Genomic DNA, 56128 nt, shown 5'->3' with positions numbered 1-56128 from the left:
ACTTTCGTGTCGCGACCCCATGTGGTGGCGAAGCTGCATTCGGGCTGGTCGCCGCAGCAAGTTTCCGGTCGGCTTAAGATCGATCCGCAGCCGGTCGGCCAGATATCGCATGAGAGCATCTACCGGCATATCTACAGCGCCGAGGGCCGGGAAGCGAAGCTGTATGCCCTGCTTGCTGTGGCCCGGCGGCACCGCCGTCGTCAGAAGGGCCGCAAGCCCCGGGCCTCGGCGATCCCGGCAGAGCGGTGGATTGCGGCCCGCCCGGCTGAAGTTACGCCTTTGCCGATGGTCGGCTGGAGTTTCGCTGGCAGGGTCGTGCCCTGCCCTACATGATTTTTGACAAGAACCATCGGGTGACGCAGGCCGAGATCGTGGAGAACAAGCGGTTGTCGGAGGTCCTAGGGTCAGAACCGCAACAGTGTATTGAAATTTCTGTGAGAATGTGATTCCAAGGCGTGTTTAACGTTGGAGGATTGAATGCGGGAGATTTTCTGGCTTTCGGATGAAGCGTGGGCAGCGATTGAGCCACACCTTCCCCGCCATACCGTTGGTGCACCGCGTGTTGATGACCGTCGGATCATCAGCGGGATTATTCATGTACTCAAGAGCGGCTGCCGCTGGAAGGACTGTCCGCCGGAATATGGCCCACCGACCACGGTGTATAATCGCTTCAATCGCTGGTCCGGTCGCAAGCACTGGCACCGGATATTGCAGGCGCTGGCCGCCGGGCAATGGATCACGACCAGCGTGGCCATGGATGGCAGCTACGTGAAGGCACATCGGTGTGCCCACGGCGGAAAAGGGGGGCCAAGGCGCAAGCCATTGGCATTTCCAGAGGCGGTCAGACCACAAAAGTCCATGCCCTGACCGACACGCTCGGCCGACCGGTGGCCCTCCATGTGACCGCCGGGAACGTTTCCGACATCACCATGGCCGAGACCCTGCTGGCTGAGGTCGATGACTGCCGCTACGTCCTGGCCGACAAGGGCTATGACAGCGACAAATTACGGGCCAAGATCAAGGAAAAGGGCGCGAAGCCCGTCATTCCCGGCAGAAAGTCACGCAAGAAGCCGATCCGCTTCGACAAGGTCAGGTACAAATTCCGGTGGATGGTCGAGGCCGTCTTCTGCCGCCTCAAGGACTTCAGGCGCGTCGCCACCCGGTACGACAAGCTCGCCAGAAATTTCCTCTCCACTCTCGCCATTGCAACCATCGTGGCGTACTGGACCTGATTGAGTCTGGACCCTAGCTTATGTGAAGCAGATGCAGGATGCAATGCCGACGCCGACGGTCAAGAGCATCAGCGAACGCAACCACTACAAAAAGCGCGGACGCAAGCCGCCCGGTCGGCCTGGGGCGGCTGACAAACATGCGGCGGCCAAGGCAAAACCGGCCCGCCCCAACACTGACATTTCAATTCTGTTGAAACATTCCTTGTAGACCAACCCCGCTTAAGGCTGCGTGCTACGTCATAGCAGAAATCGGCGGTTTTCGGAGGTGTCCATCTTGATCATTTCGCTTGTCTTAGTTCGTCGGCGGGCCGGCCGTAAAACGACAACAGCGTTGGCACCCGCCGTGTGCTTTTTTCTCACGCGGGACTTGCCCATTCAGCCCTATAGCCAGCCCGTCTGGGCAACTATGCCCTGGACAGTGTGAAGTCGAAGTTTAGCGTGTACCAGTTGCCATCCATCTGCCTTCCGTCCGGTGCCGCGCCTGGCCCGTGCTGGGGGAAGTCGACAACGAGCGAATGCTTGACGCCCAGAACAGCGTCCGAATCCAGATACATTCCGCCAGTTTGGTAAAGCTGGGTCACCAGAGAGGCGTATCCTGGCGCTGAAATCTTGAAATGCACATGCGCGGGGCGCCAGGGCGACCGGCCCGTGGCCTTGAGGAGCCGGCCGACCGGCCCGTCATGCGGGATCGGATACGCCGACGGCATAATGGACCAGTAACGAAGGCGCCCCTGCTCATCGGTGTGGAACTTACCCCGCATCGAGGGCTTCCCCCCGAATTCCGCATGCTGAACGTCGTAAAGACCTTCGGCGTCAGAATGCCAGACATCCACTTCCGCATTTGCAATCGGCTCACCCGCCGAATTGCGGACCGTCAGTTCGGAGAAGAGCGGCGTGCCGGCCCTGCCTTCGGCAAGATTGGCCAATTGCGGGAATTCCACCGCCCCTTCCACATAGAACGGGCCCAGCAGGGTGGAGTCCGTCGACGTCTCTGTATGATCGTGGGCCAGGGCGTCGACCAGCATCGACACGCCCAGCACGTCAGACAGAAGAATGTACTCCTGCCGGATATCATCGCACCATTGACCAACGTCGGTCAGGAACTGAATGGCCGTTGCCCATTCCTTCTCGGTCGGCCGGACCTCACGAATGAAATTATGCAAATGGATTGTCGCCGCCCCGAGAACTTCGCGCAGCCGGGCATCCCTTGTGCCGGCGAAACGGTCAAGCACACCCTGCGTCACTTGCTTTTCATCGAACTGGATCATCAAAGCCCCCCACAGATGTTGTGATTTGTCTTTATCACCCAATCGGGCTGACCAGCTCCGGCTGGACGATGCCCGAGACGAAAGGCGGGTCGCCTGCGGGTTCCAGAGGCAGGCCAGAGCCGGCGTTCATTACGTGGGTGGACCTATCCAGCCAGCGAACCGGGCAGAGGACATGGACCGATGCTGTGGACGGCCTTTCCCGGAATGAATTGGGTCCCCACCGGTCAGGGCACCTGGGAGACGGGGGCACCCAGGCCCCAGTCCCAGCGCTCGATCTCCACCCTTTCGAACAGGCCCGCGGCCATGAAGGGTTCATCTTCCAGGAACCGCAGCAGCGCGGCGCGGTCGGGGGCCTGCAGGATCACCATTGATCCGATGGTCCGGTCGCCATGGTCGGAGACCAGCATTCCCCCGGCGACCGCATGGACACCGAACTTCTCTGTGACCAGATAGGTTCGATGCGCCGGACGCTCGCGCTGGCGAATGGCATCGGACCCAGGCGCATCATAGCCGCGAAAGGCAAAATAGGGCATTAGGGGGCTCCACTTCGATCCGGTCAGAACCCGACGCGGTCGCCGCCTTTGAGCGACAGGATGGCCCGCGCCTCCTGCGGGGTGGCGATCTCGAAGCCCAATTCTTCCAAGATGCGGCGGATCTTGAGCACCTGTTCGGCATTGCTTTTGGCCAGCGCGCCGCGGCCGAGATAAAGGCTGTCTTCAAGACCGACACGCACATTGCCGCCCAGCAGGGCGCAGAGCGTTAAGATCGCGGTCTGGTGCCGTCCGGCACCCAGGGCCGAGAACAGGTGATTATCGCCGAACAGGTCCTGCGCCAGACGCCGCATATAGACGACATGATCAGGCTTGGCCGCCAGCCCACCTAAAATGCCGAAAATACCCTGGATGAAGAAAGGCGGCTTCAGCATGCCCTGGTCAACGAACCAGCGCAGCGTATGCAGATGGCCAATATCATAGCATTCAAACTCGAACCGGGTGCCGTACCCGTCGCCCAGTTCGCGAATCACACGTTCGATCTGACCGAACGTGTTGCTCATGATGTTATCCTTGGTCCGTTCAAGGAACGGCTTCTCCCAGGAATGTTTGAATTCCGGGATTTTTTCGGCCGCCGGGAACAGGCCGAAATTCATCGACCCCATATTGAGCGAGCAAAGCTCCGGCTGCGCCCAATGCGCCGCTTCCAGCCGCTCATCCATGGTCATCCCCAGGCTGCCGCCCGTTGTGATATTGATGACGGCCTCGCAGTTCTGTTTGATCGAGGGTAGGAACTCCTTGAAGACATCCGCCTTGGCCGTCGGCGCTCCCGTCTCCGGATCGCGCGCATGCAGATGCAGCACCGCCGCCCCCGCCTCGGCCGCCGCCACCGACTCTTCGATGATCTGGCGCGGGGTCAGCGGCAGATAGGGGGACATGCTGGGCGTGTGAACGGATCCCGTCACCGCGCAGGAGATGATGATCTTGTTGGACGCGGCCATGATGCTTTTCCTTTGGTTACATCAGCGAGTAGGCGTCATCGACGGGGATGGCAGCACCGGAAATGCAGCGCGCGGCGTCGCCATCGACCAGCATCAGCAGCAGCGCCTCCAAATCAGCCACCGTCGCGGCGCGCCGCCGGGGCAGGCTGGCAATCACCTTCTGCCCGGCCTCGCTGGCCAGAAAATCGGCATTCAGTTCGGTTTCGACATAGCCGGGGCAGATCGCATTGACAGAGATGCCCTGCCGCGCCCATTCCACGGCAAGGCAGCGGGTCATGTGGATCACGGCGGCTTTGGTCATCCCATAGGCCGTCAGCTGCGGCATCACCACCATGCCGGCAACCGATGCCGTATTCACAATGCGGCCCTGCCGTCCCGCGGCTACCATGCGGCGAGCCACCGCCTGGGCCACAAAGAAGGACCCACGCACATTGGTGGCGAACATGGCGTCGAACTCATCGACACTGGTTTCCAGCGCCCGGCGCACCGGTGCGATACCGGCATTGTTCACCAGGACATCCAGCGGGCCGGCTTGGCGCTCGGCCTCGGCCACGGCCGCGTCGATGCCGGCGACGTCCGTGACATCAAGCGCCAGCGACAGAATTCGGCCGGGACCGCTGGCCTCGGCGGCCAGCTCTTCCAGGGCCGACATCCGTCGTGCCGCGGCGATGACCGTCGCCCCGCGCGCGCAAAGCGCCTTGGCAAAATGTTTACCGATGCCTGAGGAGGCACCGGTAACAAGGACATTCTTGCCCGATATCCAGCCCATCATGCACCGCGCTTGCGTTGATGGGCCGCAATCGCCTGCCGGGCCGGGGCATATAGCGGGCGGCCATAGGCCTGGAACAGGGCCGTGCACACGTCGAAATGGTCTTCAAGACCACCGGCTTCGACCGCGTCCATCAACCCCTTGCGATAACCAAGGCCGCTGCGCACGCAGGATTCAAGGCCATCGCGGCTGGCCAGCCCTTCATCCAGGGCGGCAAAGGCAAGATTGAACTGCGGACGGATCAGACGGTTCACGATCCGCCCGATCCGGTCGGCGCAGACGCTGACCTGCAGCCCCAGTTCCTCCAGCGCCTGCCGGGCCAGCGCCAGGGCGGCAGGATCGGCGCCCTCCCCCTTCACCAGTTCCACCAGATCGGTCGGCGGCGCGTCGCCAAGGCGGAACCGCGCAAAACCGAAAACATGACCTGGCGCCTCTGCCACGCGGGCGGCCAGACATTCATTGCCCAGCTCAACCAGTGCCGCCGCAAAGGACGCATGATCGTCTGTAAGCCGGGCCTGCTCCCCCGCCAGGATCAGAACTCGCGCGCCCGCCTCATCCGATTGCTTGGCCATACTGCCATCGGGGAAGGAACGGCTGGGACCGGAAAAGCGGAACTCAACAGTCAGAGCCATGTGCCAGCCCCCTTTTCAAGCGCCGTAAAGGCTGTTGTTGCTGTAATCGTAAAAGCCCTTGCCGGACTTGCGCCCCAGCAGGCCGGCGGCCACCATGCGCCGCAACAGGGGCGGTGCCGCCGCGCGCGGATCGTTCGTCACCCCCTGCATCGCCTCGCTCAATCGTACCTGGGTATCGAGCCCGATCATGTCGAGCAGCTCGCACGGCCCCATGGCAAAGCCCATCGCCGCCTTCATGGCGCGGTCGATCTCGGCCGGTTCGGCCACCTCCGCCTCGATCAGGCGGATCACGTCATTGTGATAGGGGATGCAGAAATAATTGAGAATGAAGCCCGGCCGGTCGCGGGTTTCAACGACGGTTTGCCCCGTTGCCGCCACGAACTCCAGCGCGCGGGCCCAGGTCTCATCCGAAGTCTGGATCGCCCTCGAACATTCGACCAGCTTCATCACCTGTGCGGGAAGGCAATAATGCGCCCCGGCCACCCGGTCCGGCCGGCCCGATCCGGCCGCCAGTTCGGTGATCGACAGGGTCGAGGTGTTACTGAGGAAAATTGCTTCGGGTTTGCAGACCTCGTTCAGCTTCAGCCACAGGCCATGCTTGACGGTGATATCCTCAAACACGGCCTCCACTACGACATCCACGTCGATCAGGTCGGCCAGCGAGCTGGTATATTGCATCAAGGCAAGGGCCTGCGCACCCGCCTCCGGGGAAAGACGCCCCTTCTTGACCGAGCCGGCAATGAAGCCGGAAATCTGCGCCCGGGCGCGCTGAAGTGCGCCGGCGTCCAGATCGAACAAGGTTGTCCTGATCCCGCTCCGGGCAATGGTAATGGCAATGCCAGTTCCCATGGTTCCGGCGCCGGCAACCGCGCAATGATTGAATCCCAAGGCTGCGCTCCCTTTGAAACTTTCCCTGACTGGGCGGGAGGTTTCCTGGATGACGGCCAACCGATCAATTGCCGCACAAGGTATGTCCGCCCTGTGCCCCAAGGCGAAAGGTACACTTGGCAGGCACCCCGCCTGGATCGATTGCGACCTCGGATACGCTTTCGTAAACGCTATCGCTTACATCGAACCAAGGAGTCCTTGATGAAGCTGCCAGTGGACTCACTTCATCCCGCTCCCGCCGGCACCGGCGGGCGCTTGCTGGACGGGGTACGTGTCCTTGACCTGACAACCTCAATCGCTGGCCCCTATGCCACCTTGCTGCTGTCTGACCTTGGCGCTGATGTGATCAAGGTGGAACGTCCGGGCACGGGTGACGACACACGGGCCTGGGGCCCTCCCTTCCTTGATGGACATTCGCTCTGGTATCTCAGCGTCAACCGCAACAAGCAGAGCGTGACGCTCGACTATTCCGCACCCGAAGGCCTTGCCGCCCTTCATGAGCTGGTGCGGCAATGCGATGTCGTAGTCGCCAACCTTGTGCCGCGCGTGCAGCGCAAGCTTAAGGTGAACCACGCCACGCTGTCCGCCCTTCGCCCCGACCTTGTTTTCTGCTCGATCACCGGTTTCGGCCTTGAAGGCGCGCGGGCGGAAAAGCCCAGCTACGATCTCATAGCCGAAGGTTACAGCGGGATCATGGACATTACCGGCGAGGCGGAGTCCCCGCCGCAGAAGGTGGGGGCACCGGCCGCCGACATGCTGTCGGGTATGGACGCTGCGATGGCGATCATTGCCGCCCTGTTTGAGCGCCAACGGAGCGGAAAAGGCCATGTGATCGACATTTCCATGGTCGAAAGCATGACCCGCTTCCTCAACCCCCGCATCATGACCTATCTGGGCAGCGGGGAAGTGCCCCGGCGCACGGGTGCCAAGGACAGCGTCATCGCCGTCTACCAGTCGTTCGACACGGCCGACCTGCCCCTGACGCTGGGGCTGGGCAATGACCGTATCTGGCAGCGTTTCTGGGATGCGGTTGGAGAGCCGGAATATGCGCAGGACCCCCGTTTTTCATCGAACGCCAAACGGCACGCCCTGCGGCCGGAAATTGTCGTCCACATCCAGGAACTGCTGCTGACCAAAAGCAGGAACGAATGGCTTGCGCTGTTCGAAGCCAAGGGCATCCCCTGTGGGCCGATCAACCGCATCGACGAAATCGCCGCCGATCCTGAACTGGCCCGCCGGGGCTTTTTCTACCGGATGGAAATGGACGGAACGCGGGTTCCGCAGGTCGGGCTTGGCATTGCGATTGACGGCCAGCCCCCGTCGCCGCGTTCAGCACCGCCCATGCTTGGTGCCCACACGGACGCTGTCCTGCGCGACCTGGCGGGTCTGGACGAGGCGCGGATCAATTCCCTTCGCAGCAAATCGATAATCTGATGAACAACATCCTGGAACGCATTACCGGTTCGCTGCCCTTCTCGGATGAAGAGCGTATGCTCATCGAGGCCGTGGAGCGCGTTACCACCGAAACCATCGGCCCCAACGCGGCGCGCTATGACCGTGAAGCCAGCTTTCCGGTGGAAAGCATGGCCGCCATCAACGAACTCGGTCTCAACGCCATGTTCGTGCCCGAGGCCTATGGCGGCGCCCCGTTGAGCTTTACCGCCTATCTGGCCTGTCTGCAGATCATCTCCGGTGCCTGTGCGGCAACGGGTATCACCTGGGCCACCAATTTCCACGCCATGAAGCCCCTGATCGACTTCGGGTCGGAGGAGCAGAAGCGCCGGCTGTTGCCACGGATTGCCGAGGGCGGCTTGGCGGCCCTGGCGATCACGGAGCCTGACGCGGGATCGGACGCCACCGGCATGCGCACCCGTTTCACGCCGGACGGTGACGACATCATCGTCGATGGCGGAAAAATCTTCATCTCCAATGGCGACAGGGCCGACCTTTACCTGCTGTTCGGCAAATGGGCGGGCATCGACAATCCGCGCAAGGCCATCTCCGTTCTGATCCTGGAGAAAGGGACGCCGGGTTTCGACGTCTTGGGTGTGGAGCACAAGATGGGCCATCGCGGCTCTTCGACCGCCACACTGTCCTTTTCCGGATGCCGTGTTCCGCGCGCCAACCTGATCGGGGAGCCGGGATCCGGCCTGCCGATCCTGTTCGCCTCGCTGAACAAGTCACGCCCCAGCATCGCGGCCCACTCCCTGGGCATCGCCAAGGCCGCCTTTGCCAAAGCCGTGAAATATGTGAACGAGCGCAAACAGTCCGGCCGCCGCATCATAGACAATCAGGCGATCCAGTTCATGATTGCGGACCTGGCAACAGACATTGCCATGACCGACGCCTTCCTCTGGCGTCTGGCCGCGCTGATCGACGGCGGCGCCACCGATTTTGCCACCGAAAGCTCAATGGCAAAGATGCGCGCGTCAGACGTAGCCATGAAGGTCACGGACGCCGCCGTGCAGCTTCATGGCGGCTATGGCTATTGCCAGGAATATGAAGTCGAGCGGCTGATGCGCGACGCCAAGATCAATCAGATCTGGGAAGGCACCAATCAGATCCACCGCCAGCTCATCGGTCGTGCGTTCGCCCAGAAGGAAACCTGACCATGTTTCACACAGAGACCATTGGGGCCCGGTTCGTCCTGACCCTGGACCGGCCGCCCGTCAACGCGATCAATGATGAATGGCTGAGCCGTTTCAACGCCATCATCGATACGCTGGAAACGCGGCTGGACATCGCGGTTGTGCATATCCGTTCGGCCCACAAGATTTTCTGCGCCGGGATGGACATCGCCCATATCGAGGCGCTGACCAAACGGCCTGCCGCCGCCGCCGCCATGGTCCGCGATGTCGGTGAAATCCAGCGCGCCTATGCCCGGCTGGAGGCCTTGCCGCAGGTCGTTCTGGTCGAACTGGGCGGCCCCGCCCTGGGCGGCGGGCTGGAACTAGCGCTGGCCTGCGACCTGCGCATCGCGGCCGACGAGGCGAAACTGGGCCTTCCCGAAGCAAAGCTCGGCCTGATCCCAGGGGGTGGCGGCAGCCAGCGCCTCACCTGGCTCTGCGGCAAGGGCGTTGCGGCCCGCCTGATCCTTTCCGGCGAAGTCGTGAACGGTCAGGAAGCCCTGAAGCTGGGACTGGTCCAGTGGTCGGTTCCGCGCGAGCGGCTGGCCGCAGAAGCCGCCCAGCTGGCCGAGCGCATCACCGCCCTTTCCACCGGTTCGCTGCACGAGGCCAAACGCCTGATCCAGACCGCCCTCACCCCGTCCCGTGACGGGTTCGCCGAGGAGCTGGAGGCCGACAGGCGGCTTTTCGATCTGCCCGACACGCGCGCGCGCATTGCCCATTTCCTGAGCGGCGGCCGTTAAGCCCGTCAGCCAATTCTAGGACAAGATCATGAGCTATTCAGAAATCCTCTACGAAGAAGATGGTCCGATCGGCAAGATCACGCTCAATCGGCCGCACGATGGCAACATGTTCACCGAGACCATGTGCCACGAGCTTCGCGACTGCATCAACGCCATCCGCCGCGAGACCCGGACGCGGGTGATCATTCTGACCGGTGCGGGGGACAAGTTCTTCTGCATCGGCGGCCGCAAGGAAGGCATGGAAGATACCCAGCTCTATGCCGGCGTACTGCCGACGCTGGAAATGTATGAAAGCATCGACAGGCTGCAAAAGCCGGTGATCGCGATGGTCAATGGCTTTGCCGTTGGCGGCGGCAATGTGCTGCAGATGGTCTGCGACATGACCATCGCCAAGAAAAGCGCCGTTTTCCGGCAGGTCGGCCCGATGATGGGCAGTTTCGACGCCGGTTATGGCACCTGGTATCTGGAGGACCTTGTGGGCAAGAAAAAGGCCAAGGAAATCTGGATGCGCAATCCCAAGATGACAGCCGACGACGCCCTTGAACTGGGCCTCATCAACAAGGTCGTGCCCGACGAGGAACTGGAAAGCGCAACGCGCCAATTCGCGCTGGAGGTGGCCGATCGCGGTTCCTTCGCCCTGGCGGCCATCAAGGGGGCGTTCAACGCCCGCCATAGCGGTGTCAGCGGCCTGTCACGCACGACGCACGACCTGCTGCTCCCGCTCTATCTCAAGACAGCGGAGTCCAAAGAACTGTCCAAATCGTTTGCCGAGCGCCGCAAGCCGAACGCGGACGAATTCGGTCATTGATCACGCGGGTCGCAATGACCCGCAGCACCTGACGATTACGTAACTGTCGTCACGGGAGAACTGTGTCCGCTGTCGGCGTGACACAACTGCGGCCATAGGGCCCGCTCGTCAATGGTACGCCCGGCGGACGGGCATCCAATGGCAATTTACAGCCCCGGTGATTTTCTGGGTACTGACAGGGACAGTTCTGCTCACAAGACTGACTGGGATCTCACCATGAAATACAGAACCAAGTTCGGCTCCCTCGCGGACTACGAGAAGGGCAAGGTCATCCCCATCGACGATAATCCGAAGAACTACGTTTTTTCGAATATCTTCGAGGTTGCCAACAAGTCGGCACCGTATGAGAGGGTCGCCGTCGCCAAGAATCTCGAGTACGTCATTGAGGTCGCACGCGCCGAAGGTGTTTCTCCCTGGTACACGGCCGCGCACGATGAGTTCGTCCTGGACATGGATGGGACCGTCGAGGTCGAGTTGGTAAAGCTGGACAATCCCACGGAGTTCGCGCCGGCTGACAGCCAGGGCGCGCGGAAGCTCCCGGCGGACCCGGCTGGCCGGAAGATGGGCCGCCTTGTCCTGTCGCGCGGCCACCAGGGCCTGCTGCCCCGGGGATCGGCCTATCGCTTCAAGTCCGTCAGCCAAGCCTGCCTGATGATCCAGACGGTCGAAGGGCCCGAAACCGTGCAGAAGTGGGCAGAAATCTGCCAGAACTCCTAACTGAAACCGGAGGCCATAGCTATGTCAGCAGCCGCAACGACCGCTAGCCCTGCGAGCACGCAGCTCGTCACCCACACCGAGATCGGGGCGATCGACAACACCACCGGCTATCGTTCCTTCAAGGCCGGCAGCTTCACCTTCGCGCGCGATGAATATTTCGCCCGGATCACGTGGCCCAAGGGCGCACACACGATGCCGGTCGATGCCTTCCTACGCGCCCTGATGCGTGACGTGGCGTGGGGTTTCTTCTATGGCACCGTCAATTTCGACGACGTTGTCGGCACCGTTAATCACTATGGTGAAGTGACCCTGTTCGCGGGCCGCTACAACGACGCCTATCACGATGCCGGCCGCGATCATGAAGAGCGCTTCCCTAGCGACGTGCTGATGCCGCTGTTCAAGGCCGTTCTGGCCGACTGGACCAACGAAGGCTTCGATCCGTTCGCCTCGCCCATGGAGACCAATGCGCCCTGGGGTTCGAAGAACGGCAACAATGAACCGGCCATCACCCGCACGCGCGTTTCGGCCAAGCGTATGGTCGGCCTGCCGGGCGACACCCCGCTGCGCACGGATGAAAACGGCTTCCCCGCCAACCGGATGTTCCCGGATGTCGACCAGTCCAAGCCGGTTATCGAAGCCGAGCCGGGTTTTGAAGGCCAGGTCTGGGCTTACAATCTGTTCGACTATCTGTCCCGTTCGGACGTGACCTGGAACCCGTCCGTCTGCTCGGTGCTGGGTGAAAGCCTGTTCTGCCCGACCACGGAGGAGTTCTCGCTTCCGGTCGATCATGGCAATGATCGCTGCGAATGGTTCATCACCCTGTCCGATGAGATCGATTGGGAGATCAAGGACAAGGAAAGCGCCAAGCCGCGCGCCACGGTGCTGACCCGTGCCGGTGACGTGTCGTGCATGCCGGCGGATATCCGCCACAAAGGTTTTGCGAAAAAGCGGGCGATGCTGCTGGTCTGGGAGAACGGTTCGCCGAAGATCCCCGAAATGATCGCCCGCGGCGAGGCCCCCACCGTGTCGGTCACGTGGTAAAACAAGGGCTTATACTGTGAACTCTAAAGGGCAGGAGCTTTCAAAAGGCCCCTGCCCTTCCTGTCTTCTGAAGAACCGGGAAATCCAATGCCAACGCTCGCTCCCATCGATCCCGCCGGCCTCAACACCCGCCTCTACATTGATGGCTCATGGGTCGATGCCCTCGCCGGGGGGGAGATTGACGTCATCAACCCGTTCGATGGCTCGGTGATTACGAGGATTGCCGAAGGCCGTGCCGAGGATGTCGACCGCGCGGTGGCGGCGGCCCAGGCGGCGGCCCCCGGCTGGGCGCGCCTGCCGGCGCATGAACGCGGCCGGCTGCTGCTGAAACTGGCCGATGCGATCGAAGCGGATGCCGACTATCTCGCCCGCCTGGAAGCCACCAACACCGGCCATCCGGTGCGCGACTGCCTTGGGCTTGACGTTCCCCGTACGGTTCTCTGCTTCCGCTATTTCGGCGGCATTGCCGACAAGCTGGAAGGGTCCGTGATCCCCGTGGACGCCGGCTTCCTGAACTATGTGAAGCGTGAACCGATCGGCGTGGTCGGACAGATCGTGCCCTGGAACTTCCCCCTGATGTTTGTCAGCTGGAAGCTGGGGCCTGCCCTAGCGGCCGGCAACACCGTCGTCATGAAGCCCAGCGAGATTACGCCGCTGTCGACCTTGCGCGTCGTGGAGCTGATGGAAAAGGTCGGCTTCCCGCGCGGCGTGGTCAACATCGTCACCGGCTACGGCAATACGGCGGGCCAGCGGATTGCCGACCATCCCGGGATCGGCAAGATTTCCTTTACCGGATCGACCAATATCGGTCGGGAAATCGTCAAATCTTCGGCGGGCAATCTCAAGAAGGTGCAGCTCGAACTGGGTGGCAAGGGGCCCAACATCGTGTTTGAGGATGCGGTGATCCCGGCCGCGGTGAATGGCTCGGCCTTCGGCATCTTCCACAATCAGGGCCAGGCCTGCATCGCCGGTTCGCGCCTGATCCTGCATGAAAAGATTGCGGATGAGTTCCTCGACCGTTTCATCGGTCTGGCCCGTTCGATCCGGCTGGGCAACCCGCTGGACACCGAAACCGAGATTGGTCCGCTGACCTCCCGCGTCCATCACCAGCGCGTGCTGTCATATGTCCAGATCGCCAAGGATCAGGGCGGCGAAATTCTGTCGGGCGGCCGTGTCCCGTCGGCACCGGAACTCCAGGCCGGCTATTTCATCGAGCCGACCATTGTCCGCGCAAGGCCCGGCGACCGGGTGCAGCGTGAAGAGGTATTCGGTCCCTTCGTGACCGTGACCACCTTCAAGGACGATGCCGAAGCGCTGGCTATCGCCAATTCGACGGAGTATGGCCTCGGTTCCGGCCTGTGGACCCAGAACCTGACCCGCGCGCATCGATTTGCCGACGGCATTCATGCCGGCATGGTCTGGATTAATTGTTATAAGCGGGTGCACCCGGCTTCGCCCTTCGGCGGGGTCGGCGTTTCGGGCTATGGGCGTGAAATGGGCTTCGAAGCCATGCAGGAATATACTCAGCCGAAATCGGTCTGGGTCAATGTCGATGCCCAGATCCCGCCATTCTATAGGCGCTGATTTATCAATTCAGTCTTTGACAGGGGCTGGAAGTACTGACCGATGGTCCGTATTTTCAGCCCCTTCTTCATTGAATAAAAGCAGGTCAGGTCGATCCGAAGGCGAGCCCGGACCTTGCGGATCACTCCACCGGCGGGGCGCCCAGCCCCCAGTCCCAGCGGTCCAGTTCGAACCGGGCGAACAGTCCCGCACCGTGATAGGGATCACCTTCCAGATAGCGCAGCGCCGCGTCACGGTCGGGTGCGTCCAGGATCAGCAGCGTTCCCATGGCCTCGGCGCCACTCTCATCGACGACCATGCCGCCGGCGACAGCACGCACCCCATGGTGCGTTTCACGGATATAGAGCCGGTGGTCCGGGCGGATCGCCGTCCGGATCTGCGCCGATGTTTCGGGGACATCGTAACCCCGGAAAATGAAATAGGGCATGGCTCAACCTATCACCAGCATACCGGCCTGATCGACCGTCACCGGCACCGTTTCCAGACTGCTGCCCGTACAGGCGCCGTCGATGCACAGACCGTCTTCGATCGTGAACACCGCCAGATGCCGGCGACACATGATCCGCGCGCCGTCGCGTGACAGAAACTCGTCCGCGCGCACATTCAGCGGCAGTGAATAGTGCGGACAGAGATTGAGATAGCCGAAACACCGGCCGTCATGACGGACCACGAACATCCGAAAGGCGTTCAGTCCCTGGCCGAAGACATATTCCCTGCTTCCGCCCTCGGGCACCTCGTCCAGCCTGCCAAGCACCGTACCCATCGCCGGTGCCTGCGCCCGGAGTTGCCAGCCATCTGGCGGCATGATTGCGGCCTGTTCTTCCATCATCTCAACCTTTCAGCGCGCTGCAAACCGGTCAGAATGTACATTGCCGCTATACTACGGCCGTGGGCTCGAACGTCCAGTCCTGGTACGCTCACCCTGCGGACGCCATGAAATTACTCATGGTGGCGTACCCAGTATTCACGATCATGAGATGATCGCTCGGACGCATTCAGCGCCAAGCATTATTGCGAGCGTCTCACTCTGCCGCTCGTGCCATTGTGTAAGGACAAGGCGATGTCTCTCGATCCCCAGAAGTTCCGCTCGATCCTGAGCCATTATCCAACCGGCGTCTGCGTCATCACCGCCACGACCATGCGAGGCGAGGCGATCGGGATGACGGTGGGCACCTTCACATCGGTTTCGCTCGATCCGCTGCTGATCGGCTTCTTCCCCGATCGGAAATCGGTAAGCTGGTCGGAGATCGCGGCGACCGGACGCTTCTGCGTGAATATTCTGGCCGACGACCAGGAATGGCTCTGCCGCAAGTTCGCTTCCCGCGAACGAGACAAGTTCGCCGGGGTCGTCCACCGCGCATCGGAGAACGGCCAGCCCATGCTTGATGGGGCGGTGGCCTGGATCGATTGTTCGATCCATGGCGTCCAGGAGGCCGGCGACCATTATCTGGTGCTGGGCCAGGTCGAGGCGATGGCGCTGGCCAGCGACCGTGTCGCCTCTCCGCTCATCTTCCTTCAGGGGAAATTTGGACAGGTCGCCCGTATCGAAACGCCGGCGGCGTAGTATCCATCCTGGGCGGCGGGATCGTCCCTGCCGCCTTACGGATGGGCTGTTGAGCGCACCAAAATAAGCCGCTTCTGCGATCGATCCAGGCTGATATTCGCCTGAACCAACCGCAGAAGCGGCCTTTCTTTTGTCCTGCCGGATAATCTGCAAACTGGCCGCAGGCGTGCCTGCGGCCGCTACTGCATTACGCCTTAGAACTTGAAACCGGTACGAACACCGTAGGTGCGTGGGGCTCCCAGATTGCCCCAGTAATCCGGCGCCAGACCCGGCGCCTTCACCGCACCCGTCAGATAGGCCTTGTCGGTGACGTTGCGGACAAAGGCCGATACGTACCAGTCAGCCGTTTCCGGCTGAAGCGTCAGGCTCAAATTGCCGGTGAAATAGGCCTCCTGCACGGATTCCGGCAGGAAGTTGATCTCCAGATTGGAGGTCGACTGATAATGGCCTTCACCACGGGCGATCAGCTCATAGGTCCCGATCGGGAACGTGTGCTGGTAGCTGCCATTGATCGTCCAATGCGGGGCAGACGCATATTCATGGCCCTTGGGCTGAACCACGCCACCGATGGAGAAGGCACCGGTATCGGATTCCAGCCAGGAAACCGACAGGTTGAAATTGTCATTGGGCGTCGGCTGCCATTCAAGCTCCATATCCGCACCATATAGATGGCCCGACGGAATATTCTCGATCACGAGCTGGGTACCCACGCCGGGAATATTGTAGATCGCACCTTCCTGATGGTCCTTGTAGCTCCAGTAGAAACCGTTCAGGTGCAGGCGGACATCGTCGAAGCGCGAACGCACACCCGCTTCATAAGCGGTCAGCGTTTCCTGCTTATAGCTCAGACCCCCATTGCCGAAGGCATAGGCGTTGATGCCGCCCGATTTGTAACCGCTGGTCACGTTGGCATAGAGCAGAGTGCGGTCCGTCAGGTCATATTCGACGCCGACCTTGAAATCGACATTGTCGAAATCAGCCTCGCGCGAGATCGAGACGGTTTCGATGAACAGGTTCGCCGGATCCTTGGCCAGAAGCGATTCCAGCGAAAGCGAGCGGCCAGGCGCAATCGCGATGCCCTGAAGTTGCGAGATGGGAATGAAGGAGGCCAGCGGCGGCGGGACGGACGGCAGCGTCGTCTTCAGGACGGAGCTGGTATTGGGCTTGGCCTCGCGGCCGTCATGCGAGTAACGCAGCCCGCCGACCAGACGCACATCATCCTGAACCGACCAGGTCAGCTGACCGAAGACCGCCTGGGAATCCTTGGGCGTCTTCGAGAACACGCTGTTCGCGCTGATCGAGTCACCTTCCATGAAGCTGTTCTGCAGCGGTGCGGGCGGCCCGAACGGGTTCGGCCCATAGCCGGTGCTGTAGAAGAAGCCATCATAGGTGCGCTTGCCCCAGAAGGCATAGCCGCCCAGCAGCCATCGGACAGAACCGGCATCGCCGTCAAGACGCGCTTCGATGCTGGTCTGCGACGACTTGTTGATCAGGTCCGCGCGGAAGGCGTTGATATACTGGATGTCGTCGGTGTTGATGACGCGATAGCCAGGCACGACGGTCAGGTTCGCAAAACCCAGATCCGCGTTCAGCTCCGCCCGCACGCCCCAGTACTCGTCGTCGCGATGGGCATCACCGGCCACCGCTTCGTAATAGTTCACGTCGAACGGATCACCGCCCTTGGTGCCGCGGCCGGTGGAGAGCGGCACGGGCGTCTGGGTATTGCCCACGCCACCTTCATGATAATAGTCGCCGGCCAGCAGCAGCGACCAGCGTTCCTGCTCCATCAGCACTTGGCCACGGAGGCCGCCTTCCTTGGCGTCATTAAAGGTGTCCGCCACATAGCCGTCATGGCGATTCAGGGTGCCGGACAGGCGGGCGGCCACATTGTCGCCCAAGGGCACGTTCATATGGCCGGACAGGTTGTAGCCATTATAATTGCCATATTCACCGTCGACGGCGCCGGACGTCTCGCCAACCTTCGGCTTGGCGCTGACCACGGAAATGACGCCGGCCGTGGCGTTGAGGCCGTAGAGGGTGCCCTGCGGCCCCTTCATCACTTCAACGCGCTCCAGGTCATAGAAACCGCTGGTCAGGCCGATATTACCCTCGATGGCCACGCCGTCCTGGATGAAGCCCACGGCCGAACCGCCAAGGGGGGCGAACTGGCTGGAGCCGACGCCGCGGATGGCCAAGTTGGTGGCCGTACCTTGCGAGGCAACGGTTACGCCCGTGACCGTGGAACCGAGGTCGATCGCATTGGTGACACCGGACTGCGCCAAATCATCGCCCGCGACGGCGGAGATCGCCGCCGCGGCCTTGCTGAGAGCGCGGGGCGCCTTCTGCGCTGTCACAATGATTTCCTCGAGTTCAAAATCGCCGTCGGCCCGCTGCGCATGACCCGGAACTGTCGCAGCCAGGGACATCGCCAGGGCACTGGCGAGCAAAGACGCTTTATAAGCTCGCATCCGGTATTCCTCCCCCTTCATGATTTTCATGTGCTTGGCATGCACTGCCAACACGGGCGGCCGGCCTTTCCTATTATGGAAATTCGTTGTCGACCGATTGGTGCAGCCCGTTAGTCTGACGTCGTGTTGCAGGTTCAGTTTAGGCAGTTTTCCGGCGGTTCGAACTGCACTGGAAGCAGTGTCCGGCTAGTGCACATATTCATGTAAAGGTGCAATGCCCAAACCATCTTAATGGCACGGGTGCTGGCGAAAACTTGAAGGCACGTCACGGTGGCCGGCGGCCCTGCCTCCAGGCTTTCAGTGTGTTTGTGGGTGGCATGATTGAGAGACAGCGGCCCAGACCTGACCGCCCATCCCGTTCGGCGACAGACGCACCAAAAGCGGTGAACGCCTGTTTCAGACCGCACCACCGGAAACGGTTCCCCCCGCAGGCTCGGCATGCGGAAGCAGAACGACTTTTGCTTCTTCGAAGCGCGACGCGACCCGAAGCGCCTGCAGCCCCTCGCTCAGATCGAAACGCGCATCAATGATGGCGCTCAGGTCTATGCGCGCGCTGGCATGAAGGGCGATCAGCGGTTCGAAGCCGCCAATATGCCCCATGGTCCCGGTCAGCCAAGCCCCCGCCCCCTGATAGGCGAAAAGGCTGATCGGCATCGGCTTGCGTTCCACCCCCAGAGAAACGACCTTGGCGCCGATGGCCAGCGCCTTTTCGAACTGGGGAAACAGGCCCCGGGCATCACCGGTGGCCTCCACAAAGAAGTCGATGCCCACGCCGCCGGAGAAGTTCAGCAGCACATCGGAGATGCCATTCTCGTGATCCGCCAGTTCACGGATATCGACCGCCATGTCGGCACCTAGGGCCAAGGCATGGCGCAGCCGTTTCGGCGTGCGGTCAAAGGCGATGATCTTTGCCGCCCCCGCACAGCGGGCCAGGCTGACACAGGACAGACCGATGGGTCCGCATCCGAAAACCGCAACTGTCTCCCCGGGCAGAAATCCGCCGGTCTGACGGAACATGCCGACATAGGCCATCGCGGCGGGCTCACACACCGCCCCCACGTCCATTGCCCTGTCGAAACCTGCCCGTTCTGCAACCGGCACCAGGGAATGGGCGAACCGGGCGGCGGTCACAAAATACTGCGCCATGCCGCCATCGGAGGTGAGGCCGGAAAAACCGGTGTCAAGACACTGATTCGGCCGGCCCAGGAGACACGCACGGCAGGAGCCGCACGGCTGCAGGGCCTGCACGGCCACCGGGTCACCCACCTGCAGATGGCGCACGGCCGGGCCAGTTTCGACAATCTCACCGGCAATTTCATGGCCAGGGATCAGAGGCAGCCGCATCATATACGGCAACAGAACATACCCCTCCGCGTCACTGTCCCCCATCTTACAGTTGGATCGTGCGATGCCGGCCCGATGCACCTTCACGATGACATCGTCTGGCGCGGTGATGCGAGGCATGGGCCGCTGTCCCAACTCGAAATGGGGGTTGCGCCACGCCTGCCGTGCATCGCCCGCAAAACGCCCCGCGAGTTCGTCGCTCGTCAGGAGCGCACCTTCTCTAGGCTCCCAGTCCGCGGACAGGGTGATTGCCAGCATGGATCCGTTCATTCCGGCGCGACACCCAACGAAATGGCCGCGATCACGGCGGGCTGGTCCGTGCGGTTATGCCAGGCGTGCCAGGTGCCGTTCTGGATCACGACATCGCCACGGCGAAGCAGTGTTTCCGGCCCCTCTTCCAGCTGAAGCCAAAGCTCGCCGTCCAGGACGATGACATGATCGATGGACGGCGTCGCATGGAAGCCCGGGCGCTGCGGGTCGAACGTGTCGGCCAAACCCGGCAGGACGCGGGCGGTCTCTTCGTCGGCGGCCGCTGGATCGACGCCCCCCCAGACGGCGTCCGGGGGAAACTGCACGATAAAAAAGGTCGTGCCGGACGGTTCGGCAAGCAATGTCGACAGTTCGACGGTCCGGTCGACGGCGGCGTCTCGCAAGGAGGCGCCAGCCTTTGTGGACCACACGGTGACATTGCTGAAGCCCGGTATGGCTTTGAAATCATGCGATCTCGGCACTGGACCGTCCGCGACCACCTTGCTCCGCCCTTCGGCAGATAATCCCGTAACAACCCGGCGCACTTGCATCGGATGGCCTCCCCGAAAATCCACTGTTTGGTACATGAGCCTTTGGATCAAAGGACGCAGCGCGCCAGCCCGATACCGCCCCTGTTCGCTCTGCGTACGCGGGTCACACTGCGGACAGTTTGAGGTTTGCCCGTCCATTTCGCCCGTCTCGTATTAGAGCTTGGGTGCGAGAAAGGATGCTGAAATGACGGACTTAGCTCACGAATTCCCTGTGATAATTGCTGGCGGTGGCCCGGTCGGGACTGCCCTGGCCATCGATCTCGCGCTTCGCAACATTGCTTGCGTGCTCATCGAAACACGGCGCGATGGAGAGGTTATTCCGGCCAAGGCCAATATGACCAACATCCGCTCGATGGAACACTTCCGGCGGTGGGGTATTGCGGACCGGTTGCGGCAGAATGATTGCGTGGGACCGGAGGTCCAGCGCGACGTGACATTCGTGACTCGGCTTAACGGCCACCTCGTTCATCATTTTCCGAAGACCTATGAAACGACCGATGCCCTGAAAATCGCTTCGGAAACCGGTGAATGGGCGCCCAACCGCACGATTGAGGCCACGCTGTTCCAGCGTGCACGGGAACTGCCCCTGATTACGCGTCTGCATGAAAGCGAAGTCACGAATCTGTTCCAGGACGAGACGGGTGTCACAGCCTATATCCGCGGCCCTGGCGGCGAAAAAACGGTGCGCGGGCAATATCTGGTGATCGCCACCGGTTCCGCCAGCCCGCTGCGCCGGCTGGCATTGAATGTGCGCATGGAAGGCCGCCCCAATCTGGGCCGGGCCTTTTCATGGTTTATCCGGTCGCCCAACCTCAAGAAGGTGTGGAAGGCCGGCCCGATCGCCTCGATGGTCTATTTCTACAATGACGATCGGGCGGATGACCTGCTGATCCCTCAGAACGAAGACGCCACCGAGTTCCTTTATTATTCGTGCCCGATGCCGAAAGGTTTCGATGGCGACAACTGGAACGACGTCAAAAAACTGCTGCTGGGCGCCGTCGGCGAAGAGATCGATGTGGAGCCCATCAGCGGCGGCAGCTTCAGCCTGCATTCGCTGACGGCACCGCGTTTCGATTTCGGCCGCACCTTCCTGATCGGCGATGCCGCGCATATGGTTTCGCCCCAGGGCGGTTTCGGCATGAATCTCGGTATCGGCGATGCGGCCGACCTGGGCTGGAAGCTGCAGGCGGCTATTGAGGGCTGGGGCGGCGATCAGCTTCTGCCCAGCTATACGGTCGAACGGCGCGAGGCCGTGCTTTTCTGTCAGAAGGGCGCGGAGGAAAACCAGGAGATGCAGGCGCACTCCCTGGTTCTGGAAGGCATCGAAAAGCACGGCCCCGAAGGTGATGCGGTGCGCGCCGAGGTGTCTCGGCTGATCGTCGATAAAAAGACGCAGCAGTTCAAGTCGATCGGCGGGCAGCTGGGTTACACCTACTCGGCCTCCACCATCATCGTCCGCGACGGCAAGCCGGCCTTCAAGCCGCTGTTCCGGGAGTTCAAGGAAGCCGCCCGGCCGGGCAACCGCGCCCCGCATCGCTTCCTGGCCGATGGCAGCGCACTTTACGACCATGTCGGATGGGGCCTGACCCTGATGGTGCTGGGTGAGTTCGACACCGCCCCCTGGCAGGAAATCGCCGCCCGCCGCGGCATTCCTCTAAAGGTGTTCGCCCCCACCAACCCGGACGATATCGCCACGCTGCGCGGCGTCTACCCGGAAACGGCAATCCTGATCCGTTCCGATCACCATATCGCGTGGCAAGGCAGCCAGCAGCCGGACGATGTCGAGCGTGTGCTCAAGATCGTTACTGGTAACGCGCTGGCCAAATAGGTCCGGGACAGGGGGAGAAGGGTATATGCCGTTCGCAGTCACACAGAGAGGACGTCTCTACTGGAGACAGGATGGGGCGTCTTCCCGCCCGGCGCTGGTCCTGCTTCATCCGGCCCTGTTCGATCATACGATCTGGGACCGGGTGATACCCTTCTTCCAGGATCATTTCCGCGTGATCCGGGTCGACCTGCCCGGACACGGCGTTTCCGACCCGCCCTTGCCAGGCGGCACCTTGGCCGAACTGGCCGGGGATATTCTGTCGGTGCTGGATCATGCTGGCATCGATCGGGCGCTGGTCTGCGGTCAGGCGTTGGGCGCTCTGGTCGGGCTGGAAATGGCGGGCACCCGGCCGGACAGGATCAGCGGCGTTGTCGCGGCACTTGGGCTGGACGATTTCGACAGCGGCCTGTGGGCCCAACGCAGCCATCTGGCCCCCGGCTCGACGGTGGGTAATCTGGTCGACGGGTTCTTCAGGACCGCCTTCCCCCTTCAGCAGCAGGAACGTCTGGACACCTGGGTTGATCCGCTCCGGCTTTCGATGCAGTCGACGACGCGTGACGGCTATCGCCAGGCTGCCGCTCTGCACGCGGCCACGGATGCCGGGCGGCTGCTTGCCGACTGCTCGGTGCCGGGGGCCATCGTCCTTGCGGGGGATGGTGCGGACCCTGCTCCCTGGGACGGGCGCATCGGCCTGTCGGTGGTAAAATCCACCGCGTGCTGCCTGCCAGCAGTGGAGGCTCCGGGTGAGCTGGCGACCATCATCGGCCGGCTGCATGACCGGATACAGCCGGATGGCACCGGGCTTGATCCTGCCCGTAACGGCGAACGGGTACGGCGCAGCGTGCTTGGCGATACCTGGGTCGACCAATCGCTGGCCGCGCGTGATGCCTGGATCTGCGACTATCAGGATTATGCGACCGAGGTCGCCTGGCACACGATCTGGGGGCGCAAGGGCCTCGACTACCGGACACGCCGCCTGCTTGTCCTGGCCCTGACTTCCGCCCTGGGCCGCTGGGAGGAATTCCGCTTCCACACCAGACTGGGCATCGAGCGCGGCTCCCTCACCGTCCAGGACATCAAGGAAGCGAGCCTGCAGACCGGCCTTTATGCCGGCGTTCCGGTCGCCAACACCGCCTTCAACGAGGCGCGCACCATTTTTGCCGAAATGGGCATCCGGTTCCAGGGACGTTAGCCTCTGCGACTTCCCCTGCCCGTACACCAGTCAGACGCTCGGGAACGGACGAAGGACAAGGCGGGCGCGTGCCGGCAATTGAGTGCGCCAGACAGCGTAAAGTTGACAGGTATCCGATGACATCCAAGATTTATCCTTCGCCGGAAGCGGCCCTCGAAGGCCTCCTGTTCGACGGCATGACGATCATGTCCGGTGGCTTCGGTCTGGTCGGCAATCCGGAAAGCCTGATCCCCGTGATCCGTGCATCGGGGGTGAAGAGCCTGACGGTCATCTCCAACAATGCCGGGGCCGACGGGTTTGGCCTGTGGATGCTGCTGCAGAGCCGCCAGATCCGCAAAATGATCTCCTCCTATGTGGGGGAGAACAAGCTGTTCGAGCAGCAGTTCCTGTCGGGCGAGCTTGAGCTTGAACTGACGCCGCAGGGAACGCTGGCCGAACGCATTCGTGCGGGCGGAGCGGGCATTCCCGCCTTCTATACGCCCACCGGGGTCGGCACTGTTGTTGCCGACGGCAAGCCCGTCGAAGAATTCGAGGGAAAGCTCTATGTCCGGGAACGTTGGCTGCGTGCCGACCTGTCCATCATCAAGGCCTGGAAGGCCGACAGCGAAGGCAATCTGATCTTTCGCAAGACCGCGCGCAATTTTAATGCGCCCATGGCCGCTGCAGGCAAGGTCACGGTCGTGGAGGTGTCAGAGATCGTGCCCGACGGTACGCTGGATCCCGATGCCGTGCATGTTCCCGGCATTTATGTCGACCGCATCGTAAAGAGCACGGTCAGCGAAAACAGGATTGAGAAGCTGACGACGCGCGCCCGAAAGGAGAACAACTGATGTCTTGGTCTCGCGATCAAATGGCCGCCCGCGCGGCCCGGGAACTGCACAACGGCTATTACGTCAATCTCGGGATCGGCATCCCCACTCTGGTGGCTAACCACTTGGCCGAAGGGGTCCGCATCACGCTTCAGTCCGAAAACGGTATGCTGGGCATGGGACCGTTCCCCTATCCCGATGAGGTCGATCCCGAACTGATCAATGCCGGGAAGCAGACCATCACCCAATTGCCGACATCATCCTTTTTCGACAGCGCACAGAGCTTTGCCATGATCCGCGGCGGCCATATCGACGCGGCCGTGCTGGGCGCCATGCAGGTGTCGCGCGGGGGTGATATTGCCAACTGGATGATCCCGGGTGTCATGGTCAAGGGCATGGGCGGGGCGATGGATCTGGTCGCCGGCGTGAAGCGCGTGATTGTGGTCATGGAGCACACCGCCAAGGACGGCGCGCCGAAAATCCTGGAACAGTGCACGCTGCCCCTGACAGGCACGGGGTGCGTGGACATGATCATCACCGATCTTGCGGTGTTCAAGGTCGCTGAAACCCGCGACCGCCTGACCCTTGTCGAGTTGGCCGACGGCGTGACCCTGGCGGAAGTGATCGAAAAGACCGGCTGCTCGTTCGAGAACGTCGTTCAGCAGGCGGCCTGATCAGCCGGTTTGGTGCCAGAGACCAGCACTGGCACCAAATGCGCCGACGGTTCATACCGCCGCCTCAGCGACTATCAAGGGATGAGCTGTAATCCATGTCGGAGGCCAGTTCTTCGAGTATTTGGTCGCGCAGGGACCTCAACGATGCGAGGTACCCATCCACCGGGTTCGCCTCGGGGGCCTCACTCACCTCCCATACCGTAGCCAGGGCGCCGACCAGGGTATCGCCTTTTCCGACCGGAACGGCAACACCGCTGACACGGCCGGTGGCATCATGATCAAGGGCATAGCCCTGCTGGCGTATCGTTTCCAGGCGGCTTTTTACATCCGGAGGGCCCTGTTCAATCAGGAAGGCTTGCAGTTCGGGCGACGCATGGGCGGCAAAGGCCCAACCCGGCGCCACTTCCCAGATCGGGGCCGCAGCACCGACCCAGCCCAGATCCGTCCAGAATACGCTGGAACCGCGCGTGGTTTCCCGGATGACCATCCCCTTTTCGGAATAGGTACACAGGAAAACCGGCCAGGACACGTCCAGCGAGGAATTGCTGAGTACGCTGTGCGCGGCGGTGGCCACAGGATCGGCGCGTTCGATGCCGGTAATCAGCTTCCCAACCGCCTCCGTCAGTCTGTAGACCTTTTGCGCAGACGGACTCCGATACAGGAGGCCGCTTTCGACAAGCGTATCAAGAATACGATAGACGGTCGGACGCGGAAGATCGATTTCCTGAGCGATCTTGCCTGCCGTCGCTTCCCCCATGGTATTGACGTACTGAAGGATTGCGACACCCCGTTCGAGCGATCTAATGCGCTTATACGTCATCGGCAAACAAGCTCACATTCGTGCGAACCGCGTACACCACGTGGACTGGGTACATCACGTGGACTGCGGCGTGAAAACCCGTTCAGCACGGCGCTGACTGAGGTAACGATCAACTATAAACCCGCGCTACCCATCCTGCCAGTCCCCGAGCATTGGGTGGCGGCTTTTTCCTTGTTTATCAAGGCGAAAGCCAGGCCTTCGGGGCACGCCAGTCCTGAGAGATACCCGTGGCAAACGTCATTCACGAACAGGCAGATCGCTCAACCGTTACTCCGAAGGAAATCATCGCCCGCGCCATGGCCATGCGGGAGGAGCTTTCCAGCGAGTGTGAGGCCAACAACGCCAATGGCGGCTGTTCGCGCGAGCGGCATGAAAAGTTCAAGCAAGCCGGGTTTTATCGGATGCTCGCCCCCAAGATCTATGGGGGGTTCGAGATGGACCTCGAGACATTCCTCAGCGTCGTCATCGAGATCGGCCGGGCCGATCCGGGCACGGCGTGGGGCATGGGCCTGTCCGCCGGGCACGCGCTGCATCTCGCCGCCTATTTCCCAGAAGAAGCCCAACGAGAAGGCTTTGCCGATCAGGCGGATTTCATCTGTCCGCAGCGCGCCCTTCCCTCCGGTCGCGCCGAGAAGGTCGACGGTGGCTATATCCTGACGGGGGACTGGGCCTATGCCTCCGGGGTCCCGCATTCGAACTGGTTCATGGGCGCGGCCAACGCGTTTGACGATAATCAGCCGATTGCTCCGATTGGCTTCATCATTCCCCGCGATCAGATCGAAGTCCTGAACGATTGGGGCGGGGATCAGGTCCTGGGCCTGCAGGCGACCGGATCGAATACGGTCCGAATCTCCGGCAAATTCATTCCCGACCGCTGGACTTCCCTGTTCGACTGGCCCCGCCGCGATCTGAGTAAGGACGGGACGATCGGGTATCAGTTGCATGGCAACTCGCTCTATCTCGGCCGTATCATGACCTATTTCGGCTGCGAACTGGCGGCCCCGATGGTCGGCGCGGCGAAGGGTGCGCTTGACGAATATAAGCGGTTGATCGAGAGCCAGAAGACCCATTTCCCGCCGCCGATGCCACGCGCCGAATCCCACTTCTTCCAGCAATGGTACGGCGAAGCGATGGGCATGGTGGACGCAGCGGAATTGCTCCTCCTCGGCACGGCCCGGCGCTATACGGCGGCCTGTGATGCGTGGGCGCGCGACCGCACGCCGTTCACCTGCATCGACGATGCCCGCATGCGTCAAACCGCCCTGATGGCTGGCAAGATAGCCTGCGACGCCATCCAGATGATGTTCACCACCTCCGGCACCACGGCGGCCCGGACTGGGTCGCGTCTGCTGCGTTTCTACAAGGATGCGTCGACCTATCGCACCCATGTCACCAGCCAGTGGCAGGTGATGACGCATTCGGCCGGCAAGGGCGCGCTTGGGTTCGACGTGACGCTTTGATGGCCTCCGCGCCTTCAGCCGGCGCTGGCCAATAGGCCAGGTCGAGCGCAAAGTCCCGAGTCCTTACAGCAAGGGTCAAAGGCCTTTTCTGTAAGGACTCGCCCTTAGCTCGACTGACCAGCACCCGGTCCCCAACTTTCAGTTCCGACCACGATCCAGGGCATCGCCGATGCGTTGCCCTGGATTTCTTTTTACGGCCTTTGCGATGGCCTAATTGAGCATCGTCTCGGCCGCCAGTTGCCGTTCCACGGCGCGGCGTGCCTCATCCAGCGGCGCATGGAATTTCTTCACCGCTTCATCGAAGCTCATCGCGGACGCGATCCAGCTGATATCCATGCAGGCCAGCACCCGTCCCAGGAAGCGGATGGGAACGGCGATGCTGGAGGTTTCGGCATTCACATCCTGCTGCCGGGAACCGAAGCCGTCGGCCCGGGTCTTTGCAATCATCCATTCGATCTGCTGCATCGAATTGAAATACTCATACCCACCCGTGCAGCGTGAGAAGAAGTTCTTGAGGATGGCGTCCCGTTCCCCTTTGGGACAGAAACTGATATAGGCGCGCCCTAAAGAGCCGCAGAGAACGGGGTGTCGACTTCCAACAATACCCGATTCGATGGAGTAGGGACTGATCGGATGGGTCAATTCCTTGACGACCATCACACCATTTTCATGGATGGCCAGATCCGTCGGCCATTGCACCTTTTTCTGCAACTCATAGAGGTAGGGCGTGGCCACGCACAATACCCGGCTACGCTCGGTAAGCCCGCTGGCCAAAGTCTGCGCGGACCAGTCCAAAGCGTATTTGTTGTCCTTCTCGGAGTAACGAACAACGCCGCACGCCGTCAGCGTTTCAAGGATACGATAAGTGGACGGCCGCGACAGCCCTAATTGTGACGCTATGTGTGCACCCGTTGCTTTGCCGGACCGGTTCAAGAACTCGAGCAGGTCAATTCCGCGCGAAATAGTGCGTACATTATCCATAAGATCGTCCTCCCCCAGGAACCACAGGATTCTAGCCTGCTTCTGTTTCAGGATAATCCTGTCATGGCCAGAAAAGCGAGAGCTCCGTGAGCGATTCCGAAGCGCGCTTCCTAATTTCCAGACCGGAAATCCACGATACAGTAAACTCAAGATTGCCATGCGGCGATTGTCCTTCCCGCCGAGGAACCCGTCTGAACGAAGGTATCAGGGTTCACTTCGCCTGAAGGCGGTCCAAACTGTCCGCCATATCGTGCCGCGACGACGCAGGGCGGACACATGATACACCACCCTTGCTCCGTGAGACATGACAATCGCCAATCATCACAGGCTGGCGCCGGCCATCGGCCGGTCAGCAGGTGGCAACAGCATCATGGAGCAGCGCGGTGACGCCCTTCGTCTATACTGCTAACCCCGTCCGGGTTCAATTCGGGTCGGACCTGCTCAAAACCGCCGTGGCGGAGGAAGTGACCAGGATCGGCGCGAAAAGGCCGATGATTCTTACGACGCCGGAGCAGGAAAGCGACGGCCGGAAGCTGGCGGAATATCTGACAGCGTTCGAGTGCAGCATCTTCCACGGTGCGCGCATGCACACCCCGGTGGATACCACGCTCCGCGCGATGGAAGACGTGGCAAGGCGGCAGACCGACTGCCTGATCGCTCTGGGGGGGGGCTCCACCATCGGGCTGGCCAAGGCCATCGCCCTGCGGACCGACCTGCACCAGATTGCCATTCCCACGACCTATGCCGGTTCGGAGGCCACACCGATTCTCGGGGAGACCGAAAATGGCGTGAAGACAACACAGTCTTCACCCCGGATTCAGCCGGAGGTCATCATCTATGATGTCGACCTGACGCTCAGCCTGCCCCCTGCCCTGTCGGCCACCTCCGGCATCAATGCCATCGCCCACGCCGTGGAAGGGCTGTATTCCAAGCAGGCCAATCCCATCATCTCGCTGATCGCCGAGGAAGGCATCCGCGCCCTGGCCAGCGGCCTGCCGCAGCTCATCAACGATCCTGCCAATAAGGAAGCACGGTCGAACGCGCTGTACGGCGCCTGGCTGTGCGGCACGACGTTGGGTGCGGTCGGCATGGCCATTCATCACAAGCTCTGTCATGCGCTGGGCGGTGCATTCGATCTGCCCCATTCCCAGACCCACACGATCATTCTACCCCACGCCCTGGCCTATAACGCCCCGTACGTGAGCGATGCGCTGATGCGGATCGGGCGCGCGATGGGCACGGACAATGCACCGCTGGCCCTGTACGAACTGGCGCGATCACTGGGGGCGCCGACCGCCCTGAAGGACCTGGGCATGCCCCGGCACGGCATTGATCGTATCGTGGAGCTGACCTTCAGGAACCAGTACTGGAATCCGGCCCCGCTGGAAGAAACTCGCCTCCGCGGCCTGCTCCTGCGCGCCTGGGAGGGCCAGCCCCCGGTTATCGACTGACGCGGTGCGGGCCATGGCCCGCTGACGATAGCGTCCCGCGACATGATGGGGAAGCGCCGGCCATCGGAGAGGTAATGGCCTAATCAGGCGGCCGATGCCGGCCGCCTGATGGCGGGATTGTCGGGCCACGCGCGCGGACCTCCTACACCACAGAGTTTACCGCCTAGTCCCGGCTTGGGCGCTCAGCGCCCCACTGGACGCCCATGACGTCGGAGAGGGGGACGAGTTTGGGGGAGATGGCGGCGGTCAGCTGGTCGCCGTCGGTCCAGTGCTCATGCTCGCGGCCATAAGGGTCGAGCCAGTAATCGAAGATCTGACTGCCGAAAATATGGCGGCCGACACCCCAGTGGGGCCTGTAGCCGCATTGCCCCAGATGTTCGCGCCCGGCCATCAGGTCATCGAGCCCGGCAACCTCAAAGGCGACATGGCGCAACCGCGGCGTGGGGACTCAATCAGCACGACGGTGTGATGGTCCGTGGGCGTTTCGCCACGATTGAGACGCATGAAGGCGCCCAGCGGTTTGCCCGGTGCCGTTTCAAACTCCTCCGATGTCAGAAGACCGAAACGATCCTTGTACCAGCCCTCCGACCGGCGGAAATCGGTAACCGCCATGCCCAGATGGCCAAGGCGCAACACATGGCTAGGGCCTTTTTCCGTCCGGCGGAAACTGTCGACGCGCCGGCGCAACCCGTTCTCGTTCCAATCGACGGGGCATTCCGAGGTCCCGTCACTCCTGAAACTCTGGCCTGCGACAGCGTCGATTTCAAAACCGTCGGGATCGGTCATCCGCACGTAGCTGCCCCCGCCCGGCAGGCCCAACGACTGAACTCGCCGGCCCTCTCTGGCGGCCAGGGCTTCAAGCGCCTCTGTGCTTTCAACCCACAGGCCGAAACCGAGGAATTTTGCTTCCCCCTGTTCCACGATATAGCAAAAGGGCGCCTCGTTGGCTGACGCGAAGAGCTGCACGTCCCCGTGCAACCCCAGATCGACAAGACCAAAATCCGTAAGGAAACGGGCCTGCACGGCCAGATCTGGCGCTGCCAGCCGTACATAGGCGATATCAAGGGGACGCGCGACACTCATGGGTAACCTCCAACAGCCAGACTGTGACCGGTTCAGATGGCTGCATCTGAACCGTCGATCACATGGGCCGACTTAAAGACGCCCGGTAGCTTTCAGGGCGCGTTTCACGCACCGGCCTGACACGCGATATTGTCCGTCAGGCCCGTTCCAGGACCATGGCAATACCCTGGCCCACGCCGATGCACATGGTTGCCAGGGCGTATTTCCCGCCGGTCAGCACCAGTTCTTCGGTTGAGGTCAGGGCGAGACGCGCGCCCGACATGCCCAGCGGGTGGCCCAGCGCGATGGCCCCGCCATTCGGGTTCACCCGCGGGTCCTCATCCGCGATGCCCAACTGCCGCAGCACGGCCAGCGCCTGGCTGGCGAAAGCCTCGTTCAGTTCGATCACGTCAAGCGCGCCGACCGTCAGACCCGTTCTGGCGAGCAGCTTGCGCGTCGCGTCCACGGGGCCGATCCCCATGACAGCCGGCCGCACACCGGCGCTGGCAGCACCCACCACACGGGCGCGCGGCGTCAATCCATACCGGCGGATGGCCGCCTCTGACGCAACGATCAGGGCGGCGGCCCCGTCATTGACGCCGCTGGCATTGCCGGCGGTGACCGTCCCGTCCGCACAGACGACGGGTTTCACCTTGGCCAGGGCTTCGGCGGAGGTTGCGCGGGGATGCTCGTCTTGATCGACGATGATAGGGTCGCCTTTGCGCTGGGGGATGCTGACCCCGACAATTTCCCGGCCCAGCCGTCCGTTCGCCTGTGCGGCGGCGGCCTTGGTCTGACTGCGCGCGGCAAAGGCATCCTGGTCCTGGCGCGAGACCGCGAATTCTCGCGCCACATTCTCAGCGGTTTCCGGCATGGAATCGACGCCATAGGCGGCCTTCATGGCCGGGTTCACAAAACGCCAGCCGATCGTCGTGTCATAGATGGCGGCGTTGCGGGAGAAGGCGCTCTCGGCCTTTGGCAAAACGAAGGGCGCGCGGCTCATGCTCTCCACCCCGCCCGCAATCATCAGATCGGCCTCACCGGACCGGATGGCGCGCGCGGCGATGGCGACGGCGTCCAGCCCGGAACCGCAAAGGCGGTTTACGGTGGTGCCGCTGATGCCGATCGGCAGGCCGGCCAGCAGGCTGGCCATGCGCGCGACATTGCGGTTGTCCTCGCCGGCCTGATTGGCGCAGCCGAAGATCACATCGTCAACGGCTTCCCAGTCGACACTCCCGTTTCTCCGGGCAAGTGTCTTCAGCACGGTGGCGGCCAGATCATCGGGGCGGATCGAGGCCAGGCTACCGCCAAACCGGCCGATCGGTGTCCTTATTGCGTCACAGATAAAGGCTTCAGCCATCGGATCGTCGCTCTTGTCCAATTGCCCGGAAATATCTTCCTCGGGGACCGGACCCGGAGGCTAATGCCAGCGTGGTTCGATGGCAGAGGCAGAATTCAACCTGTCCGGCATGTGACCTGCCCTGTTCTGGACGGTGTGCCACGGACTGGCCATAGTGGTTTCCGCTTTCCCCGACAAAACGAGCCGATTGTTGAACATGAACCGGTCCAACGAGGTCGAGGCATATATTGCCCGCGCAGAAGCAGATGCCGTCACAATCCCCGGGCTGGAGAAGGTCCAGGCCCGCCCCATTGCTTCCACCGGCGTGATCGGTGGGGGAACCATGGGAAGGGGGATTGCAACCGCCCTGCTGTGCGCTGATTTCCCGGTCACACTGGTCGAGCGTGATCCGGCGGCCCTTAAGCGCGCCGTAGATGAAATCACGAGCATCATCGAAAGAAATGTGGCCACGCAGCGCATGTCCGACGAGGAGGCTGCAAGGGCGCTGAGGCATCTCGTCACCGCCAATGAAATCGACGCTCTCGGACGCGCCGACCTGGTGATCGAGGCTGCCTATGAGACGATGGCGGTCAAGCGGGACATTTTCTCTCGCCTGGACCGGACTACGAAGGAAGGGACCATTCTCGCCAGCAACACCTCTTATCTCGACGTGCTGCAGATCGCATCAAGCACATCGCGGCCACAGGATGTGTTAGGCATGCATTTCTTCTCGCCGGCGCACATCATGAAGTTGCTTGAGGTCGTGCGGACAGGCATCACAGCACCCGACGCGCTGGCAACCGCCATCAACGTGGGTTTGCGGATCGGCAAGAAGCCGGTCGTGGCCGGCAACGCATATGGCTTTATCGGCAACCGCATGCTCGCCATCCGCCGACGCGAAGCCGAGGCGATCATTCTTAAAGGGGTCACGCCGGATCGTGTCGATCGGGTGGTCGAAAACTTCGGATTCCGCATGGGGCCTTTCCGGATGGGAGACCTTGCCGGGTTGGATCTTGGCTGGACACGGGAGACCTCGACGGGGTCAACCGTGCGTGAGCGCCTGTGCGAGGCAGGGCGGCGGGGCCAGAAAACCGGCGCCGGGTTCTACGATTATGATGAGCAGCGCAAACCGGTGGTCTCACAGGAGGCGATAGACATCATCGCCGGCTTTGCCGCTGACAAGGGCATTGCGCCGCGCGAATGGTCTGACGAGGCCATCCTGGACCGGATGTTGCTCCCCATGATCGACGAGGCGGCCAAGATCCTGGCGGAAGGGATCGCAGCGCGGGAGTCCGATATCGATGTGGTCTGGCTTTACGGCTATAACTGGCCACGCCATACGGGCGGACCCATGCATTATGCACGCACATTGGGCCTTGATACGGTCTGCACCCGGCTTCGGGCCATAGACCGCAACCCTTCCGATGCACTGCGGAAGTTAGTGGACGCCGCCTCATGACCGCCGATGACCCATCGGGGCACGCTCATGGACGTCTCGGCATGGGTTCCCGGCATCCGACACCTTCCGAAACGTGATGGATCAATATCCTGGGGGCGTCGCCGCTACGATACACGGCAGGAGCGCAGGCCTCCGGCCTTTGCACAAGGTGCCATCCATGCGCCTGCATGCTTGAGGTTTCTTGATTTCCCCCCTCTTGAACGGAGAGAAATTCAAAATGTTCGTTTCTAAGGCAGAATATCGAGTGAAAGCGGAGTTCGCGCAGAGAAACCTGGAGAACATAAAGGTATTCTTGCCACTGGCGAAGCAACGCCTTCGGCCTGGATCGTCGTACTCGGTATCGGTGAGCGAGGACGGCCGGTCATTCCTGCACCTGTTCATCCATCAAGCCAGGGAGGATGTGGATATACTCGGTGAAATTCCGGCGTTCCTTCATTTCCTGGAGGAAGTGATGGATGGATGCGAAGCTCCGCCCAGCATGGTCTCCTTTAAGGAAATCTGATCTCGGCCGCATAAAGCCGACACGGGCGGCAAGCCGATATCTCCGTTGGCGGGGCTATCGTGCATAACGGTGCGTAGGTCTCGTATTGAAGTCAGTTGCGGCACACTGGTACGACGGTAGCGGAGTGCCGCAACTCTTTACAACTAGAGGGGTGCTGGACAGTCCCTTAGCTCTTGGTTTGTCGTGTGATCGGTTCGAATGACCCCGTTTGAACCGATCACACTCCGAACGTCGCCATCATCGCCGGATGCTCACGGGCTTTACATGCCGATCAGCAGGATATTCCTTCGCCAAGGTAGGGGGGCTTCGCTGCCGTCGGCAACAGGGGACCAAGCCCGATCATTACGGCCTGAAAGTTCAAAGTATTTGCAATTCAAGGGCTTCTTGCGGAAGCCCTTGAATCGCGCAACGAACCCAATGCGAACCTGTTACGCTCTCTTCCCGCCAACCGCTTCAAGCTGAGGAACTGGGAGGCCGAGATACCCCTGTGCAAAGCCGATTGCCGCCGTGTGGTACTGGGCAATCGGATGGGTCCGGTAGGTAGCCATGTCGCGGAAATAACGATTCAACCGCCCCCCTTTCATGGCGCTGGAAGAACCGCCAGCGTAGAACGAAATTTCCACCGCCTTGGTCGCCAGACGCGCGGCATTCGTGCACATGGCGCCGGCGGCAAAATCCGCCTCGGCGGTCAGGGGAATGCCGTTCTCCCAGTCGTTGAGCATCTTCTGATACTGACGAGCATATTCCATGATGCAGGCATCAGCAGCCTTGGCATACATCAGCGCATCGCCGAACGGCTGCTGATAGTCAGCCGAATGCATGCGATAATTGAACGGCGGATTGATAGTCCGCTTGTTGCGAAGGACGTGCTCGAACTCGTCAAGCGCAGCCCAGGCGCACCCGACCATCACGCTCGCGATCGTGGATGTGAAGTAGGACGTCGTCAGGCCAAGGTAGAGGGGATTGCCGTGAAGGCGGGTGCCATAGGTACCCTCCGGCGATTCACCGGCACGCTGGAAAGTGTGGAATGGTGAGCACATGTGGTCGGGCACGAACACATCGTCAACGATGAACGTGTGCGAACCCGAGGCGTTAAGGCCCAAGCTGTTACCCTTGCCCCAGCTGTCCCAGAGCACCGTGATGTCCTCAATCGGAATCAAGGGCACGAGGAAAGTCGGCGGTCCCTCGGCGCTGTCTTCGGCAATGCGTGTGGTGACAAGCCGTGCGGTCGGCATGACGTGGGTGGCATAAGACATGCCGGAACCCCAGTCCCACGCCCCTTTACAGATATATCCGCCGTCCACCTTACGGATCGTGCCGCCGGTCGGCGCACGCAACGGGGCAAGAGCAAGCCCGCCATTGCGGGTGAAAATCTCATCCTGCGCTTCTTGCGAATAGTGGCCGGCAATCATCGGGACATGACCTGTCGCGAAAGTGTAGCACCAGCCTGAGCCGGGGTCGCTACGCGACATTTCAATCGATGCCCGCAGGAACGTAGCCACGTCAAATTCGTGGCCGTTGTAACGCTTGGGATTGAGCGCGAAGTAGCCGCCGAAATCGAGCAGGGCTTCGTGCACTTCCTTGACGTAGCCGCCATTGGCGTCAGCAGCTTCCTGCTGCGCACGGATCATGGGGCGCAAGGCGATGATCTTGTCGATGAACGCTTCCGGCGAAAGGCCTGCGCCGGGATTATGCACCCGCGGCGCTGCGCTTGGTTGCTGGTCTGCTTTTGTTGCCGTCGCCACGAACAAGTCTCCTGTAGATTTTGGATATGTCCAGCGCGAACCAGGAAGATTCCCGCCTTTCGGTAGGGGTATCTAGGTCCGCAATCCCGGCAGATGTCATCGTGACGTCCCTTGATGTTCGCTAAGTGAACGCGAACGAGCCGGTCCGGCTATGCGGATGGCTGTGAATTAGACGGTACCGGGTACGCAATAACGGATGAATCTCGCGGAGTTATTCGAGCTGGGTCACTGCGCGGACACTCCGAACAGCGCCCCCCATAAGCCGCCTAGTTCGGGCTATTAATCACTTATGACATTGCTCTGCGCAGAAGGATGCCGCGCCGGATCGGCTGCTGCTCTCTTGCCGGAGCGTAACAAGGTGTGGAAACAGAATGAAACTGCTGAGCTTCAAGATCGCTGGCGAAGAAACCTACGGTGCCGTCGTCGGTAGCGGGGTGGTAGACCTCAAGCGTGCAACAGGGAACAAATACCCGGATCTCAAGGCGGTTTTGGCAGCCGGTGCGCTGCCCGAAATGGAAAAGGCAATTGCTGGCAAGACGGCGGATTACGGCCTTGGTGAGATCGAGTATCTCCCCGTTATCCCGAACCCCGACAAGATATTCTGCATCGGCATCAATTACGGCACCCATATGATGGAGACAAGCAAGGTCGTGCCGGAGGCCCCAATCGTCTTTGCCCGTTTCGCCAACTCCCAGGTCGGCCATCTCCAGCCCTTCCTGGCTCCGCCGGAATCCACCAGGGTCGATTGGGAGGGCGAGATTGCCGTCATCATCGGCAAGACTGGCCGCCGTATCAGCGAGGACCGGGCCTGGGAGTATATCGCAGGCTACGCCCCCTACAACGATGGCTCCATGCGAGAGCATCAGAAGAAGGACGGCCAGTGGACGCCCGGCAAGAATTTTGTCGGCAGCGGCCCCTTCGGCCCCTGGATGGCCACGCGCGGCGAGATCGCGGACAATGCCAAGCTGAACCTAGTGACGCGCCTGAATGGCATGGAGGTCCAGCGCGCGACCAGCCATGACATGATCTATTCCATCCCCAAGCTGATCGCCTATTGCTCGATGTTCAGCCAGTTGGAGCCGGGTGACGTGATCGTCACAGGCACTCCCGGCGGCGTGGGGTCGAAGCGCAACCCGCCGCTGTTCATGAAGGATGGCGACACGATCGAGGTGGAGATCGAGGAAATCGGGGTGCTCCGGAACCCCGTCAAGGCAGAGGTGGCGTAAGCGCCATGAACGATTCAGCGATCCGGTTTGACGGGCAGGTCATCATTGTCACCGGCGCCGGGAGCAATCCCGGCCTCGGTCGATCCTATGCCCATTGTCTGGCCGCGCGTGGCGCCAGTGTGGTCGTCAACGATCTGGGCGTCGGACCGGACGGCCGCAGCGTCACCGCCTCCCGCGCGGAAGCCGTCGCTGCGGAAATTCGCGCGGCCGGGGGCATCGCCGTGGCCGATACCAACACCGTCGCCACCCGCGAAGGTGCCCTGGCGGTCGTACAGACCGCCCTGGATGCTTTTGGCCGTGTAGACGGGCTGGTCAACAATGCCGGCGTGCTCGAATATACGTTGTTCGAAAAACTGACAACGACAGACATCGAAAAGATGGTTTCCTCCCACGTGATGGGAACCATCTGGATGTGCCGCGCCGTCTGGCCACATATGGCCGCGGCTGGCAAGGGCCGGATCGTCAACACTGTTTCCGGCTCTGTGATCGGTGCCAAATACTCCACGGTGTACGGCGCGTCGAAAGCGGCGATCTTCGGGTTCACCCGCAATCTTGCCATAGAGGCCGACGCGCTTGGGATCAAGGTGAACTCGATACTGCCGAGTGCGGCCACCGTCGCCTGGCTGACCTTCAGCGATGACAAAACGAAGCCGGACCAGCAGGTCCTGCAGGCGCATTCGCCCGACCATGTCGCCCCGGCTCTGGCGTTTCTGGTCCATGAAGCCGTTCCGTTCAACGGCCGATGCCTCGGCATGAACGGCACCAATGTCTACGAAGTCGGGCTCTGGCGAAGCAAGGGCGTGACGGGAGGCGATTGGACACCCGAAAAGATCCGCGAACGTCTGGGGGAGATCTCCAACCGGGCCAATGTGGACATTCTGGGCGATCCCTTCGACGGCCAAGCGGGCTACACGCTGCAGCCACGAGACTATCCAGAGTAACTCACCGTTACTTACACATGATTGCAGAAAGGAAAATCATGTCTCAGCACGATATCGAGGCCAACAAGGCTCTCGTTCGCAAGTTCTTCCAGACCGTGTTCATCGAACACAAGGTCGATGAAGGCCTTGAGCTGCTCTCGGACACTTATATCCAGCACAACCAGATGGTCCCGCCGGGCAAGGAAGCCATGCGCACCGCCTTCAAGAGGGGCCTGGACAACGTCTCCACCGAGATCAAGCAGATGATCGCCGAAGGTGACCGCGTTGTTGTCTTCCATCATTTCAAGTTCGATCCCAAAAGCCTCGGGGCTACGATCATCGATATTTTCCGCATCGAGAACGGCAAACTGGCCGAGCATTGGGACGTGATGTCGCCGATCCCGGAAAATCCGCCGTTCCCGAAGCCCTTGTTCTGATACGCCGGCCACATTTCAGGGAGAACCTTATAAATGGCTAAAACCATCGCCATTATGGGTGCGGGTGGGACCATGGGTCTCGCCATTGCGACCAAGTTTGGCAAGGAAGGCTTCAATGTCGGCCTTGTTGCCCGCAGTCAGGAAAATCTCGATAAGCTGAAGGCCCAGTTGGCCGAAGCCGGCGTGACGTCGGTGGTGACGGCAACGGCCGACATCACCGATGAGGCGCAGTCCAAGTCTGCCCTGGGTGTCATCAAGGCTGCGTTTGGCTCCATCGACGTTGTCGAATACAGCCCCGCCTACGGGCCGCAGAACTATCGCGGTGCGCTGGACGTTACCTATGAGAACACCAAGCCAGCGTTCGAACTGGTCGTGGGCGGCGCCATCAAGACGGCAAATCTGGTCGTGCCCGACATGATCGCCGCTGGTAACGGCGCCCTGCTGTTCATCGCCGGTGGCTCCGCCCTGGCGCCGATCCCGCCCCTGTCGAATGTAGGCATCGCCCATTCCGGCCTGCGCAACTACGTGACCAACCTTCACGGCGCCCTGAAGCCGAAGGGTGTCTATGTCGGCGCCATCTATGTCGCGGGCATGATCAAGCGCGGCACCGAGGTCGATCCCGACCAGATCGCCGAGAAGTTGTTCAACATGTACCAGTCGCGCGACAAGGTCGAGGAGACTGTGCGTCCCTTGATGCCGCCGCCGGGCGCTCCCGGTGGTCCGGGCGGCCCGCCGCCGGGCCGTTGAACTGAGTATTGACATGCTGGGCAGGGGCCTCCGGCCCTTGCCCAGCAATATCGAGGGCCCGGAAGATGGCAGTTCAGTTCAAACACCTCGGCATTCACGTCTATGATCTGGACGGAATGGTGCGTTTCTACAAGGACATGTTTGGACTTGTCGTATCTGACTACTCGGTGGAGGATAATCTTCAGATTGTCTTCATGACCGGCAGCCCGGATGATCACCACCAGATCGTGCTGATCGGCGGCCGCGAACCGGGGGTCGTTTCGAAACACCTTCTGAACCAGATTTCCTATAAGGCCGACAGCCTCGACCAGATCGTCGAGATCTATCGCAAGGCCAAGGCGCTGAGTTTGGAGGATATCGAGACCGTGACTCACGGGAATTCCTGGTCATGTTATTTCCGCGATCCGGAAGGAAACCGCCAGGAAGTCTATTGTGATACGCCCTGGTACATTACCCAGCCGCACCTGACCTTCCTGAATTTCGACAAGCCTGTCGACGAGATTCGCGCCGATACCGAGGCGCTGGTGCGGGCCGACCCGTCGTTCCGCCTGCGGACCGAATGGCAGGCCGAAATAAAGACCAAGCTGACAGCAGCTTTCGCTGCTCAAAAATAAAAACCAAACAACCCAATACTGCACACTGCATACTGAATGCTCGGTCTGCAGACGATGCAGCTTCTGTGGAGTTTAGGGATGCAGGATCGCAATTGGGGCGTTCTTATCGTTTATGGCGTGCTGATGAGCACGGCCATGTCGCTGCCCATCTTCGGCGGCAGTGTTGTCAACACCGCAATGGCAAAAAGCCTGCATTGGAGCTCCGCTGATCTCGGCCTGTTGATTGTCGTCAACATGATCGCGACAGCCTTGCTCATGCCGTTGGCGGCCAAGCTGACCGAGATCATCGGGATCAAGAAGACGATGGTGTTCGGCTTCGCGGCCATGACGGTCGGGTCGGCGAGCCTGCTCCATTTTGTGACCAGCCCTGCGGGGGCCTTGATTGCCTTCAGTGTGATGATGGGGATTACCTGCGCGTTCAGCGGCGTCATCCCTTGCCAGACCTCGGTCGCGGCATGGTTCCCCAATCGACGCACGCTGGCCATTTCCCTTCTCTATGCGATCGTTGGCCTGCTGGCGTTCGGGTATATCGGGCTCATTTCACAGGGAATTGAGCGGACGGGTGATTGGCGTTTCGGCTGGTGGGTCTTCCTGGTCATGGGCGCGCTGGACATCGTCCTGACTGCGATTTTCGTGCGCGACCCGCCCCGCAGGCAGGATGTCGATAAGCCCATGTTCCCCGGCGAAATGGATGTTGAAAGCGGCAGCAAGGTCGTCTATCCGGGCAAGACGCTGAAGCAGGCACTCGCCATGCCCCTGTTCTGGGTTGTCACACTGGTCATGGTCGCAACAACCGCCGGTTCGGTTTTCCTCGCGGCCCATGCGCAGGTGCATCTGCAAAGCAAGGGATTCTCGGTTTTCGAATCCGCCTCCTCCATGTCGCTGATGCAGATCGGCATGGTAGTCGGGAACCTCGGCTTCGGCTTCATCGCGCCCAGGATCACCCTGCGCCGCGCGGTGGCACTGGGGCTCTGTATTTTTGCCCTGGGCTTCGTGGTTCTCGCCAACGTGTCGGGCCACGCCACCCTCGTTGCATTCGCGATTGCGGCGGGCATTGGTTTCGGTGCTGGGCAGGTCGGCGCAATGGCTGTAATCAGCCACTACTGGGATCACGCCGTGTTTCCCATGCTGACCGCCATTGCCCTGCTGGTCCAGACGGTCGGCAGCGCAATCGCGCCGGTCGCGGCCGGTGTCTATTACGACATGAACGGCAGCTACCTGCCTTCCATCTATGTGATGGGAGTACTGAATGTCGTCGCTGCGGTTACTTTCTATCTCGCCGGCTATGAGCGAGGCCAGTCGAGTCCGTCCCCGGCCGTCACGGGAGGATAAATTAGGCGGTAAAGGGGTCACGCCATTGAGAGCTGGTCCCCCGTGACCGGACAGTTTGCTAAGCTTGGTTCGGCCTTATTGAAGGACGACCGACATGGCGGGACAGAGGAAGCGATATTCAGCGAAGGTGGCACTTGAGGCGATCCGGGGCGAGTTGACGATGGCGCAGCTTGTGTCGAAGCACGGTGTTCACCAGACAATGATCAACGCTTGGCGCAAACAAGCTATCGACGGTATGGCCGCGTCGTTTTCCGGCAAAGCCGAGGCCAGTCCAGTCGTTGATGCCGCCGAGATCGACCGGCTGCACGCCAAGATCGGGCAGTTGGTGGTGGAGCGGGATCCCGGATCGGGTCCGGGACAAGCTTTTTGCGCAAGGCCTCCGGTCGATGAGCGCCGGTCGGAGGCGTGAGATGGTGGATCGATCCCATCCCGGCTTGTCGGTTGTCCGGCAATGCGCACTGCTGTCGATCAGCCGGTCGCATTATTATGGGGTCCGGACACGAAAGTGATCATATTGTCCGCTTCGCGCGAACGGATCGGGAACTACGCGACCAGCATTGATGTTGGTCGCCTGAGCGGTCGGAGCCCTTCCTTTGGCAGAGGGTCAACGCCCCACACATAGTCGCCTGTCAGGCCGATATGCTCCCATCCCAGGGGTGCGACATGTCGGATGTGATCTTGCGGGACATCCATGCCGGAAGCGGCTAGTGCACTGATGCTGACAAAGGATTCACAAAGGGTCGTCGATGTGAAAATCTGGGTTTATGTCCCAGACAGTGAGCGTCATCATCAGCCCTGAGGATCGTGCGCGGTTGAGCGCGATCATCGGGGATCGCAACCGGCCCCTGAAGCATGTTCAGCGGGCTCGGATCGTGTTGTTATCGGGCGAGCGGCTTCCGGTTCAGGAGGTTGCCCGGCAGACTGGGCTCAGCCGCCCGTCGGTCTGGCGCTGGCAATGCCGGTTTGCGGAGAAGGGCGTGGATGTCCTGCTGCGCGAACCCAGCCGCAAGCCGGGCCGCGCGCCGGTCTCGGCAGCGGAGGTCCAGCGGATCGTGGCGCTGACCTGTACGGAACCACCGGGGGCGGTCACGCACTGGACGGGCCGGGCCATGGCCAAGGCAGTGGGCCTCAGCCTGCGGACGATCCAGCGGATGAACCGCGCCGGGATTGTCGGCGGCTCCAACTCCTGAGAGGATGGGGCTACGATGAGCAAGACAACGAACAAATTTTCAGCTGAGGTCCGCGAGCGGGCTGTTCGGCTGGTTTTGGATCACGAGAAGGATCATCCGTCGCGATGGGCGGCGGTTTCATCCGTGGCGTCCAAGATTGGCTGTTCGGCCCACACACTTAATGAGTGGGTCAAGAGGGCCGAGGTGGAAAGCGGCAGTCGTGCTGGTATTCCGCTGGATGTGCTGGAGAAGTTGAAGGCGCAGGAACGGGAGATCCGGGAGTTGCGCCAGGCGAATGAAATCCTGCGCAAGGCCTCGGCTTATTTCGCGATGGCGGAGCTCGACCGCCGACCGAAATGATGCTGGATTTCATTGATGTCCACCGCCAGGAATACGGGGTCGAGCCGATTTGCGACGTTTTGCCAATCGCCCCGTCAACTGTGCGTCTGCATGCTGCTCGCAAGGCTGATCCGGCCAAACTGTCGGCGCGCGCACAGCGCGATATCGGCCTTAAGGCCGATATCCGGCGGGTGTTCGATGAGAATTTCCAGGTCTATGGGGTCCGCAAAGTCTGGCGGCAGTTGCAGCGCGAGGGCATCCAGGTGGCACGCTGCACGGTCGCGCGGCTGATGCGGGAGATAGGCCTGCGGGGTGCCATTCGCGGCAAGCCGGTGAAAACCACCATTGCCGACAAGGCCTTACCCTGTCCGCTGGACCGGGTGAACCGGCAGTTCCGGGCCGACAGGCCCGATCAGCTGTGGTTGTCCGATTTCACCTATGTCTCCACCTGGAGCGGGTTCGTCTATGTGGCCTTCATCATCGACGCCTTTGCCCGTCGGATCGTCGGCTGGCGGGTGTCCCGGACGGCCGATGCCGGTTTTGTCCTGGATGCCCTGGAGCAGGCCCTGCACCAGCGCCGGCCGGCGGGGAAATCCGGATTGGTCCACCATTCCGACAGGGGTAGCCAAGGCGGTCTCAACCGGTCGTCGCAACAGGGTGATTTTGCGTTTCCGCGATGAGTTCGTCCAGTGCTTCGGCGGGAGTTTTCCAGGCGAGGGTTTTACGCGGCCGGCCGTTCAGTGCTGCGGCAACGGCATCAAGTTCCTCGGGCGGGTGCAAGCCGAGGTCCGTGCCCTTGGGGAAATACTGTCGCAACAGCCCGTTGGTGTTCTCGTTGGTCCCACGTTGCCAAGGGCTGTGAGGATCGCAGAAATAGACAGGCAGATCGGCAAGAACCTTCAGTTCCGCGTGCCGTGCCATTTCAGCCCCCTGATCCCAGGATAGAGATCGCCGGAGGTGCTGAGGAAGTTGGACAATGGTCCGCGCGATGGCGTCGCGCACGGCTTCGGCGCCATGACCGGCAAGGGCGGGGCCGTTCTTCGGCCGTGCCCCTTCGCCATGGCCCGGCATCGCTGGCAGATGCAACAGCATCGTGAAACGTGTCGTTCTTTCGACCAGGGTGCCAATGGCAGAACTGTTCAGCCCGATGATCAGATCACCCTCCCAATGTCCAGGAACGGCGCGGTCATCGGCTTCGGCTGGGCGTTCGCTGATCATGATTTCAGGCGTGATGAAGGATTTTCCCCGGCGGCCGGTCCTGGCCTGGGGCACGCGTAGCGCCCGGCCGGTGCGCAGGCATGCTGTCAATTCCCGACGCAAGGCACCGCGCCCCTGGATGTAGAGGGCCTGATAAATGGCTTCGTGGCTGATCCGCATGGTCTTGTCCTCGGGGAAGTCGAGCAACAGCCTTCGCGAAATCTGTTCCGGGCTCCAGGCCGTTGCCCACCGCCGTGATTGCCTGCGCCCATGGCGTCGCCCCTTCCAGGGCGCCTGCGGCCCGGCGACCTTGCCTCCATCTGATCGCTGGACCAGGCCGGCAAGGTGTTCTTGCACATAGTGTCGCAACCGCTCGTTCGAGGCCAGCTTCGCGATCTTGGGCCGGCGCGCTGCTCGTTCTGCATGCCATTGGGCTGTGGTTGCCCGATACTCAAACCCGCCCGAACGCGTCGCCGCATTGCGACGGACCTCGCGGGATATCGTCGAGGGGGATCGTTTCAGATGCCGTGCAATCGCTCGCAAGGCACATCCCCGCGCCAGCATCAGCGCGATCTCCTCCCGCTCTGACAAGGATAGATAGCGTCCGACCGGACATGGGGCCGTCGGGGAAAGATGTGTAGGGGGCATGCCGCCAGCCTCGCGAAACCATCTGGAGCCGACAGGCGCTGATACCCCAACCTCAATGGCGGCGTCTTCACTGGAACGGCCCAGGGCAATCAAACCCCAGAAGCGCCGGCGATCTTCACGGCGGGCAATACCAGGGCGTCCAGGTGAAAACACAGGCGCGCGTCCAGATCTGGCTGATCGACGCTTCCGTTTGGCCATCGCAACCTCCTCTCAAAGGGCTGTTGCGACGACCGGTTGAGACCGCCCAATATCTGTCCATCCGCTACACCGAGCGGCTAGGCCTGGCCGGCATCGAGCCATCGGTCGGCAGCGTCGGCGACAGCTACGACAACGCCTTGGCCGAAACCGTCAACGGTCTCTACAAGGCGGAGGTCATCCATAGGCGAGGACCGTGGAAATCCTTTGAAGCCGTGGAATATGCAACCCTCGAATGGGTCGACTGGTTCAACAACCGCCGCCTGCTCGAGCCTATCGGAAATATCCCGCCCGCAGAGGCCGAACAACGCTATCATGACGCCGTGAGCATTCAGCAGTTGGCGGCGTGACTCACGAACTTTTGCCGCCGACAATCCCGGCGCGGTTCACCTTCTTGTAATGAACCGCTTCAACATCGAGGGGACGGTGGCGGCACTCAAACCCACGAGGATCAATCTTGGGTCGAGGCAATCATTGCGGGCCTTCCTGAGGGAGAACCTAGAACGGCTCAGACCTGATATCCGAGCGCACGAGAAGATAGACAAATTCCTCGGCGGCTCCCCCGCATTGTGACCCTCTTCACGGGCGAACAACCGGCATCGCCGCATGGTCCATGCCCTCTTGCGCTGCGTCGCATGCCTCCTTTCGACGACCCGCGATGTTAGGCCGCACCTGCTGTTTAACTGCGCCATCGCCAAGCTGTGGCGATAAACGCTAACAGCCTCGCTATCCGTGGAGCCGATCAGCATCATCCGGAAGTTTGCTGGCCCCAGCCGAATAGCTGCTCTTACAGATGTTCTTGATTTGTCCGCTTATACCAATCCGCCGAGGAAATGACTCTCGTTGAGATCGAAGGGATTCCCTTTGTATGGCCGCTGTGATTCCCTGGTGGCGCATTTTTACCGTTGCGTTGTGGGAGGGGGCGATGTCGGCAGCCATCAAGATTACCCGGGAAGGTTTAGATGCGGCGATGCTGCGTCGGGAGGCGGTTGGGAGCCGGGATGCGAATGTGGCCCGCCGCCTTCTGGCGCTTGCCCTGATTGCGGAGGGCAAGACGCGGGAGGAAGCGGCTGCGGCTGCTGGCATGGATCGTCAGACGTTACGGGATTGGGTTCACCGCTATAACGCGGAGGGGATAGCCGGCCTAGCGGATCGTCGATCAAAGGGCCGGCCTGGGATTTTGTCCGCAGAACAACTGGAAGAGCTTGCCAGTTGGGTACGCCAGGGTCCCGACCCGGAGAAGGATGGCATCGTTCGCTGGCGTTTGAGCGATCTGGCGATACGGATTTCTGATCGCTTTCACGTGGCAATCGCCGAAGGAGGTGTGGGCAAGATCCTGCATCGGCTGGGCTTCAGCCACATCTCAGCCCGGCCGCGTCACCCGGACCAGGACACGCAAGCCCTTGAGACACATAAAAAAACTTCGCCGCGCTGGTCGCCGCGGTAATCCCAGACCACGCAAGCGGCAAGCCCCTGGAATTATGGTGGCAGGATGAGGCCCGCGTCGGGCAACAGGGAACACTCACCTACGCCTGGGCCGACAAGGGCAGCCGGCCCCGCCAGTTGAAGGACACCCGCTATACCTGGGCCTATATCTTCGGTGCTGTCTGCCCCGCACGCGATGTCGGTGCAGCCCTCGTCATGCCCCGCGCCAACGCAGAGGCCATGAATAAGCATCTGGCCGAAATCGCCTCCCAAATCCAACCCGGAAGCCATGCCGTTCTCATTCTCGACGGGGCCGGATGGCACCAGACAGGCGGAAAACTGAAGGTCCCCGATACCATCAGCATCCTTCATCTGCCACCCTATTGCCCCGAACTCAATCCCGTCGAAAATATCTGGCAGTACCTGCGCCAGAATTTCCTCGGCAACAGAATATTCAATGATTACGACGATATCGTCGATGCCTGCTGCAACGCATGGAACAGCATCATCGCACAAACAGGGAAAATTCGACAAATCGCTTCAAGGCAATGGACAACGGTCAATCATTAGGGAGATTGGTATTAGCGTGGTTTTTCGCCCCTTCTATGTCGTGACCCCTTACCGGTCATGAGTTTGCCCGGAACATAATTTCCTTAAACGCCCGTCTGGGAAGTTCTATTTTATTTCAATACTTTATACAAGGTTGTGGTGATTTGAACCCATCGCAACCTGGCTGGCGCGTTGAGCGCCCGCGCGCGCATGCATGCTTGTGCAAAGCACCTTGCACGACAAACCGGACCCCGGCCGCAGCATGGGTGACACTGGCGGGGTGGCGCGGTTTCAAAAGGTGGCTGCCCTGGCCGGATGAAGAAACATGGCCCATCGCGCGGCAACGGCCACGGAGATCGCGGGGAAACCACCAGGGCGCATCATGCAGGGGCGGGCGTTTGGTTGAGGGAAATGGCGGCCTGCTTGTACATGGCTGGCCGCGTTCGGGGGCGCAATCCTTCCCACCCACCCTATCGGCGGGCCATGCCACGCCCGCACGGCGGCGGTGACCGCAGCACCAGATCCCGGTGAGAGCAACTCACCGGGATCTGGCATCAGAAGAACGCCTGGATGCCCGTGATGGCGCGGCCCAGGATCAGGGCGTGGACATCGTGGGTGCCTTCATAGGTGTTGACGGTTTCCAGGTTCAGCATGTGGCGGATCACATCGAATTCGCCGGAAATGCCGTTGCCGCCGTGCATGTCGCGGGCTGTGCGCGCGATGTCCAGGGCCTTGCCGCAATTGTTGCGCTTGACCAGGGAGATCATTTCCGGCGCCACCTGGCCGGCATCGAACAGGCGGCCCACCCGCAGGCTGGCCTGCAGGCCCAGCGAAATCTCCGTCTGCATGTCGGCCAGTTTCTTCTGCACAAGCTGGGTGGCGGCCAGGGGACGGCCGAATTGCTGGCGATCCAGCGTGTAGGTGCGGGCCGCGTGGAAACAGGCCTCCGCGGCGCCCATGGCGCCCCATGAAATGCCGTACCGCGCCCGGTTCAGGCAGCCGAACGGCCCCTTCAGGCCCGACACGCCGGGCAGCAGCGCCTCCTCCGGCACCACGACGCCATCCATCACCACCTCGCCCGTGATGGAGGCGCGCAGGCTGAGCTTGCCGTCGATCTTCGGCGCGGACAGGCCCGGCATGCCCTTTTCCAGCACGAAGCCCCGGATCGCGCCGTCATGCGCGTCGGACTTGGCCCAGACCACGAAGACATCGGCGATGGGGGCGTTGGTGATCCACATCTTGGAACCGGTCAGGCGGTAACCGTCGGCCACCTTTTCCGCCCGCGTGCGCATGCCGCCGGGATCGGACCCGGCATCGGGCTCCGTCAGGCCGAAGCAGCCGATCCATTCGCCCGACGCCAGGCGCGGCAGGTATCGCTGCTTCTGCGCCGGGCTGCCATAGGCCTCGATCGGGTACATGACCAGGGAGGATTGCACGCTCATCATCGAGCGATAGCCGCTATCCACCCGCTCCACCTCGCGCGCGACCAGACCATAGGCGACATAGCCGACCCCGGCCCCGCCATGGTCGGGCGACACGGTCATGCCCAGCAGGCCCATTTCCCCCATCTCGCGGAAGATGGCGGGGTCGGTCTGTTCGGTCTCGAACGCCTGCCGGACGCGGGGGCGCAGCTTTTCCTGGGCGAAGGCGCGGGCGCTGTCGCGGATCAGCCGCTCCTCCTCCGTCAACTGGTCGTTCAGCAGGAAAGCGTCATCCCATTGGAACGCGGCCATGCCAGCCATCGTGAAACCCCATGCGTGGAAGAAGTCCGGATGACAAGCGATACGCCGCGCATGGCCGCGGCGTAAACCTGTTTCGTCACGCAGCCCCTTCCCGCCGGGGCCGGCATCAGCTTGGCAGGAACCGTTCCGCCCGGATGGCCGACGGCGCCAGCCCGCCCGCCGCCAGGAAACGGCCGGCCGCCCCCACCATGCCGGGCGGGCCACAGAGATAGGCCGTCATGCCCGGCACCAGATCGGCGGCGGACAGCACCGACAGGGCCGTGCCCTGCACCACCCCGTCCGGCAGCGCCCCGCCGGCCGGGTCGAACAGGGCCACCCGCACCGACAGGCCCGGCCGCACCGCCGCCAGATCGCGCAATTCGTCCAGATAGAACAGATCCTCGGGCCGGGAACAGCCGAAGCAGAGCAGGGCCGGCACCCCCGGCCCCATGGTGCGGATCATGGACAGGACGGGCGCCAGCCCCGTGCCGCCGGCAATGAACAGATGGGCGGCCGCCCGATCGTCGAAGGCGAATGACCCCAGCGGCCCGTGCAGCGCCACCCGGTCGCCGGCCTGTGCCCCGTCGCGCAGCCATTGTGACATCTGCCCCCCCGGCACATGCCGGATCAGCAGTTCCACCAGCGGCAGGTCGGCCGGGCGGCTGGCGATGGAATAGGCGCGCACCGCCTTCAGCCCCGGCGGGCGCACGCGCAGATACTGGCCCGGCTGGAAGCTGAAATCCTCCGGCGATGCCAGTTCCAGCAACAGACGATGCACGGTGGGGCTGGCCGCCGTGACCGACACGACATGCGCGGCGTGCCGGGCCGGTTCCGGCGCCGGCGGGTCCAGCCGGTAGGGCACGCGGAACCGCGCATCGCCCGTCAGCCGCGCCAGGCAGGTGGGCATCAGCCCGGCCGCCCGTTCCTCCGCCGTCAGCGGCAGCGCCATGGTGCCGGCATCCAGCACGGCCCCGCCATCCAGATGCTCGGCAATGCAGGTGCCGCAGGTGCCGGCACAGCAATCATGCCGCACGGGCGCATCCGCCTGCATCACCGCTTCCAGCACCGTCTGGTCCGGGGCCACATCCACCGTCAGCGTGCCGCCATCCTGGAAAAGAAATTCCGCCTTGAACATTCGCTCACCCAACCGCTCGCTTGCATGATTGTCATACAATCATATAGCATGAGCCAAGATGGAAGACGGAAAACCGATTGCATGTTGCAAACCCGATTTTTTGTCATACAATCATACAAGATTGACACAGGGACGCAGGTATCATGGACGAGCAGAACCTTGTAAACCCGGACGTGGTGAAGGCCGTCGGCGATTGGGGCGGCTATGTGGAAGCCAAGATGGGCTTCCGGAACCACTGGTATCCGGTCCGTTTCTCCAAGGAGATCGACGAGGGCCAGATCGAGATCGTCAAGGTGCTGGGCGAGCAGCTTCTGCTGAAGCGGATCGACGGCAAGGTCTATGCGATCCGCGACCGCTGCCTGCATCGCGGCGTGCCGCTGTCGCGCAAGCCCGACTGCTATACCAAGGACACGATCACCTGCTGGTATCACGGCTATACCTACCGGTTCCAGACGGGCGAGCTGGTAAACATCCTGGCCGTGCCGGACAGCCGGCTGATCGGCCGGCGCAAGATCGTCTCCTACCCGGTGGAGGAGGCCAAGGGCCTGGTCTTCGTGTTCGTGGGCGACACGGACGAGGACAATCCCCCGCCGCCGCTGGCCCAGGATGTGCCGCCCGGCTTCCTGGATGAGGATGTGATGGTGCTGGGCAAGCACCGGGTCGTCAATTCCAACTGGCGGCTGGGGGCTGAAAACGGGTTCGACAGCCTGCACATCTTCATCCACAAGGATACGACCCTGCGCCATTACCGGCATTTCAACTTCCCCATCGGCCACACACCCCTGCCGGGTGCCGTGGAACTGGTGCAGGATGCGGACGGCCCCAAGGGCGTGATCGATGATTTCGCCCAGCACCATCCGGTGTGGGAAGGCGTGATCGACGGGCGCGTCGTGGTGCGCGGCCCCCGCACCCCCAATGTTTCCGGCACGTCGGCGTCGGTCGGCACGTCGATCTGGCTGCCGGGCGTGCTGAAGGTGGCGGAATTTCCGGGGCCCGGCCTGACGCAGTTCGAATGGTACGTGCCGATGGACGACAAGACACATCTTTATGTCCAGACCATCGGTTGCCCCGTGGCCAGCGAGGAGGACCGGAACACCTTCGCCGGAGAATTCGAATCCGTCTGGAAGCCCCACGGGCTGGACGGGTTCAACGGTGACGACATCTGGGCGCGCGAGGTGACGGAGCCCTTCTATGCCGATGATTTCGGCTGGGTGGATGAAATGCTGTGCGAGCCGGACGTGACCATCCTGGAATGGCGCCGCCTGGCATCCCGCCACGGCCGCGCCATCCAGACCCCGGCGCATCTGCGCTGAGGGTGGGGGGCGGTGCGGCCCCTTGCCTTCACTTCCCTCTCACTCCCGTCATTCCCGCGAAAGCGGGGATCCAGCGCAGAGCGGCGTCAGCCGCGACAGGGGTCATATCGGCGCTGACCGCGCCTCACGCTGGCTTCCCGCTTTCGCGGGAATGACGGTGGAAGGTGCGGGGGATGATTGTGGAGGGGCGTTGCCGGTTGGAATGAAATGTTGAAAGGGGCGACGTCGTGTGCCCCTCCCCCCCAAAGGATCACCCCCATGACCATCACTTCCCACTTCATCGACGCGGACGGCATCCGCACCCATTACCTGGAATCCGGGACCGGCCCCGTGCTGGTGCTGGTGCATGGCGGCGGGGCCGGGGCGGATAGCTGGGGCAACTGGAAGGAATGCATCCCGCATTTTGCCAAGCGCTTCCGCGTCATCGCGCCGGACATGGTCGGGTTCGGCCGGACCGACAAGCCGTCGCCGGATGAGTATCAATATGACCAGCCGGGCCGTGGCCGCCATCTGCTGGCCTTTCTGAAGGCCATGGGCATCGACAAGGCGGCCCTGGTCGGCAATTCCATGGGCGGCGCCACGGCCATTTCGGTCACCCTGGCCGATCCGGACCGCGTGTCGAAGCTGGTCCTGATGGGCAGCGCCGGGCTGCCGATCCCGGAAAAGCCGTCGGCCCACCTGCTGCACAATCTGAACTATGATTTCACGCTGGACGGCATGCGCCGCGTCATCGGCGGGCTGACGGCGCCGGGCTTCGTGCCGTCGGACGAAATGGTGCAGTACCGCTACGACATTGTCGACCCGCCGGCGGCGCGCGCCGCCCTGGCCGCCATCAATGGCTGGACCCGCAAGGGCACGCTGAACTTCGCCGAGGATGATCTGCGCACCATCAAGCATCCGGTGCTGGTGGTCAATGGCAAGCAGGATGGCGTTTCCACCCTGCCCCGCGCCTATCGGTTCCTGGAACTGTTCGAGAATAGCTGGGGCTATATCGTGCCCAATTGCGGCCATTGGGCCATGATCGAGGCGCGGGAGGATTTCTGCGCCGCGGTGGACCATTTCCTGGATCTGGGGGTGTGAGATGCCGGCCCGCGAAGCCCCCCCGGCGTGCATGAGCTGATCGAGCATCTGATCCGCTCCCCCGCCGACCGGCCGCTGGTGAAAGCCGGGCCGGAGCCCCTGTTCGACCGGTTCGCCATCGCCGAGCCCGTGCGCACGGTGCTGCGCGGCGGCGGGCGGGACGAGCTGGCCGCACTCGGCATCCATCCCAACATGGTGGTGAAATGGCTGATCTGGTCGGGACGGCCGACCATGCCCTTCTTCGCCATCAGCCATTATTTCGACCGGAGGTGAGGCCATGGGCAGGATCGTCGGCGCCTATGCCATGTCGCACGTTCTGGGCACGCCCGAGGGGCTAGCCGAGCCGTCCGAGCGGGTGTTCCAGGGGATGCGGGAGATCGGGGCGCGCCTGCGCGCCGCGGACCCCGATCTGATCATCGTGCTGACCAGCGACCATCTGAACAATTTCGAGATCCGGGCGCCCAAGCCGCTGGCCATCGGCACGGCCGACAGCTTCACCCCCTATGGCGACATGGGCCTGCCGACCGTGCCGTTCCGGGGCAATGCCACGGTGGCGCAGGGCCTGCTGCGCGCCGCGCGCGCCGCCGGCATCGGGCTGGAAACGGCGGACGTGAAGCCCGACCATGGCATGATGATCCCGCTGGGGATCGTCGATCCCACCCATGCGATCCGGTCCTTCCCGCTTTATATCAACACCGTCTGCGACCCGGCCCCCACCCCGGCGGAATGCTGGAGCCTGGGGGGCGTGCTGCGCCGCTATGTGGAAGACGCGCTGCCCCGCGATTTCCGCGTCGCCCTGCTGGCCGGCGGCGGCCTGTCCCACTGGCTGGGCGTGCCGGAGGAAGGGCGGGTCAATGTCGAATGGGACCTCTGGGTCATGGAAAGGCTGAACAGCGGACACGGCGCCGAACTGGCCGGCCTGACCAACGACGCCATCCTGCGCGATGGCGGCAATGGCGGGCTGGAGGTCAATGCCTGGATCGCCCTGGCCGGCGCCGTGCCGGGGGCCCGCGGCGAAACCATCTTCTATGAGGCGATCCCCGCCTGGGCCAGCGGCATGGCCGGCATCGCGCTCGACCCCGCGACGGCAACGGGGGATCATACTATTTTGCGGTGACCAGAACCTGTTGGTTCTGATCACCGTCCTCAATCGCTGGCGCCCACATGCGTGGGCGTGCGCCGGCGCCAACATCCGTTGGCTTGGCTGCGCCGCACGAGCGGTGCTGTGGCCGTCGCCGCCGGACCAACTGGCGATGAGTTCTACTCATAGTTGGTATCAGACCCGTCCGGATTGATCAGAACCCCTCATCCTGATCCGTGCGGCCGCACAGACGAACGGCCCGGCCTTCCCATCGGGAAAGCCGGGCCGCTGCGTTTGTCATGCCCCCGTCCGGGGGCGGCATCACTTCTCCACGAAGGCCTTTTCGATGACATAGTTGCCGGGCGTGTGGCCGGCGCCTTCGGTGAAACCGCGTTCCTTCAGCAATGCCACGGTCTCGGCCAGCACGTCGGGGCCGCCGCAGATCATCGCCACGTCGGTGGCCGGGTCCAGCGGGGCGGCCTTGATATCCTCGAACAGCTTGTGGTTCCGGATCAGGTCGGTGATGCGGCCCTGGTTGCGGAACGGTTCGCGCGTAACGGTGGGGTAATAGGTCAGCTTGGCCTGCACATCCTCGCCGATGAACTCATCCCCCGGCAGGTCGTTTGTGATGAAATCATGATAGGCCAGCTCGCCCACCGTGCGGCAGGTATGGGTCAGGATCAGCCGGTCATATTTGGCATAGACCTCGGGATCGCGGATGATGCTCATGAACGGGGCCAGGCCCGTGCCGGTGGAGAACATGTAGAGATTGCGGGCCGGCACCAGGCTGCTGGTCACCAGCGTGCCCACCGACTTGCGCCCATAGATCACGCTGTCCCCCACCTGCACATGCTGCAGGCGGCTGGTCAGCGGGCCGTTGGGCACCTTGATGGACAGGAATTCCAGATGTTCCTGATAATTCGGGCTGACGATGGAATAGGCGCGCGTCAGCGGCTTGCCATCCACCATCAGGCCGATCATCACGAAATGGCCGTTTTCGAACCGGAAGGACGGGTCGCGCGTGCAGGTGAAGCTGAACAGGGTGTCGGTCCAGTGATGGACGGACAGCACCTTGCCCTCGATAAACGCGCTCATGTTCGATACCCTTCGTCACTGTTGGCAGGAACGGAGTCCCCGCCATGACTCCGTAACGCAACGACAGCTAATGTACATGGCCGGACCGTTCAACGACCTATTTCACATGCCTGTGCGCCTCATGTGCATGGCTGCCGTGAACACCCCCCATATCCCCCATTAAGGGATGATTCAGACTTGCCCTCATGTCATTGATATATATCAAAGTTTCTGGAAGTGCGAAATTCCTATATTTTACCTAGGAATAATGGAGAAATAATATTTCACCTCGACATCCTCCGCTACAGGGGCCAAACCTGTCCCTATTCCGCAGGTGCGGTATGGGTTTGGAGCGACGAGATGGCGTTGCGTGGATTTCCGGTGACGCTGCCCCTGGAAGGGCAGAAGGTTCTGGTGACGGGCGGGGGCGAGCCGGCGCTGCGCAAGGCGCGGCTGGTCGCCAGGGCCGGCTGTCGCCTGACCGTCGTGGCGCCGGTGATCCATCCCGATCTGGCCGCCCTGGCCGCGCAATGCCATTACCGGGATTTCACGGCGGCCGACGTGGAAAACCACCGGCTGGTCTTCGCGGCCGGTGACGACCCGGCGGCCGACGAAGCGGTGTCGGCCGCGGCGCGGGCGGCCGGCGTGCTGGTGAACGTGCCCGACCGGCCCGCCCTTTCCGATTTCATCATGCCGGCGATCATCGACCGGGAGCCCATCACCATCGCCATTTCCAGCGGTGGGGCCAGCCCCGTGCTGGTGCGCCGCCTGCGCGAGCGGCTGGAAGCGGCGCTGGAACCGGGGCTGGGCCGGCTGGCGCTGCTGCTGGACGGGTTCCGCGGCGCGGTGAAGGCCGTGCGGGCCGGGGAAACGGCGCGCCGCCGCTTCTGGGAAGCGGTGGTCGACGGCCCCGTGGCCCGCGACTTCCTGGCCGGCCGGGAAAAGGCGGCGCGCGAGGGGCTGCTGGCCGCCGTCAACAACCCCGCCTATGGCCAGCAGGCGGGGGGCCGGGTGGCCCTGGTCGGCGCCGGTCCGGGCGATCCGGACCTGCTGACCCTGCGCGCGCTGCGCGTGCTGCAGGACGCCGATGTGGTGGTGCATGACAAGCTGGTGGACGAGCGGATCATGGATTATGTCCGCCGTGATGCCCGCCGCCATTATGTCGGCAAGTCCAAGTCCCACCACACGATGAGCCAGCAGGCCATCAACCAGCTTCTGGTGGCGGAGGCCGCGGCCGGCCACCGTGTCGTGCGGCTGAAGGGCGGGGACCCGTTCCTGTTCGGCCGCGGCGGGGAAGAGGTGCAGGCCCTGCGCGCCGCCGGCATCCCGGTGGAGGTGGTGCCCGGCATCACGGCCGCCCTGGGCTGCGGCGCCTCCACCACGATCCCGGTCACGCACCGCGACCATGCCAATGGCGTCACCTTCGTGACGGGCCATGGCAAGGACGGGGAACCGGACCTGGACTGGGCCGCGCTGGCCCGGCTGCGCCATACGCTGGTCGTCTATATGGGCCTGACGGCGGTGGACAGCATCGCCGCCCGCCTGATGGAAGCCGGCATGCCGGCCGACATGCCGGCCGCCCTGGTGGAAAAGGGCACGCGGCCCGACCAGAAGCTGGTCACCGGCACGCTGGACACGCTGGGGCCGCTGGCGCGGGCCCACGGGCTGAAGGGCCCGGCCATCATCATCATCGGCGAGGTCGTCCGTCTGGCCGATCCCGCCCTTATCACCACGCTGGTGCCCGCACACCTGCGTGAAGCCGTCTGACAGGGAAAGCGTATCATGTTGGTCAAAGCCAGGGGCACCCTGCAATCCGTCAGTGCCAGCCGTCTGCGTGACGGCGAGGCCGTATGGCTGGGCGCCGGCAATGCCTGGGTCGAGCGGGTCGCCGATGCCGCCGTGTTCGAGGGCGAGGCCATCGCCGGGGCGCTGGCCTTCGCCCGGACGGAAGAGAAGGCGCAGGTCGTGGTCGATGTCTATCCGCTGGATGTCGAGGTCACGCCCGACGGGACCCGCCCCACGCATCTGCGCGAACGGCTGAAGGCCATCGGCCCCACCGTGCGCCGCGACCTTGGCAAACAGGCCCGCCCGGACCCGCGCTGAGCCCGGCACCCGCCAGACCCCCGACCGATCGTTCCAGCAGGAAGAACAGGCCCGACCCCCATGCCTGACACGCACAGCCCCGCCCCGCGCAGCAACCAGCCCGCCGACGCGCACGCCGCCGTCTACCGCTATGACGAATATGACAAGACCTTCATCTTCGAGCGGGTGGAGCAGTTCCGGACCCAGGTGGAACGCCGCCTGAAGGGCGAGCTGACGGAGGAGGAGTTCAAGCCCATCCGGCTGATGAACGGCCTCTATCTCCAGCTTCACGCCTACATGCTGCGGGTCGCCGTGCCCTATGGCATGCTGTCTTCCACCCAGGTGCGGCGGCTGGCCCGCATCGCGCGCGTCTATGACAAGGGCTACGGCCATTTCACGACGCGCCAGAACATCCAGTTCAACTGGCCCCGGCTGGAGGATGTGCCCGCCATCCTGCATGAACTGGCCGAAGTGGACATGCACGCCATCCAGACCAGCGGCAACTGCATCCGCAACGTGACGACGGACCAGTTCTGCGGTGCGGC

52 protein-coding genes, 5 pseudogenes and 1 other annotated feature (2 of these 58 cut by a window edge) are annotated in these 56128 nt (G+C 62.3%); of the genes and pseudogenes, 36 read left to right on the top strand and 21 right to left on the bottom strand.

The features are described from left to right. Both ABC728_RS11240 and ABC728_RS11235 read left to right on the top strand, forming a co-directional pair. Nucleotides 1-273, top strand: a pseudogene (locus tag ABC728_RS11240) (IS30-like element ISAzs27 family transposase) (its annotated part extends 15 nt beyond the left edge of the window); the annotation flags it as partial. 204 nt (nucleotides 274-477) lie between these two features. Next, nucleotides 478-1232 (top strand): IS5 family transposase gene (locus ABC728_RS11235; protein ID WP_416621587.1). Its coding sequence is split into 2 segments (ribosomal slippage): nucleotides 478-811 and nucleotides 811-1232, totalling 756 coding nucleotides; the frame shifts between segments, so codons are not numbered across the junction. Between the two features lie 404 nt (nucleotides 1233-1636). Here ABC728_RS11235 and ABC728_RS11230 read toward each other — a convergent pair. The 6 genes from ABC728_RS11230 to ABC728_RS11205 all read right to left on the bottom strand — a co-directional run bounded on the left by ABC728_RS11230 (nucleotide 1637) and on the right by ABC728_RS11205 (nucleotide 6281). Then, nucleotides 1637-2500, bottom strand: a complete 864-nt coding sequence (locus tag ABC728_RS11230; RefSeq protein WP_416621586.1) for a dioxygenase family protein — start codon at nucleotides 2498-2500, stop codon at nucleotides 1637-1639. Nucleotides 2501-2724: 224 nt separating this feature from the next. Further along, entirely contained in the window at nucleotides 2725-3033 is a 309-nt protein-coding gene (locus ABC728_RS11225; RefSeq protein WP_416621585.1) for a YciI family protein, read from the bottom strand. 23 nt (nucleotides 3034-3056) lie between these two features. Then, nucleotides 3057-3992, bottom strand: coding sequence for a BKACE family enzyme (locus ABC728_RS11220; protein WP_416621584.1), 936 nt, complete (start codon nucleotides 3990-3992; stop codon nucleotides 3057-3059). 16 nt (nucleotides 3993-4008) lie between these two features. Next, on the bottom strand, nucleotides 4009-4764 hold the full coding sequence (locus tag ABC728_RS11215; protein ID WP_416621583.1) for an SDR family NAD(P)-dependent oxidoreductase: 756 nt from the start codon (nucleotides 4762-4764) through the stop codon (nucleotides 4009-4011). Then, nucleotides 4761-5393, bottom strand: coding sequence for a 3-hydroxyacyl-CoA dehydrogenase family protein (locus ABC728_RS11210; protein ID WP_416621582.1), 633 nt, complete (start codon nucleotides 5391-5393; stop codon nucleotides 4761-4763). Before ABC728_RS11210 ends, ABC728_RS11215 begins: the two co-directional genes overlap by 4 nt. Before the next feature lie 15 nt (nucleotides 5394-5408). After that, complete coding sequence (locus tag ABC728_RS11205; RefSeq protein WP_416621581.1) at nucleotides 5409-6281, bottom strand: 3-hydroxyacyl-CoA dehydrogenase family protein; 873 nt, start codon at nucleotides 6279-6281, stop codon at nucleotides 5409-5411. Here ABC728_RS11205 and ABC728_RS11200 point away from each other — a divergent pair. The 7 genes from ABC728_RS11200 to ABC728_RS11170 all read left to right on the top strand — a co-directional run bounded on the left by ABC728_RS11200 (nucleotide 6267) and on the right by ABC728_RS11170 (nucleotide 13801). Beyond that, on the top strand, nucleotides 6267-7715 hold the full coding sequence (locus tag ABC728_RS11200; RefSeq protein ID WP_416621580.1) for a CaiB/BaiF CoA transferase family protein: 1449 nt from the start codon (nucleotides 6267-6269) through the stop codon (nucleotides 7713-7715). The genes ABC728_RS11205 and ABC728_RS11200 overlap by 15 nt on opposite strands. Continuing rightward, nucleotides 7715-8890, top strand: a complete 1176-nt coding sequence (locus tag ABC728_RS11195; protein ID WP_416621579.1) for an acyl-CoA dehydrogenase family protein — start codon at nucleotides 7715-7717, stop codon at nucleotides 8888-8890. Before ABC728_RS11200 ends, ABC728_RS11195 begins: the two co-directional genes overlap by 1 nt. 2 nt (nucleotides 8891-8892) lie before the next feature. Next, the gene (locus ABC728_RS11190) at nucleotides 8893-9651 is read left to right on the top strand and encodes an enoyl-CoA hydratase/isomerase family protein (protein ID WP_416621578.1); all 759 of its coding nucleotides are present in this window, start codon (nucleotides 8893-8895) and stop codon (nucleotides 9649-9651) included. Between the two features lie 28 nt (nucleotides 9652-9679). After that, on the top strand, nucleotides 9680-10459 hold the full coding sequence (locus tag ABC728_RS11185) for an enoyl-CoA hydratase-related protein (protein ID WP_416621577.1): 780 nt from the start codon (nucleotides 9680-9682) through the stop codon (nucleotides 10457-10459). A gap of 216 nt (nucleotides 10460-10675) precedes the next feature. Next, nucleotides 10676-11176 (top strand): hydroxyquinol 1,2-dioxygenase, encoded by a 501-nt coding sequence (locus ABC728_RS11180; protein ID WP_445376455.1) that lies wholly within the window; start codon nucleotides 10676-10678, stop codon nucleotides 11174-11176. A 21-nt stretch (nucleotides 11177-11197) separates the two neighbouring features. Then, nucleotides 11198-12217: a hydroxyquinol 1,2-dioxygenase gene (locus tag ABC728_RS11175; RefSeq protein ID WP_416621575.1), complete on the top strand. Its 1020-nt coding sequence runs from the start codon at nucleotides 11198-11200 to the stop codon at nucleotides 12215-12217. 87 nt (nucleotides 12218-12304) lie between these two features. Beyond that, nucleotides 12305-13801: an aldehyde dehydrogenase family protein gene (locus ABC728_RS11170; RefSeq protein WP_416621574.1), complete on the top strand. Its 1497-nt coding sequence runs from the start codon at nucleotides 12305-12307 to the stop codon at nucleotides 13799-13801. 121 nt (nucleotides 13802-13922) lie between these two features. Here the strand turns inward: ABC728_RS11170 and ABC728_RS11165 are convergent, their stop codons facing one another. Both ABC728_RS11165 and ABC728_RS11160 read right to left on the bottom strand, forming a co-directional pair. Then, entirely contained in the window at nucleotides 13923-14228 is a 306-nt protein-coding gene (locus ABC728_RS11165) for a YciI family protein (protein ID WP_416621573.1), read from the bottom strand. A 3-nt stretch (nucleotides 14229-14231) separates the two neighbouring features. Then, complete coding sequence (locus ABC728_RS11160; protein ID WP_416621572.1) at nucleotides 14232-14630, bottom strand: Rieske (2Fe-2S) protein; 399 nt, start codon at nucleotides 14628-14630, stop codon at nucleotides 14232-14234. 231 nt (nucleotides 14631-14861) lie between these two features. On the opposite strand from ABC728_RS11160, the gene ABC728_RS11155 reads away from it, so the two are divergent. Next, nucleotides 14862-15365 (top strand): flavin reductase family protein, encoded by a 504-nt coding sequence (locus tag ABC728_RS11155; protein ID WP_416621571.1) that lies wholly within the window; start codon nucleotides 14862-14864, stop codon nucleotides 15363-15365. Between the two features lie 194 nt (nucleotides 15366-15559). Here the strand turns inward: ABC728_RS11155 and ABC728_RS11150 are convergent, their stop codons facing one another. The 3 genes from ABC728_RS11150 to ABC728_RS11140 form a co-directional block, all read right to left on the bottom strand. After that, nucleotides 15560-17719: a TonB-dependent receptor gene (locus tag ABC728_RS11150; RefSeq protein WP_416621570.1), complete on the bottom strand. Its 2160-nt coding sequence runs from the start codon at nucleotides 17717-17719 to the stop codon at nucleotides 15560-15562. A gap of 510 nt (nucleotides 17720-18229) precedes the next feature. After that, a complete protein-coding gene (locus ABC728_RS11145; RefSeq protein ID WP_416621569.1) occupies nucleotides 18230-19435 on the bottom strand; it encodes an alcohol dehydrogenase catalytic domain-containing protein in 1206 nt (401 codons plus the stop codon). A gap of 8 nt (nucleotides 19436-19443) precedes the next feature. After that, complete coding sequence (locus tag ABC728_RS11140) at nucleotides 19444-19977, bottom strand: cupin domain-containing protein (RefSeq protein WP_416621568.1); 534 nt, start codon at nucleotides 19975-19977, stop codon at nucleotides 19444-19446. Between the two features lie 184 nt (nucleotides 19978-20161). Here ABC728_RS11140 and ABC728_RS11135 point away from each other — a divergent pair, with 184 nt between their 5' ends. The 4 genes from ABC728_RS11135 (at nucleotide 20162) to ABC728_RS11120 (ending at nucleotide 24480) form a co-directional block, all read left to right on the top strand. Next, the gene (locus ABC728_RS11135; RefSeq protein WP_416621567.1) at nucleotides 20162-21805 is read left to right on the top strand and encodes an FAD-dependent monooxygenase; all 1644 of its coding nucleotides are present in this window, start codon (nucleotides 20162-20164) and stop codon (nucleotides 21803-21805) included. Nucleotides 21806-21830: 25 nt separating this feature from the next. Continuing rightward, complete coding sequence (locus ABC728_RS11130; protein WP_416621566.1) at nucleotides 21831-22997, top strand: alpha/beta fold hydrolase; 1167 nt, start codon at nucleotides 21831-21833, stop codon at nucleotides 22995-22997. 116 nt (nucleotides 22998-23113) lie between these two features. Then, nucleotides 23114-23827: a CoA transferase subunit A gene (locus ABC728_RS11125; RefSeq protein WP_416621591.1), complete on the top strand. Its 714-nt coding sequence runs from the start codon at nucleotides 23114-23116 to the stop codon at nucleotides 23825-23827. Further along, nucleotides 23827-24480, top strand: a complete 654-nt coding sequence (locus ABC728_RS11120) for a CoA transferase subunit B (protein ID WP_416621565.1) — start codon at nucleotides 23827-23829, stop codon at nucleotides 24478-24480. Before ABC728_RS11125 ends, ABC728_RS11120 begins: the two co-directional genes overlap by 1 nt. A 64-nt stretch (nucleotides 24481-24544) precedes the next feature. Here ABC728_RS11120 and ABC728_RS11115 read toward each other — a convergent pair whose 3' ends face one another. Next, nucleotides 24545-25300, bottom strand: a complete 756-nt coding sequence (locus ABC728_RS11115; RefSeq protein WP_416621564.1) for a helix-turn-helix domain-containing protein — start codon at nucleotides 25298-25300, stop codon at nucleotides 24545-24547. Between the two features lie 227 nt (nucleotides 25301-25527). On the opposite strand from ABC728_RS11115, the gene ABC728_RS11110 reads away from it, so the two are divergent. Then, entirely contained in the window at nucleotides 25528-26760 is a 1233-nt protein-coding gene (locus tag ABC728_RS11110; RefSeq protein ID WP_416621563.1) for an acyl-CoA dehydrogenase family protein, read from the top strand. Between the two features lie 210 nt (nucleotides 26761-26970). On the opposite strand, the gene ABC728_RS11105 is transcribed toward ABC728_RS11110, so the two are convergent. Beyond that, nucleotides 26971-27741: an IclR family transcriptional regulator domain-containing protein gene (locus tag ABC728_RS11105; protein ID WP_445376427.1), complete on the bottom strand. Its 771-nt coding sequence runs from the start codon at nucleotides 27739-27741 to the stop codon at nucleotides 26971-26973. Nucleotides 27742-28124: 383 nt separating this feature from the next. On the opposite strand from ABC728_RS11105, the gene ABC728_RS11100 reads away from it, so the two are divergent. Beyond that, on the top strand, nucleotides 28125-29192 hold the full coding sequence (locus ABC728_RS11100; RefSeq protein ID WP_416621561.1) for a maleylacetate reductase: 1068 nt from the start codon (nucleotides 28125-28127) through the stop codon (nucleotides 29190-29192). A gap of 163 nt (nucleotides 29193-29355) precedes the next feature. Here ABC728_RS11100 and ABC728_RS11095 read toward each other — a convergent pair whose 3' ends face one another. The 3 genes from ABC728_RS11095 to pcaF all read right to left on the bottom strand — a co-directional run bounded on the left by ABC728_RS11095 (nucleotide 29356) and on the right by pcaF (nucleotide 31614). Next, the gene (locus ABC728_RS11095) at nucleotides 29356-29583 is read right to left on the bottom strand and encodes a hypothetical protein (RefSeq protein ID WP_445376426.1); all 228 of its coding nucleotides are present in this window, start codon (nucleotides 29581-29583) and stop codon (nucleotides 29356-29358) included. Continuing rightward, nucleotides 29583-30275 (bottom strand): hypothetical protein, encoded by a 693-nt coding sequence (locus tag ABC728_RS11090; protein ID WP_445376425.1) that lies wholly within the window; start codon nucleotides 30273-30275, stop codon nucleotides 29583-29585. The genes ABC728_RS11095 and ABC728_RS11090 overlap by 1 nt, the downstream gene beginning before the upstream one ends. A 136-nt stretch (nucleotides 30276-30411) precedes the next feature. Next, nucleotides 30412-31614: a 3-oxoadipyl-CoA thiolase gene (gene pcaF / locus ABC728_RS11085; protein WP_416621559.1), complete on the bottom strand. Its 1203-nt coding sequence runs from the start codon at nucleotides 31612-31614 to the stop codon at nucleotides 30412-30414. Between the two features lie 196 nt (nucleotides 31615-31810). On the opposite strand from pcaF, the gene ABC728_RS11080 reads away from it, so the two are divergent. Continuing rightward, complete coding sequence (locus tag ABC728_RS11080; RefSeq protein WP_416621590.1) at nucleotides 31811-33052, top strand: 3-hydroxyacyl-CoA dehydrogenase; 1242 nt, start codon at nucleotides 31811-31813, stop codon at nucleotides 33050-33052. A gap of 217 nt (nucleotides 33053-33269) precedes the next feature. Then, on the top strand, nucleotides 33270-33554 hold the full coding sequence (locus ABC728_RS11075) for a hypothetical protein (protein WP_416621558.1): 285 nt from the start codon (nucleotides 33270-33272) through the stop codon (nucleotides 33552-33554). Between the two features lie 428 nt (nucleotides 33555-33982). Here the strand turns inward: ABC728_RS11075 and ABC728_RS11070 are convergent, their stop codons facing one another. Further along, nucleotides 33983-35299 (bottom strand): hypothetical protein, encoded by a 1317-nt coding sequence (locus tag ABC728_RS11070; RefSeq protein WP_416621557.1) that lies wholly within the window; start codon nucleotides 35297-35299, stop codon nucleotides 33983-33985. 371 nt (nucleotides 35300-35670) lie between these two features. Between ABC728_RS11070 and ABC728_RS11065 the strand changes: the two genes are divergently transcribed. The 9 genes and pseudogenes from ABC728_RS11065 to ABC728_RS11025 all read left to right on the top strand — a co-directional run. Further along, on the top strand, nucleotides 35671-36525 hold the full coding sequence (locus tag ABC728_RS11065; RefSeq protein ID WP_416621556.1) for a fumarylacetoacetate hydrolase family protein: 855 nt from the start codon (nucleotides 35671-35673) through the stop codon (nucleotides 36523-36525). Between the two features lie 5 nt (nucleotides 36526-36530). Beyond that, the gene (locus ABC728_RS11060; protein WP_416621555.1) at nucleotides 36531-37466 is read left to right on the top strand and encodes an SDR family NAD(P)-dependent oxidoreductase; all 936 of its coding nucleotides are present in this window, start codon (nucleotides 36531-36533) and stop codon (nucleotides 37464-37466) included. Between the two features lie 38 nt (nucleotides 37467-37504). Beyond that, on the top strand, nucleotides 37505-37882 hold the full coding sequence (locus tag ABC728_RS11055) for a nuclear transport factor 2 family protein (protein ID WP_416621554.1): 378 nt from the start codon (nucleotides 37505-37507) through the stop codon (nucleotides 37880-37882). 33 nt (nucleotides 37883-37915) lie between these two features. Continuing rightward, the gene (locus ABC728_RS11050) at nucleotides 37916-38629 is read left to right on the top strand and encodes an SDR family NAD(P)-dependent oxidoreductase (protein WP_416621553.1); all 714 of its coding nucleotides are present in this window, start codon (nucleotides 37916-37918) and stop codon (nucleotides 38627-38629) included. Between the two features lie 65 nt (nucleotides 38630-38694). Next, nucleotides 38695-39243, top strand: a complete 549-nt coding sequence (locus ABC728_RS11045) for a VOC family protein (protein ID WP_416621552.1) — start codon at nucleotides 38695-38697, stop codon at nucleotides 39241-39243. Nucleotides 39244-39321: 78 nt separating this feature from the next. Further along, nucleotides 39322-40575 carry an MFS transporter gene (locus ABC728_RS11040; RefSeq protein WP_416621551.1) on the top strand — a complete coding sequence of 418 codons (1254 nt, stop codon included), beginning with the start codon at nucleotides 39322-39324 and terminating at the stop codon, nucleotides 40573-40575. A 94-nt stretch (nucleotides 40576-40669) separates the two neighbouring features. Next, nucleotides 40670-41066 (top strand): annotated as a pseudogene (locus ABC728_RS11035) (IS3 family transposase); the annotation flags it as partial. A 273-nt stretch (nucleotides 41067-41339) separates the two neighbouring features. Further along, nucleotides 41340-41729, top strand: a pseudogene (locus tag ABC728_RS11030) (helix-turn-helix domain-containing protein); the annotation flags it as partial. Nucleotides 41730-41780: 51 nt separating this feature from the next. Continuing rightward, nucleotides 41781-42712, top strand: a pseudogene (locus tag ABC728_RS11025) (IS3 family transposase); the annotation flags it as partial. After that, nucleotides 42062-42178, top strand: a sequence feature (AL1L pseudoknot). (Overlaps the previous pseudogene by 117 nt.) Nucleotides 42713-42719: 7 nt before the next feature. Here the strand turns inward: ABC728_RS11025 and ABC728_RS11020 are convergent. Further along, nucleotides 42720-44126, bottom strand: coding sequence for an IS30 family transposase (locus tag ABC728_RS11020; RefSeq protein WP_445376422.1), 1407 nt, complete (start codon nucleotides 44124-44126; stop codon nucleotides 42720-42722). A 47-nt stretch (nucleotides 44127-44173) separates the two neighbouring features. On the opposite strand from ABC728_RS11020, the pseudogene ABC728_RS11015 reads away from it, so the two are divergent. Together ABC728_RS11015 and ABC728_RS11010 are read left to right on the top strand one after the other, a co-directional pair. Then, nucleotides 44174-44473 (top strand): annotated as a pseudogene (locus ABC728_RS11015) (integrase core domain-containing protein); the annotation flags it as partial. A 575-nt stretch (nucleotides 44474-45048) separates the two neighbouring features. Further along, a protein-coding gene (locus ABC728_RS11010; RefSeq protein ID WP_445376424.1) for an IS630 family transposase occupies nucleotides 45049-46118 on the top strand; the annotation gives its coding sequence in 2 pieces (ribosomal slippage) (nucleotides 45049-45538 and nucleotides 45538-46118; 1071 coding nt in all). A 533-nt stretch (nucleotides 46119-46651) separates the two neighbouring features. Here the strand turns inward: ABC728_RS11010 and ABC728_RS11005 are convergent. Both ABC728_RS11005 and ABC728_RS11000 read right to left on the bottom strand, forming a co-directional pair. Beyond that, complete coding sequence (locus ABC728_RS11005) at nucleotides 46652-47839, bottom strand: acyl-CoA dehydrogenase (protein ID WP_416621616.1); 1188 nt, start codon at nucleotides 47837-47839, stop codon at nucleotides 46652-46654. 106 nt (nucleotides 47840-47945) lie between these two features. After that, entirely contained in the window at nucleotides 47946-48953 is a 1008-nt protein-coding gene (locus tag ABC728_RS11000) for an FAD-binding oxidoreductase (RefSeq protein WP_416621617.1), read from the bottom strand. Between the two features lie 143 nt (nucleotides 48954-49096). Between ABC728_RS11000 and ABC728_RS10995 the strand changes: the two genes are divergently transcribed. The 4 genes from ABC728_RS10995 (at nucleotide 49097) to ABC728_RS10980 (ending at nucleotide 52463) form a co-directional block, all read left to right on the top strand. Continuing rightward, nucleotides 49097-50266 (top strand): Rieske 2Fe-2S domain-containing protein, encoded by a 1170-nt coding sequence (locus ABC728_RS10995; protein ID WP_416621618.1) that lies wholly within the window; start codon nucleotides 49097-49099, stop codon nucleotides 50264-50266. 258 nt (nucleotides 50267-50524) lie between these two features. Beyond that, nucleotides 50525-51346 (top strand): alpha/beta fold hydrolase, encoded by an 822-nt coding sequence (locus ABC728_RS10990; protein WP_416621619.1) that lies wholly within the window; start codon nucleotides 50525-50527, stop codon nucleotides 51344-51346. 27 nt (nucleotides 51347-51373) lie between these two features. Next, nucleotides 51374-51619: a hypothetical protein gene (locus tag ABC728_RS10985; protein WP_445376423.1), complete on the top strand. Its 246-nt coding sequence runs from the start codon at nucleotides 51374-51376 to the stop codon at nucleotides 51617-51619. A 4-nt stretch (nucleotides 51620-51623) separates the two neighbouring features. Then, nucleotides 51624-52463, top strand: coding sequence for a DODA-type extradiol aromatic ring-opening family dioxygenase (locus tag ABC728_RS10980; protein WP_416621621.1), 840 nt, complete (start codon nucleotides 51624-51626; stop codon nucleotides 52461-52463). Between the two features lie 285 nt (nucleotides 52464-52748). On the opposite strand, the gene ABC728_RS10975 is transcribed toward ABC728_RS10980, so the two are convergent. After that, entirely contained in the window at nucleotides 52749-53522 is a 774-nt protein-coding gene (locus tag ABC728_RS10975) for a ferredoxin--NADP reductase (RefSeq protein WP_416621622.1), read from the bottom strand. A 339-nt stretch (nucleotides 53523-53861) separates the two neighbouring features. Here ABC728_RS10975 and cysG point away from each other — a divergent pair, with 339 nt between their 5' ends. The 3 genes in view from cysG to ABC728_RS10960 are tightly spaced (at most 60 nt apart) and all read left to right on the top strand, a layout consistent with a single transcriptional unit that may run on beyond the window. Then, nucleotides 53862-55268, top strand: a complete 1407-nt coding sequence (cysG, locus tag ABC728_RS10970) for a siroheme synthase CysG (protein ID WP_416621623.1) — start codon at nucleotides 53862-53864, stop codon at nucleotides 55266-55268. A gap of 15 nt (nucleotides 55269-55283) precedes the next feature. Next, complete coding sequence (locus tag ABC728_RS10965; protein ID WP_416621624.1) at nucleotides 55284-55604, top strand: DUF2849 domain-containing protein; 321 nt, start codon at nucleotides 55284-55286, stop codon at nucleotides 55602-55604. Nucleotides 55605-55664: 60 nt separating this feature from the next. Then, nucleotides 55665-56128, top strand: partial view of a nitrite/sulfite reductase gene (locus ABC728_RS10960; RefSeq protein WP_416621625.1) — the 5' portion only. The gene runs 1252 nt beyond the window's last position; 464 of the gene's 1716 nt are visible here — the first part of the coding sequence; the start codon lies at nucleotides 55665-55667; its stop codon lies off the right edge, out of view.

Source organism: Niveispirillum fermenti, assembly GCF_052474395.1.
Note: the sequence above shows the minus strand (reverse complement) of the source record. Positions and strands in the feature narration are given on the sequence as shown.

Bases quoted from the DNA above. Each gene is read 5' to 3' on its own strand.
- ABC728_RS11230 (WP_416621586.1), bottom strand. From the start codon at position 2,500: ATGATCCAGTTCGATGAAAAGCAAGTGACGCAGGGTGTGCTTGACCGT.
- ABC728_RS11225 (WP_416621585.1), bottom strand. From the start codon at position 3,033: ATGCCCTATTTTGCCTTTCGCGGCTATGATGCGCCTGGGTCCGATGCC.
- ABC728_RS11220 (WP_416621584.1), bottom strand. From the start codon at position 3,992: ATGGCCGCGTCCAACAAGATCATCATCTCCTGCGCGGTGACGGGATCC.
- ABC728_RS11215 (WP_416621583.1), bottom strand. From the start codon at position 4,764: ATGATGGGCTGGATATCGGGCAAGAATGTCCTTGTTACCGGTGCCTCC.
- ABC728_RS11210 (WP_416621582.1), bottom strand. From the start codon at position 5,393: ATGGCTCTGACTGTTGAGTTCCGCTTTTCCGGTCCCAGCCGTTCCTTC.
- ABC728_RS11200 (WP_416621580.1), top strand. From the start codon at position 6,267: ATGATTGAATCCCAAGGCTGCGCTCCCTTTGAAACTTTCCCTGACTGG.
- ABC728_RS11195 (WP_416621579.1), top strand. From the start codon at position 7,715: ATGAACAACATCCTGGAACGCATTACCGGTTCGCTGCCCTTCTCGGAT.
- ABC728_RS11190 (WP_416621578.1), top strand. From the start codon at position 8,893: ATGTTTCACACAGAGACCATTGGGGCCCGGTTCGTCCTGACCCTGGAC.
- ABC728_RS11185 (WP_416621577.1), top strand. From the start codon at position 9,680: ATGAGCTATTCAGAAATCCTCTACGAAGAAGATGGTCCGATCGGCAAG.
- ABC728_RS11180 (WP_445376455.1), top strand. From the start codon at position 10,676: ATGAAATACAGAACCAAGTTCGGCTCCCTCGCGGACTACGAGAAGGGC.
- ABC728_RS11175 (WP_416621575.1), top strand. From the start codon at position 11,198: ATGTCAGCAGCCGCAACGACCGCTAGCCCTGCGAGCACGCAGCTCGTC.
- ABC728_RS11170 (WP_416621574.1), top strand. From the start codon at position 12,305: ATGCCAACGCTCGCTCCCATCGATCCCGCCGGCCTCAACACCCGCCTC.
- ABC728_RS11165 (WP_416621573.1), bottom strand. From the start codon at position 14,228: ATGCCCTATTTCATTTTCCGGGGTTACGATGTCCCCGAAACATCGGCG.
- ABC728_RS11160 (WP_416621572.1), bottom strand. From the start codon at position 14,630: ATGATGGAAGAACAGGCCGCAATCATGCCGCCAGATGGCTGGCAACTC.
- ABC728_RS11155 (WP_416621571.1), top strand. From the start codon at position 14,862: ATGTCTCTCGATCCCCAGAAGTTCCGCTCGATCCTGAGCCATTATCCA.
- ABC728_RS11145 (WP_416621569.1), bottom strand. From the start codon at position 19,435: ATGCTGGCAATCACCCTGTCCGCGGACTGGGAGCCTAGAGAAGGTGCG.
- ABC728_RS11140 (WP_416621568.1), bottom strand. From the start codon at position 19,977: ATGCAAGTGCGCCGGGTTGTTACGGGATTATCTGCCGAAGGGCGGAGC.
- ABC728_RS11135 (WP_416621567.1), top strand. From the start codon at position 20,162: ATGACGGACTTAGCTCACGAATTCCCTGTGATAATTGCTGGCGGTGGC.
- ABC728_RS11130 (WP_416621566.1), top strand. From the start codon at position 21,831: ATGCCGTTCGCAGTCACACAGAGAGGACGTCTCTACTGGAGACAGGAT.
- ABC728_RS11125 (WP_416621591.1), top strand. From the start codon at position 23,114: ATGACATCCAAGATTTATCCTTCGCCGGAAGCGGCCCTCGAAGGCCTC.
- ABC728_RS11120 (WP_416621565.1), top strand. From the start codon at position 23,827: ATGTCTTGGTCTCGCGATCAAATGGCCGCCCGCGCGGCCCGGGAACTG.
- ABC728_RS11115 (WP_416621564.1), bottom strand. From the start codon at position 25,300: ATGACGTATAAGCGCATTAGATCGCTCGAACGGGGTGTCGCAATCCTT.
- ABC728_RS11105 (WP_445376427.1), bottom strand. From the start codon at position 27,741: ATGGATAATGTACGCACTATTTCGCGCGGAATTGACCTGCTCGAGTTC.
- ABC728_RS11095 (WP_445376426.1), bottom strand. From the start codon at position 29,583: ATGGCCGGGCGCGAACATCTGGGGCAATGCGGCTACAGGCCCCACTGG.
- ABC728_RS11090 (WP_445376425.1), bottom strand. From the start codon at position 30,275: ATGAGTGTCGCGCGTCCCCTTGATATCGCCTATGTACGGCTGGCAGCG.
- pcaF (WP_416621559.1), bottom strand. From the start codon at position 31,614: ATGGCTGAAGCCTTTATCTGTGACGCAATAAGGACACCGATCGGCCGG.
- ABC728_RS11080 (WP_416621590.1), top strand. From the start codon at position 31,811: ATGAACCGGTCCAACGAGGTCGAGGCATATATTGCCCGCGCAGAAGCA.
- ABC728_RS11075 (WP_416621558.1), top strand. From the start codon at position 33,270: ATGTTCGTTTCTAAGGCAGAATATCGAGTGAAAGCGGAGTTCGCGCAG.
- ABC728_RS11065 (WP_416621556.1), top strand. From the start codon at position 35,671: ATGAAACTGCTGAGCTTCAAGATCGCTGGCGAAGAAACCTACGGTGCC.
- ABC728_RS11060 (WP_416621555.1), top strand. From the start codon at position 36,531: ATGAACGATTCAGCGATCCGGTTTGACGGGCAGGTCATCATTGTCACC.
- ABC728_RS11055 (WP_416621554.1), top strand. From the start codon at position 37,505: ATGTCTCAGCACGATATCGAGGCCAACAAGGCTCTCGTTCGCAAGTTC.
- ABC728_RS11050 (WP_416621553.1), top strand. From the start codon at position 37,916: ATGGCTAAAACCATCGCCATTATGGGTGCGGGTGGGACCATGGGTCTC.
- ABC728_RS11045 (WP_416621552.1), top strand. From the start codon at position 38,695: ATGGCAGTTCAGTTCAAACACCTCGGCATTCACGTCTATGATCTGGAC.
- ABC728_RS11040 (WP_416621551.1), top strand. From the start codon at position 39,322: ATGCAGGATCGCAATTGGGGCGTTCTTATCGTTTATGGCGTGCTGATG.
- ABC728_RS11020 (WP_445376422.1), bottom strand. From the start codon at position 44,126: ATGGCCAAACGGAAGCGTCGATCAGCCAGATCTGGACGCGCGCCTGTG.
- ABC728_RS11005 (WP_416621616.1), bottom strand. From the start codon at position 47,839: ATGGCTGGCATGGCCGCGTTCCAATGGGATGACGCTTTCCTGCTGAAC.
- ABC728_RS11000 (WP_416621617.1), bottom strand. From the start codon at position 48,953: ATGTTCAAGGCGGAATTTCTTTTCCAGGATGGCGGCACGCTGACGGTG.
- ABC728_RS10995 (WP_416621618.1), top strand. From the start codon at position 49,097: ATGGACGAGCAGAACCTTGTAAACCCGGACGTGGTGAAGGCCGTCGGC.
- ABC728_RS10990 (WP_416621619.1), top strand. From the start codon at position 50,525: ATGACCATCACTTCCCACTTCATCGACGCGGACGGCATCCGCACCCAT.
- ABC728_RS10980 (WP_416621621.1), top strand. From the start codon at position 51,624: ATGGGCAGGATCGTCGGCGCCTATGCCATGTCGCACGTTCTGGGCACG.
- ABC728_RS10975 (WP_416621622.1), bottom strand. From the start codon at position 53,522: ATGAGCGCGTTTATCGAGGGCAAGGTGCTGTCCGTCCATCACTGGACC.
- cysG (WP_416621623.1), top strand. From the start codon at position 53,862: ATGGCGTTGCGTGGATTTCCGGTGACGCTGCCCCTGGAAGGGCAGAAG.
- ABC728_RS10965 (WP_416621624.1), top strand. From the start codon at position 55,284: ATGTTGGTCAAAGCCAGGGGCACCCTGCAATCCGTCAGTGCCAGCCGT.